This is a genomic window from Cryobacterium sp. PH29-G1, assembly GCF_030063365.1.
Classification (GTDB): Bacteria; Actinomycetota; Actinomycetes; order Actinomycetales; family Microbacteriaceae; genus Cryobacterium.
Genome location: NZ_JASISY010000002.1, coordinates 1 through 56289 on the forward strand (window position 1 = coordinate 1; position 56289 = coordinate 56289).

At 63.9% G+C, this 56289-nt stretch carries 56 protein-coding genes and 1 tRNA gene (1 of these 57 only partly in view); 33 read left to right on the forward strand and 24 right to left on the reverse strand.

Translation table 11 applies throughout. The annotated features are described in order from the left end of the window. Positions 1-552: 552 nt before the first annotated feature. The 3 genes from QMK22_RS02415 to QMK22_RS02425 all read left to right on the forward strand — a co-directional run bounded on the left by QMK22_RS02415 (position 553) and on the right by QMK22_RS02425 (position 4225). Positions 553-1182 carry a TetR/AcrR family transcriptional regulator gene (locus QMK22_RS02415; protein ID WP_283496045.1) on the forward strand — a complete coding sequence of 210 codons (630 nt, stop codon included), beginning with the start codon at positions 553-555 and terminating at the stop codon, positions 1180-1182. A 117-nt stretch (positions 1183-1299) separates the two neighbouring features. Next, positions 1300-2898 carry an ABC-F family ATP-binding cassette domain-containing protein gene (locus tag QMK22_RS02420; protein WP_283496046.1) on the forward strand — a complete coding sequence of 533 codons (1599 nt, stop codon included), beginning with the start codon at positions 1300-1302 and terminating at the stop codon, positions 2896-2898. Positions 2899-2929: 31 nt separating this feature from the next. Continuing rightward, positions 2930-4225 carry a glycosyltransferase gene (locus tag QMK22_RS02425; RefSeq protein WP_283496047.1) on the forward strand — a complete coding sequence of 432 codons (1296 nt, stop codon included), beginning with the start codon at positions 2930-2932 and terminating at the stop codon, positions 4223-4225. 76 nt (positions 4226-4301) lie between these two features. On the opposite strand, the gene QMK22_RS02430 is transcribed toward QMK22_RS02425, so the two are convergent. The 5 genes from QMK22_RS02430 to QMK22_RS02450 form a co-directional block, all read right to left on the reverse strand. Then, positions 4302-5564, reverse strand: coding sequence for an allantoate amidohydrolase (locus QMK22_RS02430; protein ID WP_283496048.1), 1263 nt, complete (start codon positions 5562-5564; stop codon positions 4302-4304). Between the two features lie 14 nt (positions 5565-5578). Continuing rightward, a complete protein-coding gene (locus tag QMK22_RS02435) occupies positions 5579-6697 on the reverse strand; it encodes an FAD-dependent oxidoreductase (protein ID WP_283496049.1) in 1119 nt (372 codons plus the stop codon). A gap of 54 nt (positions 6698-6751) precedes the next feature. Beyond that, positions 6752-7291: a HutD/Ves family protein gene (locus tag QMK22_RS02440; RefSeq protein WP_283496050.1), complete on the reverse strand. Its 540-nt coding sequence runs from the start codon at positions 7289-7291 to the stop codon at positions 6752-6754. Beyond that, entirely contained in the window at positions 7288-8556 is a 1269-nt protein-coding gene (locus QMK22_RS02445) for an ammonium transporter (protein ID WP_283496051.1), read from the reverse strand. The genes QMK22_RS02440 and QMK22_RS02445 overlap by 4 nt, the downstream gene beginning before the upstream one ends. 120 nt (positions 8557-8676) lie before the next feature. Beyond that, positions 8677-9855 (reverse strand): tyramine oxidase subunit B, encoded by a 1179-nt coding sequence (locus QMK22_RS02450; protein ID WP_283496052.1) that lies wholly within the window; start codon positions 9853-9855, stop codon positions 8677-8679. A gap of 148 nt (positions 9856-10003) precedes the next feature. On the opposite strand from QMK22_RS02450, the gene QMK22_RS02455 reads away from it, so the two are divergent. Next, positions 10004-10912 carry a LysR family transcriptional regulator gene (locus QMK22_RS02455; RefSeq protein WP_283496053.1) on the forward strand — a complete coding sequence of 303 codons (909 nt, stop codon included), beginning with the start codon at positions 10004-10006 and terminating at the stop codon, positions 10910-10912. 133 nt (positions 10913-11045) lie between these two features. Here QMK22_RS02455 and QMK22_RS02460 read toward each other — a convergent pair whose 3' ends face one another. Genes QMK22_RS02460 through QMK22_RS02470 form a run of 3 tightly spaced genes read right to left on the reverse strand, consistent with a single transcriptional unit; the run spans position 11046 to position 12441 of the window. Continuing rightward, positions 11046-11894, reverse strand: a complete 849-nt coding sequence (locus tag QMK22_RS02460) for an SURF1 family cytochrome oxidase biogenesis protein (protein WP_283496054.1) — start codon at positions 11892-11894, stop codon at positions 11046-11048. Beyond that, positions 11891-12166 (reverse strand): hypothetical protein, encoded by a 276-nt coding sequence (locus QMK22_RS02465; protein ID WP_502856891.1) that lies wholly within the window; start codon positions 12164-12166, stop codon positions 11891-11893. The genes QMK22_RS02460 and QMK22_RS02465 overlap by 4 nt, the downstream gene beginning before the upstream one ends. Next, positions 12163-12441 carry a DUF3099 domain-containing protein gene (locus tag QMK22_RS02470; RefSeq protein WP_283496055.1) on the reverse strand — a complete coding sequence of 93 codons (279 nt, stop codon included), beginning with the start codon at positions 12439-12441 and terminating at the stop codon, positions 12163-12165. The genes QMK22_RS02465 and QMK22_RS02470 overlap by 4 nt, the downstream gene beginning before the upstream one ends. A gap of 168 nt (positions 12442-12609) precedes the next feature. On the opposite strand from QMK22_RS02470, the gene QMK22_RS02475 reads away from it, so the two are divergent. Beyond that, the gene (locus tag QMK22_RS02475) at positions 12610-13320 is read left to right on the forward strand and encodes a beta-ketoacyl-ACP reductase (RefSeq protein WP_283496056.1); all 711 of its coding nucleotides are present in this window, start codon (positions 12610-12612) and stop codon (positions 13318-13320) included. A 60-nt stretch (positions 13321-13380) separates the two neighbouring features. Here QMK22_RS02475 and serB read toward each other — a convergent pair whose 3' ends face one another. Next, complete coding sequence (serB, locus tag QMK22_RS02480; RefSeq protein WP_283496057.1) at positions 13381-14034, reverse strand: phosphoserine phosphatase SerB; 654 nt, start codon at positions 14032-14034, stop codon at positions 13381-13383. Continuing rightward, positions 14031-15275 (reverse strand): glucose-1-phosphate adenylyltransferase, encoded by a 1245-nt coding sequence (locus QMK22_RS02485; protein ID WP_283496058.1) that lies wholly within the window; start codon positions 15273-15275, stop codon positions 14031-14033. The genes serB and QMK22_RS02485 overlap by 4 nt, the downstream gene beginning before the upstream one ends. A gap of 80 nt (positions 15276-15355) precedes the next feature. Here QMK22_RS02485 and glgA point away from each other — a divergent pair, with 80 nt between their 5' ends. The 3 genes from glgA to QMK22_RS02500 all read left to right on the forward strand — a co-directional run bounded on the left by glgA (position 15356) and on the right by QMK22_RS02500 (position 17826). Next, positions 15356-16537 (forward strand): glycogen synthase, encoded by a 1182-nt coding sequence (gene glgA / locus QMK22_RS02490; protein WP_283496059.1) that lies wholly within the window; start codon positions 15356-15358, stop codon positions 16535-16537. 82 nt (positions 16538-16619) lie between these two features. Continuing rightward, positions 16620-17402: an ABC transporter ATP-binding protein gene (locus QMK22_RS02495; protein ID WP_283496060.1), complete on the forward strand. Its 783-nt coding sequence runs from the start codon at positions 16620-16622 to the stop codon at positions 17400-17402. 175 nt (positions 17403-17577) lie between these two features. After that, a complete protein-coding gene (locus tag QMK22_RS02500) occupies positions 17578-17826 on the forward strand; it encodes a type B 50S ribosomal protein L31 (protein WP_283496061.1) in 249 nt (82 codons plus the stop codon). Positions 17827-17976: 150 nt separating this feature from the next. Here QMK22_RS02500 and QMK22_RS02505 read toward each other — a convergent pair whose 3' ends face one another. The 4 genes from QMK22_RS02505 to treS form a co-directional block, all read right to left on the reverse strand. Further along, on the reverse strand, positions 17977-18663 hold the full coding sequence (locus QMK22_RS02505; protein ID WP_283496062.1) for an exonuclease domain-containing protein: 687 nt from the start codon (positions 18661-18663) through the stop codon (positions 17977-17979). A gap of 106 nt (positions 18664-18769) precedes the next feature. After that, complete coding sequence (locus QMK22_RS02510; RefSeq protein WP_283496063.1) at positions 18770-19483, reverse strand: GAF and ANTAR domain-containing protein; 714 nt, start codon at positions 19481-19483, stop codon at positions 18770-18772. Positions 19484-19524: 41 nt separating this feature from the next. Further along, entirely contained in the window at positions 19525-20217 is a 693-nt protein-coding gene (locus QMK22_RS02515; RefSeq protein WP_283496064.1) for a GAF and ANTAR domain-containing protein, read from the reverse strand. Positions 20218-20347: 130 nt separating this feature from the next. Then, positions 20348-22045 carry a maltose alpha-D-glucosyltransferase gene (gene treS / locus QMK22_RS02520; RefSeq protein WP_283496065.1) on the reverse strand — a complete coding sequence of 566 codons (1698 nt, stop codon included), beginning with the start codon at positions 22043-22045 and terminating at the stop codon, positions 20348-20350. Between the two features lie 116 nt (positions 22046-22161). Between treS and QMK22_RS02525 the strand changes: the two genes are divergently transcribed. Both QMK22_RS02525 and QMK22_RS02530 read left to right on the forward strand, forming a co-directional pair. Then, complete coding sequence (locus QMK22_RS02525; RefSeq protein WP_283496066.1) at positions 22162-23097, forward strand: alpha/beta fold hydrolase; 936 nt, start codon at positions 22162-22164, stop codon at positions 23095-23097. Beyond that, entirely contained in the window at positions 23094-24152 is a 1059-nt protein-coding gene (locus QMK22_RS02530; RefSeq protein WP_283496067.1) for a glycosyltransferase family 4 protein, read from the forward strand. Before QMK22_RS02525 ends, QMK22_RS02530 begins: the two co-directional genes overlap by 4 nt. A 147-nt stretch (positions 24153-24299) precedes the next feature. Here the strand turns inward: QMK22_RS02530 and QMK22_RS02535 are convergent, their stop codons facing one another. Further along, positions 24300-24938 carry a histidine phosphatase family protein gene (locus QMK22_RS02535; protein WP_283496068.1) on the reverse strand — a complete coding sequence of 213 codons (639 nt, stop codon included), beginning with the start codon at positions 24936-24938 and terminating at the stop codon, positions 24300-24302. A gap of 23 nt (positions 24939-24961) precedes the next feature. Then, positions 24962-25885, reverse strand: coding sequence for a Sir2 family NAD-dependent protein deacetylase (locus QMK22_RS02540; protein ID WP_283496069.1), 924 nt, complete (start codon positions 25883-25885; stop codon positions 24962-24964). Positions 25886-26016: 131 nt separating this feature from the next. Between QMK22_RS02540 and QMK22_RS02545 the strand changes: the two genes are divergently transcribed. After that, positions 26017-26826 carry a TrmH family RNA methyltransferase gene (locus QMK22_RS02545; protein ID WP_283496070.1) on the forward strand — a complete coding sequence of 270 codons (810 nt, stop codon included), beginning with the start codon at positions 26017-26019 and terminating at the stop codon, positions 26824-26826. Positions 26827-26879: 53 nt separating this feature from the next. After that, entirely contained in the window at positions 26880-28121 is a 1242-nt protein-coding gene (locus tag QMK22_RS02550) for a D-alanyl-D-alanine carboxypeptidase family protein (protein ID WP_283496071.1), read from the forward strand. A 33-nt stretch (positions 28122-28154) separates the two neighbouring features. On the opposite strand, the gene QMK22_RS02555 is transcribed toward QMK22_RS02550, so the two are convergent. Continuing rightward, a complete protein-coding gene (locus QMK22_RS02555) occupies positions 28155-28943 on the reverse strand; it encodes an SGNH/GDSL hydrolase family protein (protein WP_283496072.1) in 789 nt (262 codons plus the stop codon). Between the two features lie 82 nt (positions 28944-29025). Between QMK22_RS02555 and QMK22_RS02560 the strand changes: the two genes are divergently transcribed. Further along, the gene (locus tag QMK22_RS02560) at positions 29026-30843 is read left to right on the forward strand and encodes a DEAD/DEAH box helicase (RefSeq protein ID WP_283496073.1); all 1818 of its coding nucleotides are present in this window, start codon (positions 29026-29028) and stop codon (positions 30841-30843) included. Here QMK22_RS02560 and QMK22_RS02565 read toward each other — a convergent pair. Further along, on the reverse strand, positions 30840-32063 hold the full coding sequence (locus QMK22_RS02565; protein WP_283496074.1) for a trans-sulfuration enzyme family protein: 1224 nt from the start codon (positions 32061-32063) through the stop codon (positions 30840-30842). The two genes, QMK22_RS02560 and QMK22_RS02565, sit on opposite strands and share 4 nt — an antisense overlap. 106 nt (positions 32064-32169) lie before the next feature. On the opposite strand from QMK22_RS02565, the gene QMK22_RS02570 reads away from it, so the two are divergent. Continuing rightward, positions 32170-32649, forward strand: a complete 480-nt coding sequence (locus tag QMK22_RS02570; protein ID WP_092107921.1) for an Lrp/AsnC family transcriptional regulator — start codon at positions 32170-32172, stop codon at positions 32647-32649. Positions 32650-32754: 105 nt separating this feature from the next. Here QMK22_RS02570 and cspE read toward each other — a convergent pair whose 3' ends face one another. Beyond that, positions 32755-32958: a transcription antiterminator/RNA stability regulator CspE gene (gene cspE / locus QMK22_RS02575; protein ID WP_035840308.1), complete on the reverse strand. Its 204-nt coding sequence runs from the start codon at positions 32956-32958 to the stop codon at positions 32755-32757. A 309-nt stretch (positions 32959-33267) separates the two neighbouring features. Further along, positions 33268-34104 carry a DUF3097 domain-containing protein gene (locus QMK22_RS02580; RefSeq protein ID WP_283496075.1) on the reverse strand — a complete coding sequence of 279 codons (837 nt, stop codon included), beginning with the start codon at positions 34102-34104 and terminating at the stop codon, positions 33268-33270. 48 nt (positions 34105-34152) lie between these two features. On the opposite strand from QMK22_RS02580, the gene QMK22_RS02585 reads away from it, so the two are divergent. Then, positions 34153-34863, forward strand: coding sequence for an SOS response-associated peptidase (locus QMK22_RS02585; protein WP_283496076.1), 711 nt, complete (start codon positions 34153-34155; stop codon positions 34861-34863). A 106-nt stretch (positions 34864-34969) separates the two neighbouring features. Beyond that, positions 34970-35134, forward strand: coding sequence for a hypothetical protein (locus QMK22_RS02590; RefSeq protein ID WP_283496077.1), 165 nt, complete (start codon positions 34970-34972; stop codon positions 35132-35134). 43 nt (positions 35135-35177) lie between these two features. Here the strand turns inward: QMK22_RS02590 and QMK22_RS02595 are convergent, their stop codons facing one another. Continuing rightward, positions 35178-35825 carry a DUF1345 domain-containing protein gene (locus QMK22_RS02595; protein WP_283496078.1) on the reverse strand — a complete coding sequence of 216 codons (648 nt, stop codon included), beginning with the start codon at positions 35823-35825 and terminating at the stop codon, positions 35178-35180. Between the two features lie 132 nt (positions 35826-35957). On the opposite strand from QMK22_RS02595, the gene QMK22_RS02600 reads away from it, so the two are divergent. Next, entirely contained in the window at positions 35958-36893 is a 936-nt protein-coding gene (locus QMK22_RS02600; protein WP_283496079.1) for a J domain-containing protein, read from the forward strand. 4 nt (positions 36894-36897) lie between these two features. Here the strand turns inward: QMK22_RS02600 and QMK22_RS02605 are convergent, their stop codons facing one another. Beyond that, positions 36898-37776, reverse strand: a complete 879-nt coding sequence (locus QMK22_RS02605; RefSeq protein ID WP_283496080.1) for a hypothetical protein — start codon at positions 37774-37776, stop codon at positions 36898-36900. A gap of 104 nt (positions 37777-37880) precedes the next feature. Between QMK22_RS02605 and QMK22_RS02610 the strand changes: the two genes are divergently transcribed. The 4 genes from QMK22_RS02610 to QMK22_RS02625 all read left to right on the forward strand — a co-directional run bounded on the left by QMK22_RS02610 (position 37881) and on the right by QMK22_RS02625 (position 41375). Continuing rightward, positions 37881-38261 (forward strand): hypothetical protein, encoded by a 381-nt coding sequence (locus QMK22_RS02610; protein WP_283496081.1) that lies wholly within the window; start codon positions 37881-37883, stop codon positions 38259-38261. A gap of 100 nt (positions 38262-38361) precedes the next feature. Next, complete coding sequence (locus tag QMK22_RS02615; RefSeq protein ID WP_502856902.1) at positions 38362-39504, forward strand: LolA family protein; 1143 nt, start codon at positions 38362-38364, stop codon at positions 39502-39504. Positions 39505-39532: 28 nt separating this feature from the next. Next, positions 39533-40513 carry an ABC transporter ATP-binding protein gene (locus QMK22_RS02620; RefSeq protein WP_283496083.1) on the forward strand — a complete coding sequence of 327 codons (981 nt, stop codon included), beginning with the start codon at positions 39533-39535 and terminating at the stop codon, positions 40511-40513. Beyond that, the gene (locus QMK22_RS02625; protein WP_283496084.1) at positions 40500-41375 is read left to right on the forward strand and encodes an ABC transporter permease; all 876 of its coding nucleotides are present in this window, start codon (positions 40500-40502) and stop codon (positions 41373-41375) included. Before QMK22_RS02620 ends, QMK22_RS02625 begins: the two co-directional genes overlap by 14 nt. A 166-nt stretch (positions 41376-41541) precedes the next feature. Here the strand turns inward: QMK22_RS02625 and QMK22_RS02630 are convergent. After that, positions 41542-41626, reverse strand: a tRNA-Leu gene (locus QMK22_RS02630). Between the two features lie 106 nt (positions 41627-41732). On the opposite strand from QMK22_RS02630, the gene QMK22_RS02635 reads away from it, so the two are divergent. The 3 genes from QMK22_RS02635 (at position 41733) to mshC (ending at position 45432) form a co-directional block, all read left to right on the forward strand. After that, complete coding sequence (locus QMK22_RS02635) at positions 41733-43100, forward strand: M20/M25/M40 family metallo-hydrolase (protein ID WP_283496085.1); 1368 nt, start codon at positions 41733-41735, stop codon at positions 43098-43100. Positions 43101-43160: 60 nt separating this feature from the next. Then, complete coding sequence (locus tag QMK22_RS02640) at positions 43161-44015, forward strand: undecaprenyl-diphosphate phosphatase (protein WP_283496086.1); 855 nt, start codon at positions 43161-43163, stop codon at positions 44013-44015. A 73-nt stretch (positions 44016-44088) separates the two neighbouring features. After that, positions 44089-45432: a cysteine--1-D-myo-inosityl 2-amino-2-deoxy-alpha-D-glucopyranoside ligase gene (mshC, locus tag QMK22_RS02645; RefSeq protein ID WP_283496087.1), complete on the forward strand. Its 1344-nt coding sequence runs from the start codon at positions 44089-44091 to the stop codon at positions 45430-45432. A gap of 45 nt (positions 45433-45477) precedes the next feature. Here the strand turns inward: mshC and QMK22_RS02650 are convergent, their stop codons facing one another. Further along, positions 45478-46434, reverse strand: a complete 957-nt coding sequence (locus QMK22_RS02650) for a proteasome assembly chaperone family protein (RefSeq protein ID WP_283496088.1) — start codon at positions 46432-46434, stop codon at positions 45478-45480. Positions 46435-46514: 80 nt separating this feature from the next. Between QMK22_RS02650 and QMK22_RS02655 the strand changes: the two genes are divergently transcribed. The 9 genes from QMK22_RS02655 to lnt all read left to right on the forward strand — a co-directional run. Then, a complete protein-coding gene (locus tag QMK22_RS02655) occupies positions 46515-47282 on the forward strand; it encodes an HAD family hydrolase (RefSeq protein ID WP_283496089.1) in 768 nt (255 codons plus the stop codon). After that, positions 47279-48280, forward strand: a complete 1002-nt coding sequence (locus tag QMK22_RS02660; RefSeq protein ID WP_283496090.1) for a tRNA (adenine-N1)-methyltransferase — start codon at positions 47279-47281, stop codon at positions 48278-48280. The genes QMK22_RS02655 and QMK22_RS02660 overlap by 4 nt, the downstream gene beginning before the upstream one ends. A 124-nt stretch (positions 48281-48404) precedes the next feature. After that, positions 48405-49370, forward strand: coding sequence for an FKBP-type peptidyl-prolyl cis-trans isomerase (locus QMK22_RS02665; RefSeq protein ID WP_283496091.1), 966 nt, complete (start codon positions 48405-48407; stop codon positions 49368-49370). 14 nt (positions 49371-49384) lie between these two features. After that, on the forward strand, positions 49385-51538 hold the full coding sequence (locus QMK22_RS17475; protein ID WP_349360474.1) for a helix-turn-helix transcriptional regulator: 2154 nt from the start codon (positions 49385-49387) through the stop codon (positions 51536-51538). 3 nt (positions 51539-51541) lie between these two features. Next, positions 51542-51856, forward strand: a complete 315-nt coding sequence (locus QMK22_RS02680) for an Asp23/Gls24 family envelope stress response protein (RefSeq protein WP_283496092.1) — start codon at positions 51542-51544, stop codon at positions 51854-51856. 35 nt (positions 51857-51891) lie between these two features. After that, positions 51892-52143 (forward strand): twin-arginine translocase TatA/TatE family subunit, encoded by a 252-nt coding sequence (tatA, locus tag QMK22_RS02685; RefSeq protein ID WP_283496093.1) that lies wholly within the window; start codon positions 51892-51894, stop codon positions 52141-52143. Between the two features lie 46 nt (positions 52144-52189). Continuing rightward, complete coding sequence (tatC, locus tag QMK22_RS02690; protein WP_283496094.1) at positions 52190-52942, forward strand: twin-arginine translocase subunit TatC; 753 nt, start codon at positions 52190-52192, stop codon at positions 52940-52942. A gap of 36 nt (positions 52943-52978) precedes the next feature. Continuing rightward, positions 52979-55441, forward strand: coding sequence for a DEAD/DEAH box helicase (locus tag QMK22_RS02695; RefSeq protein ID WP_283496095.1), 2463 nt, complete (start codon positions 52979-52981; stop codon positions 55439-55441). 7 nt (positions 55442-55448) lie between these two features. Then, positions 55449-56289, forward strand: partial view of an apolipoprotein N-acyltransferase gene (gene lnt / locus QMK22_RS02700; protein WP_283496096.1) — the 5' portion only. Its footprint extends 686 nt past the window's final position; only the first 841 of its 1527 coding nucleotides appear in the window; its start codon is at positions 55449-55451; the stop codon falls past the right edge of the window.

The window sequence follows — 56289 nt, forward strand, 5'->3', positions numbered from 1 at the left end:
GAGGCCCTCGGCAACCTCGAACCGCCAGTCGGCCTGGCACTGCGCCCAGAACGCATCAAATTCAGCGCGCTCCTCGGGCGAGACCGGCCACGTACCGTATGCGGCGAAGAACGGATCGACACTGCCCGGCTGCTGGGGGGTGTCGCCGCTCTGGCTCATAGAACAAGTGTACCAAACTCAACCCCTTGAAGTCGAGGGAATCTCAGATAAATTCGGAATGCCATGCGAATACATATTCGTGTCGGCGGATCGCGCTTGCGAAGCGACCCGCGTTGATCGATGGCGGTCTCGACAGGCTCGACCTGCGGGTAGCGGCGAGGCGCGGAGTTGTTCGCGGTGATCGGGTGGGAGTCTCGGCGGCCTCGACCGACCGACGCCGGGACTGGTCCCCGCTGCCTTGATGCTTGAGGCCGTCGCGGTCATTGTGGGGCTGACAACCATTCGGTCCTGGATGGCTCCAGAACCGACGGATGCCTCGGCGATGCGCGCTGGAGCCAGAGTCGCCTGCTTCTTAGTAGCTCGATCTAATCAGTGGAACGCTATGCTAGTTGTATGGAAACAGGGGAGAGCGGGGCTGTACGGCGGCGAGCAGCGCAGGCGGCAAGCACGCGAGCGGAAATCGTCATGGCGGCCGGACGGCTCATGCTCGAGCGCGGGTATGTGGGAACTTCGATCGCGGCGATCGCTTCGGAAGCCGGTGTGGTGGTGCAGACGATCTATAACTCGGTGGGTTCGAAGGCCGAGCTGCTGGCTGCGGTTCTCGAGCGAGTTGCCGAAGAGCCGGATGCGCCGGCGCTGTTGTCGGGGGCAACGCGGGAACGCATTGCGGGGGCCCGCACGGCGACCGAGGTTATTCGCATTTTGGCCCGGTCGAGCGCGCTCGTGAATGAGCGCACCTCGGGCATCCTGCGCATTGTCAGCGAAGCCGCCGTCGTCGATCCCGATGTGGGGGAGTTTGAGCAGAAGCGCGATGCGGCCCGATTGCATGGCTTTGGCGAGGTGGCGGTGGCGCTGCGCGAGAAGCGCGGCCTGCGTGGGGGAATCAGCGACCACGAGGCGGCGGCGACAATGTGGGCGCTGGCCCATCCGCACACCTACAGAACGCTGGTTCTGTCGCTCGGCTGGTCGACGGAGGCGTACCTGAGCTGGCTGGAAAAGTCACTGCTGGCGGCCCTGCTCTAGTCCCAATCGGGCCTCCGTGTGCCGAGCACAGCCTGAAGGCAAATATACTAGTGAGTTGGACCGCTCTGGCCCACCCACACTTCACACCCGTACAAACTCTTCGAATGGACTATTGCTGTGCTCAACGTGCAAGATCTCGAAATCCGCGTTGGAGCCCGCGTGCTCATGGAGGGCGTCAGCTTCCGCGTCGCGAGCGGCGACAAGATCGGCCTGGTCGGCCGTAACGGCGCGGGGAAAACCACGCTGACGAAGACCCTCGCGGGGGAGACGAACCCGACCAAGGGCTCGATTACTCATTCGGGTGAGATCGGCTACCTGCCCCAGGACCCGCGCGCCGGCGACCCGACCATGCTGGCCCGCACGCGCATCCTGGACGCTCGGGGCCTTGGAACGATTGCCCTGGGCATGCACGAGTCCAGTCTGGCGATGGCCGATCCCGATCCCAAGATCAGCTCGGCGGCGATGAAGAAATATGGGCGCCTGACCGATGAGTTCAACGGGCTCGGTGGGTATTCCGCCGAAGCCGAAGCCGCCTCGATCGCCAGCAACTTGAAACTGCCCGACCACATTCTTGATCAGGCGCTCAGCACGCTCTCCGGTGGTCAGCGTCGCCGCATTGAACTCGCCCGCATTCTGTTTTCGGCCGCCGAGATGATGATTCTCGATGAGCCCACCAACCACCTCGACGCCGATTCGGTGGCTTGGTTGCGCGAGTTCGTCAAGAACTACAAGGGCGGTGTCATAATCATCAGCCACGACATCGAACTCGTGGGCGAAACGGTCAACCGCGTCTTCTACCTGGACGCGAACCGCATGATGATCGACATCTACAACATGAACTGGAAGAACTACCTGCTCCAGCGCACAGCGGATGCCGATCGACGCAAGAAGGAACGTTCCAACGCCGAGAAGAAAGCGTCCACCCTTCAGCTGCAGGCCGCCAAGTTCGGCGCCAAGGCCAGCAAAGCCGCCGCTGCCCACCAGATGGTGGCCCGCGCCGAGAAGTTGCTCTCCGGGCTCGATGCGGTACGCGCCGTGGAACGCGTGGCCAAACTGCGCTTCCCCGAGCCTTCGCCCTGTGGACGCACGCCGCTCATGGCCAAGGACCTCTCGAAGAGCTACGGTTCCCTGGAAATCTTCACCGCTGTCGACCTCGCGATCGACCGCGGATCCAAGGTGGTCATTCTGGGCCTCAACGGTGCCGGAAAGACCACCCTGCTGCGCATGCTCGCGGGCGTTGACGAATCCGACACCGGTTCGATCGAACCCGGCCACGGCCTGCGCATCGGCTATTACGCTCAGGAACACGAGACCATCGACGTGAAGCGCAGCGTGCTGGAGAACATGGTCTCCTCCTCGCCCAGCATTACCGAGATGGAAGCACGTCGGGTACTGGGCTCGTTCCTGTTCACCGGTGACGATTCCAACAAGCCGGCCGGCGTGCTCTCCGGTGGTGAGAAGACACGACTCGCCCTCGCCATGATCGTGGTCTCGGGTGCCAACGTTCTTCTGCTCGATGAGCCCACCAACAACCTGGACCCGGCCAGCCGCGAGGAGATCCTCGACGCTCTCGCGCACTATGCCGGTGCCGTGGTACTGGTCAGCCACGATGAGGGGGCCGTGCAGGCTCTCAATCCGGAACGCGTGTTGATCATGCCCGAAGGCACGGAAGACCACTGGAACAAGGATTACCTCGACCTGATCGAGCTGTCCTAATCGATTTTGTGGTCGGTCTCGACCGCCGACGATGCGCGAATGGAGCCCCTGCCTGTTGCCGCTGACGCAGTCCATGCGCATTGCTCTGGTGTCCCTCCACACGTCTCCGGGGGCGGACCCGGGCGCCGGCGATGCCGGCGGAATGAACGTCGTGGTTCGCCATCAGGCTGAAGCCCTCGCGGCTCGTGGTCATCGGGTGAGCATTCTGACCCGCCGATCCGCGGCGAGCCAGCCGGTGTCAATGCCGCTCGCTCCGGGGGTCTCCCTGCATTTTTTGGACGCCGGTCCGGCCGTTTCTCTGCCCAAGGGCGAGCATGAACAGTGGATCGAAGAGTTTTCGGCCAGGCTGGCCGCTCTCGAACCGTCTGACATCATCCACTCCCACCACTGGTTGTCCGGGATGGCTGCCCTCCCCGTGGCACGACGCTGGGGGATTCCGCACGTGCAAAGCTTTCACAGCATCGCCGCCGGCGACTCGACGCCGCTCTCCGCGGGCGAACGGGCCGAATCATCGGGGCGGATGTCCGGCGAAGCGTGGTTGGCGCGGGAGTCGGATTCCCTCGTTGCGATCAGTGCGGCCGAAGCGGCCACGATCACCGGCCGGTTGGGGGGAGCCGCAGAGCGCACAACGATCGTGCTTCCCGGCGTCGACGGCAGCGTGTTTCGTCCGGTCAGGCCAGCTGCCCGCGGGGTGCTCGGTCAACCGGGGCTCGCTGGCCCAACGGTGCACGCTGATCGCCGGGGCTACGTCGTCGTGGCAGCGCGCCTGCAGCCCCTGAAAGGCCTGGATCTCGCCATCGCCGCCGTAGCCGCCGTTCCGGCCGCCATCCGACCGGCTCTGGTGATCGCGGGAGCGGCCTCGGCCGACTACGACGGTTACGAGGCGGAGTTACGTGCGCTCGCCCAGCGGCTTGGGCTCACCGATGAGCTTCGCCTGGTCGGACCCCAGTCTCGGGTAGATTTGGCCGCCCTGTTTCGTGGCGCCCGCCTGGTGCTCGTGCCGTCACACTCAGAAACCTATGGTCTGGTCGCGCTCGAAGCGGCCGCCTGCGGCGTGCCCGTCATCGCCGCAGCATCCGGTGGCCTGCGAGAAGCCGTCATCGACGGGTTAACGGGATTGGTGCTGGAGTCGCGCGATCCCGTGGTCTGGGCGGATGCGCTCGGTCGCGTTCTCAACGATCCGCACCGTGCCCGAGGACTGTCTGCAGCGGGGCGGAAGCACGCACTCGAACTCGATTGGACGCGGTCGGCCGCGTCGTTGCTCGAGGTGTACCGGAGGCTGCTCGACCCGGTCCCCGGCCGCGGGGACCACGACCGGGGACGCTGAAGCCATCTCCCGCCGATCCCGGTGTGGCCGTCGGTGATTCCGGGCCCGCCGGTGCGGCTGAGCAGCGAGCGAGCGCTCACTCGGTGAGGAGTCCCTGGAGGACGTCCGCCAGCCGCTCCGCGCCGACTTGTGCATCGAGGTCGGTGGTGTGTTCCTCCGGCGAGTGCGAAATGCCGGTCGGGTTGCGCACGAAGAGCATCGCGGTCGGGATGACCGAGGCGAGAACGCCCGCATCGTGGCCGGCTCCGGTGTCGAGGACGGGCGCGTGCGGGAGCATGCGCTCGAGGCGCCCGCGCAGGCGAGTGTCGAACCGGGTGGTCGCGCTGAAGGACTCTTCGGTAAGCTGCGCCGCGCAGCCCTCCTCGGCGCCGAGCAACTCGAGTGCACTTCGGATCGACTCGACGAGAGCCAGGGTGACTGTGTCGTCGGGGTGACGGACGTCGATCCAGAAGTCGACGCGGGAGGCGATCACGTTCGTTCCTCCGGGCACCGGCTGCAGGCGCCCGACGGTCGCGCGCGCATCCGGCGTCGTGCGCGCGAGATCGCGGATGGTTTGGATCATTCGGGCCGCAGCGACCATTGGGTCGTGGCGATCGCGCATCAATGTTGTACCCGCATGGTTGCCCTCGCCGCGGATGCTCGCACGCCACCGTCCGTGACCGAGGATGCTGGAGCCGATCGCGACGGGCGCGTCGAGGTCGATCAGACCGCGCCCCTGTTCGACGTGGAGTTCGACGAACGAGTCGAACGCGCCCAGGCCCTCGATGTCGGCGCTGATAGCCCGGGGGTCGAAGCCGTTGCGGGTGAGCACCTCGGCGAAGGTATCGCCGTCTGGATCCTGCAGCGCGAGGGCATGCTCTGGGGTGATCGCACCGGTCAGCAGGCGCGACCCGAGGCAGGCGATACCAAACCGGGATCCCTCTTCCTCGGGGAACGCCGCGACGACCAGCGGCTTGTCCGGCGTGAATCCGCGGGCGCGGAGCAGGTCGACGGCGACGAGCGCCGACGCAATGCCGAGCGGGCCGTCGAACGCGCCGCCACCGGGCACTGAGTCGAGATGGCTGCCCGTGAGCACGGCGCCCGTCGTCGTGCGCGAGGGGGTGTGCCACCAGGCGCGGATGGTGCCTACGCCGTCGATCTCGACGTCGAGTCCGCGCTTCGTGGCGTGTGCGATGAACCACTCGCGCAGGTCGAGTTCTGCGGTGGAGAAAACGGGGCGTGAGTAGCCGCCGCGCAGCGGATCGGTGCCGATGTCGGCGATCTCGGCCAGGAGGCCGGGGACGGTGTCAACGCGGGGGGTGTTCTGCGTTGCGGTGCGGTGTGTGCCGGTGTTCTGCATCGTGGTCCAGTCTCTTAGCGGGCGGCGAGCAGCCCGGGGCGGAATCGGCTCGGCACTTCTTCGCCGGCGACGAGTGCTGCCGCGAGTTCGCCGATCAGCGGAGCGAACTTGGCTCCGTGTCCCGAGCACGGCGAGAGCACGGTGATACCCTCGACGCGGTCGATGACGAAGTCCTCATTTGGCGTGTTCGTGAACAGGCAGGTCGTCTCGGCATACGGCTCGGGCACGAGGCCCGGAAGGTAACGCTCGACGTAGTCCACGACGCGACGCCGATTCGTGGGGTCGATGATCTGGTCGTGCGCGGCGGCCGAGGGGATGCGCTTGCCGCCGTTGAATTCGGCGACCTTCTGTCCGCGCATCTCGGCGTCGCGTCCGCCGGGCAGCCCGTAGACCTGGATCTGGTCCGTCTTGTGGATGAATGTCGGCCACGCGAGCTGCGCGTCGCGGTAGGGAAAGTGGTACGCCTGCTCCTGCCTCACCTCAAGGGCGGGGAACGCCTGGACGAAGGCGTTGGGCAGTGCGAGCTCGCCGAGGAGGTCGGGCAACCAGCCGCCGGCCGCCACCACCACCTGCTCGGCCTCGAAGGCTTCTCCCGTCGCGGTGAGGACGCGGTAACCGGCCGTGGTCTTCTGCACCCGAGTGACGGGCTGATCACCCAACACCCGAGCGCCGTGCAGTTGCGCCTGAGCGATCATCGCGCCAACACTGCGCTCGGCGTCGATGACCCCGGCACCCGGCTGCCAGAGCACGGAGGTGTCAAAGGCGAAGTCCCAGCGCATACGCGCAGCATCGGCGGTGAGCAGTTCGTGTGCCACGCCGGCCACAGCGAGCACCTCGGCGAGTCGTTCCGGGTCACGGGCATTGCCGTAGTCGACCGCGCCGGTCGGCGTGACTAGTTCGGAACCGTGTGCCGTCGCCAACTCGGACCAGCCGCGCGAAGACTTCACCACGAGATCGACGTAGAAGGGCTCCGGGTAGGCGTACCGAAAGATGCGGGCGGAGCCATGCGAGCTGCCGAACTCGTTCGCGGGGGAGGTGCGCTCGAGAACGGTTACGTCGTGACCGCGCTGCGCGAGTCGCCACGCGGCGGAGGCTCCAGCGAGGCCGGCGCCGACGATGATGATGCTGGTCATGAAGGTAATCCTGTCAGGTTGTCGTGCATGTGGATCAGCGGCGTGTGCGGATTATCAGGAGATACGGATCTCGAGGAGGCGGGCTCGGGTGCAGCGCACCCGAGTGCCGGGCCGGATCACGGCGGGTGCCGAGAACATCTTCGCGGCGAAAGCGGTGACTGATCCGTCGGCGAGGATGACGGCGCGGGTATCTGGATCGTGGTTGGAATAGTCGCCGGTCACGGTGCGCCAGTGCAGCTGAACCCGGTGGCCGGCGCGGGTCATCACGTTCACCGCGAGCGCGGGTGCGCCGAGAACTCGCGCGACGACGTGCGCTGCTCCGTCGAATCGCACGGTGCCGGACGCATCGGCGGCGAGTTGGATGCCGTCCTGCAGCAGGATGAGGGTCTCGCTTGAGAGGGGAGTGAACGCCCGGTTGTATCCGGCGAAGGAGGAGAACGCGGCGCCGTCGGTAACGGTGGCGATGCTGATCCGCCAGTCGGGCTGTTCGTTGTCCGACGCCGAATAGATCGGACGGGTCATCCCGAGGCCGTTGCGCCAGGGTGTGACGGGCAGCTCACTGACCGACCGAACCGAGCCCGTGTTCGGACTCATACCGACTGCGCCGGTGTGACGGCCTCGTCGTCCTCGTAGGCACGTTCCGCGTGGTGATGCTCGTCGATGCCGGTGACTTCGTGTTCCTCGGGGATGCGCAGTCCGACAGTCTTCTGGATCGCCTTCGCGATCAGCCAGGTGACGGCGAAGGAGTAGGCGAGAACGGCGATGGTGGCGACGGTTTGCACGCCCAGCAGTTCGAATCCGCCGCCGTAGAAGAGACCGGCGCGTCCGTTCGGCGCGGCGGCGGTGGCGAAGAGGCCGATGAGCAGCGTTCCGATGATGCCGCCGACGAGGTGCACGCCGACAACGTCGAGGGAGTCGTCGAAGCCGAGGCGGAACTTCCACTCGATGGCCAGGCAGCAGACGACACCCGCGATCGCTCCGATCGCGATAGCGCCGAGCGGCGACACAGCACCGCAGGCCGGGGTGATCGCGACGAGGGCGGCGATGAGTCCGGATGCGCTGCCGAGGCTGGTGACGGCTCCGTGGCGGAGACGGTCGACCAGGGCCCAGCCGAGCAGGCCGGCGCAGGCGGCGACCGTAGTGTTGAGGAAGACGACGCTCGCGGCATTGCCCGCAGCGAGCGCCGATCCTGCGTTGAATCCGTACCAGCCGATCCACAACAGACCGGCGCCGACCAGGACGAGCGGGCGGTTGTGCGGGCGTGCGGGGCCGCCCCAGTCCTTACTCTTACCGAGCACGATCGCCAGCGCGAGGGCGGCGATCCCGGCGTTCATGTGTACGGCGGTGCCGCCGGCGAAGTCGACCGCTCCCAGAGAGTTGGCGATCCAGCCGCCCACGACGGTGTCGCTGTCGAACGCGAAGACCCAGTGCGCGATCGGGAAGTAGACGAAGGTGGCCCAGAGCCCGGCGAAGAGGAGCCAGGCGCCGAACTTCATCCGTCCGGCAGCGGCTCCGGCGACGAGCGCGGTGGTGACCGCCGCGAAGAGCAGCTGGAAGGAGGCGAACAGGGCGAGCGGGATGCCGGCGTCCGGATCGTCGGTCAGTGCCGCATCGAGACCGGCGAAGGCGAGCGGATCACCGAGCAGGCCGAGACCGCCGAGCGAATCGCCGAAGACCGCGGAGTAGCCGAAGGCGACCCAAAGTAGCGCGACGAGCGCTGCGCCGCCGAAGCACATGAGCATCATGTTGAGGATGCGGCGGGAGGAGACCATCCCGCCGTAGAACAGGGCAAGGCCCGGAATCATCAGTGCCACGAGTGCTGCGCTCGTGAGGATCCAGGCAACGTTTCCAGAGTCCACGTTTCACTCCACAGGGTTTGGGGGCGCGCCGGGTTGGCGCGCCAAAGAAGAATGGTGCAGGTGGTGCAGGTGGTGCAGGTGGGCGGGGAGCGCCGGGTACGGCTCCCCGCATCCGTGGTGTTAGGACATGTTCGGTGCGTCCCACAAATTGAGCTTCGTGCCGATCCCCAGCTCGACCGCGTTCTCGTAGACGGTCTTCGCCCATGCGACGTCCTCGACGCCCATGCCGCCGACGCTGAAGAGCACGGGCTGCTCGTCGAACTCGCGCCCGGCGGCGGTGCCCTCGAAGACGTCGCCGATGTTGACGACCCGAGATTCGTCGAGTTCGCCCGCCTCGATGAGGTCCTGCCAGTAGAGCCCGATCATGCCGAAGGCGGTCTCGTGCGACGGTGCCGGGTATTCTTCGGCCCAGGCTTGGTAGATCGGCTTGGCATCCGCGATGAGGCGTGCCTTGCCCGAGAGGGTGTAATCCTTGTCCATCTTCAGGTTCGCGGGCAGGCTGAGGAAGGCGCCGGGCTTGATCCAGTCACCGTCGATGTAGGGATAGTTCTCCGAGCCGACGAGCCCCGTGACCGCCTCCGAGACGATGTCGGAATCGCGCACGGCGGCCTCAATCGTGTCTGCGATCTCGATGGTCGTGAACTGCGGGTAATTCTTCGACACGTAGGCGGCGAAAGCCTCCGAGGTGGAACGGCGGCGGCCGTTAATACGAATCGTGTCGAGCGTCGGCCGCGCCGTCGTCATCGCGTGCAGGGCGCTTTTGTTCATGGCGCCGGGTCCGATGATTCCGAGCGACTTCGCATTGATCGGGGCGAGTTTCTTCGCCGCGGCGCCGGGCACTGCCGCGGTGCGATACGCGCTCTCGAGGTTGCCGGACATGATCGCGAACGGTGCGCCGGTCACCTTGTCATTGAGGACGATGAGGTGGATGGACCGGGGCAGACCCTGCTCGCGGTTGTCGATGTTCGAGCCGTACCACTTGACTCCGGCGGTGTCGAAGCGGCCACCGAGGTAGGCCGGCATCGCCATGAAGCGGCGGTCGGCAGCATCCGTGGGCATAGTGGCGAATGGTGACGATGCCGGGAAGCTGATCTGCGCACCGTGTGAGTTCGCGGAGTTCGCGGAGTTGCCGGCCATCCGGTAGTCGCCCTTCGCAACGAGGATGAGCACTTCCTCCATGACGTCGATGCAGCGCTCCATGTCCTTCACCCCAGCGGCGATGACTTCCGGCTCGCTCAGGTACAACATGTCGATGCGGGTGCTGGGTGTGGTCTCGCTGGTCGCGGATGATTCAGTCACGGATAGTCCTCCAGATCGGGGTGTGTAAGGGAAAGTATCCATACATATTGGGCGAACGTCCAATACTCCGGGCGCCCCCAATTGATAGCGAAACGCTCGTAATATTGGCGAAATATCCCGGTAATACAGAGGTCGTATCATTTGCGAAATGGACCTCCGACAGCTGCGATATTTCCTCGCCGTAGCGGATGAACTCCACTTCGGACGCGCGGCGGAGCGGCTGGGCATGTCGCAGCCTCCGCTGAGCGTGCAGGTGAGCCGGCTCGAGGACGAGCTCGGTACGCCGCTATTCGAGCGAACCACCCGGCGGGTGAGCCTCACCCCGGCCGGCCAACACCTGCAGACGCGGGCGCACTCGATCCTGGACGAAGTCGACGCGGTCCGCGAGGAGATGCGCGACTACGCGGACGGCCTATCCGGTCGGCTTTCCGCAGGGTTTGTCAGCTCGGCGAACTACACCGTGCTCCCCGGCGTCGTGCAGCTATTTCGCGCGTGCCGGTCGAATATCACCCTGGAGCTCCATCCTCTGACTTCCGGCCAACAGCTCGAGGCGCTGCGGGCGGGAACACTCGACGTGGGGATCGTGCGTGATGAGATTCCCGCGAATTCGGGTTCGACTTTTGAGCTGACGTCGGAGGTCGTGTTCGAGGAGCTCCTTGTGGCGTGCCTGCCCGTCGACCATCCGCTGGCTCAGCGCAGCGAGGTGACGGCAGGGGAGCTCATTGACGTGCCGATGATCACCTATCCACGTTCCCTCATGCCCGGCTACGTCGACCGGGTGGCCGCCGTGTTCGATATGGCACCCGGCGCCGTCCGGGGCGTCGAGGTGGTCGTGCATCAGGAGACCGCGCTAGGCTTCGTCGCCGCGGGCGTCGGCACCAGTATCCTGCCCGAGTCGGTGAGACATCTCCTTCCGCCGTCGATCGTGGCAATCCCCCTCGCGGGTTCTCCCACCACCCGGCTCATCGCCGTGCATGCCGCCCGCCCGGAGCGCAAGGTCGCGGCGGTATTCATCGAGTGCCTGCACGATGCAGCTCGCGACCTGGCCGGGCGATGACAGCAGTCGGTCATTCCGCGTGTGCTGGCTTCGCCACCCAGACCGGCTGCGCCGCACGCTCCAATACGCCGGCTCTCCGGTTGTGGCGGGCGACTACGGCCGGCGCGACCTCACACCGGTCTCGTGCAACGATCTAGTGCAACTGGCGGTCGAGCAGCTCGTCTTCAATCTCGGCATCGTTACGCGGTTTCGCCGCGCGCTTGCGGGCACGTTCATCCGCTCGTTCGCGTTCGTCGGGGTCTTCCGCGTTAACGCTGCGATATTCCTCGCGCAGTGCCCAGCCGAGGCCGATGAAGGCGAGCAGACCGAACACAAACCATTGGAAGGCGTACGAGAGGTGGGGGCCCTCGTCGCGAATGGGTTTCTCGACGGCGGTCGGGCGCTGCTCGGTGGCGGCGGGGCTCTCGGTGTCCAGCAGGCCGTAGGCGCCGGTGTAGGTGGGCTGGTCGAGGCGCGCGGCGATGGTCGTGAGATTGATCGTCGCAACCTGATCGCCGCTGGCGGTGCGGCCTGGCAGGTCGGGCTCGCTGGCTTTTAGGCGGGCAACGACGGTGACCGTCCCGCTCGGCGGTGCCGGAACAGTGTCCGGTGCATCTTGCTCCTCACCGGTGGGCAGCCAACCGCGATCGACGATGAAGATCGTGCCGTCGGACAGCTGCAACGGGGTCAGCACCTCGAAGCCCGGCGTGACGTTCAGCGGGCGGTTGCGCGCGAGCATCTCATCGCCAACGAGATACGTTCCGGTCAACTGCACCGGGGTCCACTTCTGGGATTCATCAAAAGCGGTCAGATCGGCCAGTTCCTCGGCGACGGGAACCGGCTTCGAATCAAAGTTGGCATCAATCTTGAACAGCTCGGTGAGAGCCTCATCGCGTCGGGCCAGTTGCCACACTCCGAGGCCGGAACACACCGCCGCGAACAGCATGGTGAGCGCCAGATAGCCGGCCCAGCGGCGACTGAACGCAAACTTCCAGCCCGTCATTGCCCGTCCTCGGCCTGATTCAGCGACTGGGCATCCAGCGGGCGGACCGTCAGGGGAAAATCACGCGCGGACAAAAACTCGCGCAGGTAGTCAACGTGCTCGTCACAGGCCACCCACGTCTTGACCCGATCGGTCGAGTGGATGCGCGGGTTGCGCCAGTCCAGCCGCCACAGTCCCGCAGCCCGGCAGTCCGCCCGTGAGCAGGTGGAGGATTGCAGGGGCGCGCCCAGCCCGATCATCGGACTCGCCGCCGCGGGCACACGATCACTCATTTGGATTCTCCGTCAGTGTTGCGATACATCTCGACGCTGCCTGGCCGCAGAACCTGAGCTCCGCGCGGTGCAATCTTCACGTTCGCGACCACAACGGCGAAGTACGGCAGGGCGATGGCACCGATGGCGCACAACACCAGCCACCAGCCGTGCACAAACAGCATGAGCACAATGCAGATGACACGGACACCCATCGCAAGCGAATACTTGATCATCCGGTTGCGTCGTTCGTCCTCCGGAGAGGCGGGGAGCGAGGTGATCGACTGCTGCTTCATAGGTCCATCGAGTTCGTCATTGGGAGTGTCGTGGGCAAAAAATCCATCGCTTCAAGCCTACGACTGCGCGGCGGCATTGATGCACGCCTTAAACTTGAATCTGCCGGGTATTTCTTTCAAATCCGGCTCCACAGCCTCACATCCCAGCAATCACAGAACAGGACCTTCATGACAACGGCTCGAACAGTGCTCGTCACCGGCGGCAATCGCGGCATCGGATTTGCCATCGCTGAAGAATTCCTCGCTCAGGGGCACCGCGTCGCCGTGACTTCGCGGTCGGGGCACGGGCCCACCGGCAGCCTGACGGTGCGCGCCGACGTCACCGATATGGCATCCGTTGATGCCGCCTTCACTCAGATTGAAGCCGTCTACGGCCCGGTCAACGTCGTTGTCGCCAATGCTGGAATCACCCGTGACACCCTGCTCATGCGCATGTCGGAAGATGACTTCACCTCCGTCATCGACACCAACCTCAGCGGGGCATTTCGCGTGGTCAAGCGCGCGAGCAAGGGCATGCTCAAGGCTCGGTTCGGCCGAATCGTATTGATCTCCAGCGTTGTCGGCCTCTATGGATCCGCCGGGCAGGTGAACTATTCGGCGTCGAAGAGCGGACTGATCGGTCTCGCCCGCTCGGTCACCCGTGAGCTCGGCGCCCGCGGCATCACCGCGAACGTGGTCGCTCCCGGCTTCATTGAAACCGATATGACGGCAGCCCTGCCCGAAGCGCAGCAGGCCGAGTACAAGCGGAATATCCCAGCGGGCCGCTTTGCCACGCCGGTGGAGGTTGCCCGCGTGGTGACCTGGCTCGCCGGCGACGATGCCGCGTACATCTCCGGTGCGGTCATTCCGGTTGACGGAGGCCTGGGCATGGGGCACTGAACCGCTCTGAAATCACCTGCTGAAGCCACATGGCCGGATGCACCGGGGCGGGCCGCCGCCTCAGCCGCGCAGGCCGAGCAGCGGCAGTACCTGACTCAGGTTGCAGTGGTCGATCACCAGGTCGGCTTCCCGTTTCACGCGCGGCTTGGCGTTGAAGGCGACGGAAAGTCCGGCGGCTTCCATCATCCGGAGGTCGTTGGCACCGTCCCCGACCGCGACGGTCTGCGACAGGGCGATCTGGTCCTGCGCGGCCCATTCGCGGAGGGCGACTGCTTTCGCCGCGGCATCGATGATCGGGCCGAGCACTCGCCCGGTAAGGCGACCGGCTTCAACTTCGAGCCGGTTAGCCCGCCAATGATCCAGGCCCAGGTCGGCCGCGAGCGAATCCAATATTTCGTGGAAACCGCCCGAGACCGCACCGACAACGCCGCCGCCGTCATGAATCCCGGCGATCAGCTCGTGTACTCCCGCGGTAGGGCGGATGCGACTCCCCACCTCGGCGAAGATACTCTCCGGCAGTCCGGCCAGGGTCAGAACCCGCTCGCGCAGGCTTTGTGCAAAGTCGAGTTCACCCAGCATGGCGCGTTCGGTCACGTCGGCGACGAGATCGCGCGAGCCGGCGGCATCCGCCAGCAGCTCGATCACTTCGTCTTGTATCAGAGTGGAGTCCACGTCGAGGACAACCAGGAAGCGTGGTGCGGTAGCGAGGATCACGGAGTAACGAGCACGCCCTTGCCGACGACGGTGATGCCGGATTCGGTCACGCTGAAGCCTCGCTCGAGGTCACGGTCACGATCAACACCGACCGTGGCTCCTGCCTCAACGATGACTTCCTTGTCGAGAATGGCGCGATGTACGATTGCTCCCGGACGAATCTGCACCCGGTCGAAAACAATCGAGTCGACCACTTCGCAGGCTGACCCGATGGATGTCCATGGCCCGAGTACGCTGCGCTCGATGTGGGCGCCGGAGATGACACAACCGAGCGAGACGATCGAATCGATCATCGTGCCCAGAGCGCCCCGGCCATCACGCACGAACTTGGCCGGCGGCGAGTTCAGCTGCATGCTGAAGATAGGCCATTCCTGGTTGTAGAGGTTGAAGACCGGAAGCGCCGAGATGAGGTCCTGGTGAGCTTCGAAGAATGAATCAATCGTTCCCACATCGCGCCAGTAGTAGCGGTCGCGGTCGGTGGACCCCGGTACCTCGTTGCGCTGTAGGTCGTATACGCCGGCTTCGCCGCGGGAGACAAAGTCAGGAATGATGTCACCGCCCATGTCGTGACTGGAATCGGTGCGCTCACCATCACGCAGCACTGCTTCGATCAGTGCATCGGTGTTGAAAACGTAGTTACCCATCGAGGCGAACACCTCGTGCGGAGCGTCGGCGAGTCCGACGGCATTCTTGGGCTTCTCCAGAAAGTCGGAGATGCGATCCGGGGTGGCTTCATCCACTTCGATCACGCCGAACTGGTCGGCCAGGCCGATCGGCTGGCGAATCGCGGCAACCGTGGCCGCCAGGCCCGACGCAATGTGCGCCTCGATCATTTGGCTGAAGTCCATGCGGTACACGTGGTCGGCACCGACGACGACAACGATGTCGGGTTTTTCGTCGTGAATGAGGTTGAGGCTTTGCAGAATTGCGTCGGCTGAGCCGCTGAACCAGCGCTTACCGAGGCGCTGTTGGGCGGGCACCGAGGCAATGTACGAGTTGAACAGGCCTCCGGTGACATGCCAGGTCTGGGAGACGTGGCGGTCGAGGCTGTGTGACTTGTATTGGGTCAACACCACAATTTGTGTGACGCCCGAATTGATGAGGTTGGACAGGGCAAAGTCCACGAGGCGGTAATGCCCACCAAAAGGAACAGCGGGCTTAGCCCGGTCCTCGGTTAGCGGCATCAGCCGTTTTCCCTCGCCGCCGGCGAGAACTATTCCAAAGATCTTCTTGGCCTTCATGTGTACAGAGTACGGCCAACTGGCCGACTCGACCAGCACCACGGGGTGTGCGTCGGGTCGGGCTGCGCTACCTTTGCTCCATGCGAGTGGATTTGATGACCAAGGAATACCCGCCGGAGATCTACGGGGGAGCGGGCGTGCACGTGACGGAGCTCGTTCGAGCGCTCCGCGAACACATCGATGTTTCGGTGCGATGTTTCGGCGCGCCGCGCACAGACACCGACACGTTTGCCTACGAGGTGCCCGAGCAGCTGCAGGACGCCAACGCCACCCTGAGCACCCTCGGCGTGGACCTGCAGATGGCGCAAGACGCCAAAGGCGCCGATCTGGTGCACTCCCACACCTGGTACGCCAATGCGGCCGGGCATCTGGCACAGATGCTGCACGGTATGCCGCACGTTGTCACCGCACACAGTCTCGAACCCCTTCGACCGTGGAAGGCTGAGCAACTCGGTGGCGGCTACCGGGTGTCGAGCTGGATCGAGAAAACGGCTTTTGAGGCCGCGGACGCCGTGATCGCCGTGAGTGACGGTATGCGTCGCGACATCCTGCGTAGTTACCCAGCCCTCGACGAGAGCCGGGTGCACACGGTCTACAACGGCATCGACCTCGACCGTTGGAAGCCCCGCCGCGACGCTGACTTCGTACGGAGCCTGGGCATCGACCCCGACCGACCGTCCGTGGTCTTTGTCGGCCGCATCACGCGGCAAAAGGGTCTGCCCTACCTGTTGCGGGCGGCCGCGTTACTGCCGCCCGAGGTGCAACTGGTGCTGTGCGCCGGCGCCCCCGACACTCCCGGCATCCTGGCCGAAGTGGCCAGCGGAGTCGAGGCCCTCCAACGCGAGCGATCCGGAGTGGTCTGGATCAACCGGCTGCTGCCACAGCCTGAGCTGGCGGCCGTGCTCACCCACGGCACGGTCTTCGTCTGCCCGTCCATTTACGAGCCTCTCGGTATCGTCAATCTGGAGGCCATGGCCTGCGGTTTGGCCGTCGTCGGTACCGCCACCGGCGGAATTCCTGAGGTGGTCGCCGACGGCGAGACCGGTCGCCTAGTGCCGATCGAGCAGCTCACCGACGGCACGGGAACTCCACTGAATCCTGAGGAATTCGTCGCCGACCTGGCGCGAATTCTCACCGAGGTCGTTGGTGACCCGGACCGCGCTGCCGAAATGGGGCGCGCTGGTCGGCTGCGCGCCGAGCAGGAGTTCGGTTGGAGCCAGATTGCCACCCGAACACGAGAGATTTATGCGTCTTTGCTCTGAATGACCCATGGAACGCGTCGGGCCTGTTGCTGTGACGGGTCCGGCGTATTTCGACCACGGCCCGGTTCGATAACATGGCTGTATGGTCAACGTTCTGCATTTCACCGACGTCTCCGTCGTCCGGGGTGGCATCGCCATCCTCGACTCAGTGAATTGGAGCGTCGACGACGACCAACGGTGGGTGATTCTTGGCCCCAACGGTGCCGGAAAAACCACCTTGCTGCAGATCGCGGCGGCCTTCATGCATCCCTCAAGCGGTCTGGCCGAGGTACTCGACGAGACACTCGGCGAAACGGATGTTTTTGAGTTGCGGCCTCGCATCGGGTTCGCTTCTACCGCCATGGCCCGCAAGGTGCCTGGCCAAGAGAAGGTTCTCGACGTGGTCATGACGGCGGCGTATTCGGTCACCGGTCGGTGGAACGAAGAGTACGAGGCCATTGACGAACGCCGTGCCCAGCGTGTGCTGCAGGAATGGAATCTCGAGCACCTCGCTGAACGCAAATTTGGAACTCTCAGTGACGGGGAGCAGAAGCGCGTGCAGATTGCGCGTTCAGTGATGACCGACCCGGAAATTCTGCTGCTCGACGAGCCTGCTGCGAGTCTTGACCTCGGCGCCCGCGAATCTTTGCTGCAGCTACTGAGTGGATTCGCGCGGGAACCTAATTCTCCGGCCATCATTATGGTCACCCACCACGTCGAGGAGATTCCGCTCGGATTCACCCACGTCTTGCTGTTGTCCGGTGGCAAGGTGGTCAGCGCCGGGCCGATTGCGGAGGCATTGACTGCCTCGGCCCTCAGCGAAACCTTTGGCCTGACCGTTGAACTCACCGAGACCGACGGCCGGTACGCGGCTCGCGCACTCTGACTTCAGCACGAACCGGAATCGTTCGCGAGCTCTCGGGCTGCGTGGCTTTCTGCTAAAGTAAATGGCTGGCCATTCTGGCCATTCAACTTGTCGTCTCTGGCGGCGGGGCCCAACAATCGAACAGCACTGTGACCAGTTACAAGTCTGTTCACCAGAAGTGCAAAAGGAAATTTTCATGAAGTCTGACATCCACCCCGAGTACGCTGCCGTCGTGTTCCGCGACCTCGCCTCCGGCGCGACCTTCCTGACTCGTTCGACCGTCTCCAGCAAGAAGACCGTCGAGCTGGACGGAACCACGTACCCCGTCATCGACGTGGAAATCTCCTCCGAGTCGCACCCGTTCTACACGGGCAAGCAGCGCATCATGGACTCGGCCGGACGCGTCGAGAAGTTCAACTCGCGTTACAAGGGCTTCGGTAAATAGCACCGGGTTCTGTACTTCTGGGTACTTACTACCCGGTTTATTTACTAAAAAGGCGACCAGCCGAGGCTGGTCGCCTTTTTTGTACCCACATTGCGGGTACTGGTATTGCTGAAAGCGGCGCTGCTGGGCTGATGCCCCGTAATGGACCGGTCAGCGCTGCGGCCAAGCGGTATCGGCCTGGAACTCGGGGTCGCGTCCGCGCCGCATGTAGTCCTGAAAACTTTCGGCCTGCTGGCGATACCAGGTGACTTGCAGGGCGTGCATTTCGTCGAGGCTGGCGGGCAGAGCGCCTTCGTGTGCGCGGTGGATCGCCTGCGCCACCCGACCGGCCGCGATCGCGTCGGCTCCGGCATCGTGGGCGTCGTCGAGACTGACGCCATAGAACGCACTCGTCACCTCGAGGGTGCGTTTGCCCTTGCGATACTTGTCAACGGCCTTGTCGATCACCAGCGGATCAACAATCGGGCTGGGCGAGACCAACGGGGCGACGCCATAGCGCACAGCTTCACGGTCGAGCAGGGTGAGGTCGTACGGCGCGTTGTACGCCACGATTGGCAGGCCATCGCTCAGATGCCCGCGCAGCGCCGTGACGATTTCGGCGACCGCCTCCGCAGCGACCCGCCCGTGCTCGACGGCATGTTGTGTCGTGATGCCATGCACGTTGGTGGCCCCGGCTGGAATATCCACTCCTGGATCAACGAGCCAGTCGATACGCTCCACGGCCGTGCCGCTGGCATCGAGTACGGCGACGGTGGCCGAGACAATGCGGCAGGTCTCCACGTCGATACCAGTGGTTTCAAGGTCGAATACGGCGAGATGATCGCTCCAGGTGCTCATACTTCCACCCTAGGGCCGACCACCGACAGAGCTTTGCAGTCCCAGCCCCGCCGCTATCGGTCCCGGCCGGATGGCTCATAGCCCCGCGACACCGGCCCGGATCGGGTCAGAGGGTGATGCGACGATTGATGACGTTCTCGGCGCTCTCCCGCATGGTGCGGTTGTGCGCCCGGGCATCCGCACGCAGCCGTTTGAACGCTTCGTCCATGTCGACCGTGCTGATCTGGGCGATCACTCCCTTGGCCTGTTCAATGAGAATCCGGCTGTTCAAGGCGCGCTGCAACTGCTCGTTGACGACAGCGTCCTCGCGAATGGTGCGTTCCTGCAAGATGCTGATGGTCGCCACATCGGCCATGGCCTGACCGATGGCGGCGTCTTCGGGGCTCACGTCGCCGGTATCGGTGCGAAACAGGTTGAGCGCCCCGATGGCGCGATGGCGCACACGCATCGGGATGGCGTGCACCGAACGAAACCCCTGCGACAGCGCGGCGGCGGCGAAATCCGGGTAGGAATCGCTGTATGCGGCGATATCGCCGAGGGTGACGACCGTGCCGCTGAGATAGCAGTCGACGCACGGACCCGCGCCGGCCTGCTGCTGCAAAACCTCCACCAGATAGCTTTCCTCGCTCGTGGAGGCGACAACCTGGAGCTCCCCACCGGGGTCGGCCAAGAGGAGACCGGCCGCCGTGGCGTCGAGTAATTCGACACATTCCTCCACCAGGGTGTGCAAAACGTCGAGAACGTCGTAATCGCCCACCAGGGTGTCCGTCAATTTCACGAATGCGGCGCTCACCTTTGAGGCGCGAGTCTGAGTGGCCATAAATAGAGTCTAAATTGAATTCGCGATAATATTTCAGATTCTTAGCTGATAACCAGACGCCGGGCTACGACATCGCTGGCCACGGCGCGAACGGTGCGCCCGTGTGCAAAGGCGTGCGCCCGCAGCAGAAGCAGTGCATTCGTCGGCGTGACGTTCATTTGCACCAGCACCATCCCGGTGGCTTGATGAATCTCCCGGCGCGACAGTGGCGATCCCGCGCTTTTTGCTTCCATCGGCTCCGCGTCCGGTGGGTCTGTGTTCGCCGTCTCCTGCAGCCGAAGCAGCCGATCGAGGAGGTTCCACGCGGTCTCGTTGGCCATGACGCGCGCTTTGGCTCGTTCGTTCCGATTGAGCGCTTCCGGGGTCGTGCTGTAGAGCTCCACGATCCCAATGTCGACCGCTCCGAGGGTGAGTGGAAAAACGTAGAGCGCTGCGACCGCGGTGTGCATGAGCTCCGCGTGAAAGACCGGCCAGAGCGGATGTGCGCCCTCGCGTACTCGAGGTTCCAGCACCGGGAGGCGGGAACGCACGGCATCCCAGCGCGGGCCCTCACCGAGATCGAACTGCAGTTCATCGAGGCGAGCGGCGAGATCATCGGTGGCGCATACGATCGTTTCGGGCACCGCCCCACCGAAAACAGATACTGCGGCACCGTTCACGGGCAGCTCACTGAGAAAACGGGCGCAGAACACCCCGTCTTCAACTCCACCATCCGAGTGCGACCATTCCGCCACGATCGACCGGCCTCCAGACCCTGGGCGATTGCTTGCTTAGCCCAAGACTACGTCGTGGACGGGGCCGCGCCGCAGAAGATTCTCGGCACCGCCACAGAATCGGCCATCAGGCGTCGGCGTCACCACGTGATCAGCCGCAGTGCAACCAATAGAAGCTTTGAGCACCGAGAGTGAGGGTGAGGGAGCCCTCCGCATCGAAACTCGGAAAGACGGCACCGCCGAACAGGTCGTACAGCCGGGTTCCGGCCATCTCGACATCGTCGATGGTGAATGCGACCGGGTTGTGCGAAAAGCTGAAGACGCACAGCACGGTTTCGGGCTGGTCGCCGAACATGGAGCCGGAGCCGGGATAGCTTCGCGTGAACACGAGCACCGATTCATGGTTGGTCTTCAGCACGCGGATGGCGCCCAGCCCAAAGGTCGGATGGGCCTTGCGCACGTGAATCACGTTTCGAATCCAGTGGAGGAGTGAACCAGACTGGGCCAGCTGCGATTCCACATTGGTCTGCGTGAAGTTGTAGACGAGGGACTGCACGATGGGCAGGAACAGCTTTCCGGGATCGGCATCAGAGAAGCCGGCGTTGCGGTCGGGGGTCCACTGCATGGGTGTGCGCGAACTGTCCCGGTCGGGCAGCCAAATATTATCGCCCATACCGATCTCGTCGCCGTAGTACAGAAACGGACTGCCCGGAAGGGCGAACAATAAAGCGTGGGCCAGCTCCAACTCGGACCGGGAATTATCCAGCAACGGTGCCAGGCGCCGACGGATGCCGATATTGGCGCGCATCCTCGGGTCGTAGGCGTACCAGCCGTACATGGCTTGGCGGTATTCCTCGCTGACCATCTCCAGGGTGAGCTCGTCGTGGTTGCGCAAAAACACACCCCAGCCGGCGCCTTCGGGAATATCGGTTGTTTCAGAGAGCACGCGCACGAGCTCGTTGGCTTGCTGGGAACGCAGGGAATAGAAAATACGCGGCATCACTGGAAAGTCGAATGCCATGTGGCATTCCGGTTCTTCTTCCGTACCGAAGAAGGCGGCGACCTCGCGCGGCCACTGGTTGGCTTCCGCGATCATGACCCGTCCGGGGTATTCCCGATCAACCATGGCACGCAGCCGTTTGACGAACTCGTGGGTCAGCGGCTCACCCTCGCCGTTGCCCTCCTCTGACTCGAACAGATAGGGGATTGCATCGAGTCGAAAGCCATCGACGCCCAGGTCCATCCAGAACCGCACAACGTCGAAGATGCCCTCCTGTACGGCCGGGTTCTCGAAGTTGAGGTCGGGCTGATGGGAGAAGAAGCGGTGAAAGAAGAACTGTCGACGCACGGGGTCGAAGGCCCAGTTTGATTCTTCGGTGTCGGTGAAGATAATGCGAATGTTGGGGTACCGTTCGTCGGTATCGCTCCAGACATAGAAGTCTCCGTAAGGCCCGTCCGGGTCTTCGCGGGACTGCTGGAACCACTCGTGTTGGTCTGAGGTATGGTTCAGCGGAAAATCGATCACGATGCGCATATTGCGTTCGTGCGCTTTCGTGACAAGGTCCTTGAACTCCTCCAGGGTGCCGAATTCTGGCAGAATCGTGCGGTAGTCCGACACGTCATAGCCGCCGTCTTTGAGCGGCGAGTTGAAGAACGGCGGAATCCACAGGGCATCGATGCCGAGCCATTGCAGGTAGTCGAGCTTGGATACCAGGCCGGACAGGTCGCCATTGCCGTCACCATTGCTATCGACGAAGGAGCGCACCATCACCTCATAGAAGACGGCGCGGCGATACCACCGCGGATCAAGGGCCAAACCGGGCAACTGAATGGGTGCGGTAAAGCTCACGGCTTTCCTTCCGTCCCGGCTAAGGGCTCTCTTGACGCATTGGGTGGCTAGAGTCTAGATCGACCACCCCGGGGTACGTCCAGCCTTGCGCACGTGTCGCGCCTAAACTAGGGCCGATGATCGTTTCTTCTCCCTACGACAAGCTCCTGGAGCGTCTGCCGGTACGCGAACTCACCGCAACCGTTCCCGACCTGCACGGATCGAGCAGTGACACGCGGTACTGGCAATACGGCGACCCGTGCGCAGCCACCACCCTCGTGCTCGTGCACGGTTTTCGAGGCGATCACCACGGCCTGCAACTGGTCGTGGCCGAGCTGCTCGGCGACGACACAAACCCGACAGATTTGCGTATCGTGGCACCCGATCTGCCGGGTTTCGGAGAGTCAGCGCCGCTGGCGGACGGTGTGCACTCTCTGGCCGGCTACTCGCGCTGGCTTCAGGAATTCATCGGAGTGCTTGCCCCGACCGGGCGTTTAGTCGTGCTGGGTCACTCCTTCGGTTCGATCGTGGTCGCTGCGGCCGTGGCCGAGGGCCTCGAAGCCGACGACGTCATTCTCGTCAATCCGATTGCCGCGCCCGCACTGTCCGGGCCGCGCGGCGTGTTGACCAGGCTGGCCGTGTTCTATTACTGGGCCGCTGCGACCCTGCCGGAACGCTGGGGCTACGCCCTGCTGCAGAACCGGGCCATCGTGCGCATCATGAGTGTGAGCATGGCCAAGACCCACGATGGCGATCTGCGGCGGTGGATCCATAACCAGCACGATCGCTACTTCAGCGACTTCGCCAACCGTCAGGTCGTGATGGCGGCCTTCACCGCCTCGGTGAGTCACGACGTCAGCGAATTCGCTGCGCGCATTCGGCAGCCCACCCTTCTGATCGCCGCCGATAGGGATGACATCACGCCGCTCGCGGCGCAGTATCGCTTGCAGGCGCTTTTTTCGAACGCGACCCTGCGGGTCATCGAGAACGTCGGCCACCTGATCCACTACGAAAAGCCCAAACCGGCCGCCGGGTTTATTCGGGATTTTCTCGCCGAGGAGCGACCGCTGTGAAAATCGTCATCGACTGCCGCTACGTGCGTTTCGACCACCACGACGGCATCAGCCGCTACACGGCTGGGCTGGTGACCGAGTTGGGCCGCCTGCATCCGCTCACCATGTTGATCAGTGACCATCGTCAGCTCGCAATGTTGCCGGCCCTGCCCTGGCAGCTGGTGCGGGCCCCGACCAGCCTGCTGGAACCGCTGGTGGCTCTGTCGGTCAACCGGCTGAAGCCCGATGTTGTGTTTAGTCCGATGCAGACGATGGGCTCCTGGGGGCGCAACTACCGGTTGTTCCTGACCGTGCACGACCTGATCTACTATCGCAATCGCACACCCCCACGTGATCTCTCCCCGTTTATCCGGTTGCTTTGGCGCGTTTACCACCTGTCGTGGTGGCCACAGCGGATGCTGTTGAACGGCGCTGACGGCATCGTGACGGTATCCGAAACCACGCGTTCGCTGCTGATCGAGCACAACCTCACCCGACGTCCGATCACGGTGGTCCCGAATTCCGCCGATACCGTACCGGGTACACTCGCTCACCGGAGTATTCCAGAGACCACCCGGCTGATCTACATGGGTTCCTTCATGCCGTACAAGAACCTGGACACGCTCGTGCTGGCTCTGGCTGACCTGCCGGAATACGAACTGCATTTGCTCAGCCGGGTGTCGGCGACCGAACGTGCGCGGCTGGCGCGGCTGGCACCTCAGGCTCGTCTCGTTTTTCACAACGGTGTCACCGATGACGAATACCACCGGCTGCTGCGCTCGGCGACCGCGCTCGTCACCGCTTCGCTCGATGAGGGCTTTGGAATTCCCCTGGTCGAGGCGATGCACCTCGGCATCCCCGTCGTGGTCAGCGATATCCCCATCTTTCGTGAAATCGGAGCTGACGCCGCCCTGTATTTCGATCCGCACAGTGCGCAGGCTCTGGCTGACGCCGTGCGTGAGCTGGCGGTTCCGGGGGAGTGGGCAGACCGATCGGCCCGGTCGATCGACCAGGCCGCCCGATTCACCTGGGCGGCCTCGGCCCGCACCCTGCTCGCCGCCCTGCAGCCCCGGTAGCCGCTTCTCTCCTTGCCCGGGCCCGGGCCCGGAAACTGGGCCCGGGATAGATCATGGGCCCGGTTGCACAACATGGGCCCGGCCGGCAGGTAGGGCCGGGCCCGGCTAGTAGCGCCAGGTCCGTTACGGGAGATCAGACGCCGGGCTTCAGAGCAGGGGGGAGCCGGGGGCGCCTCCGCGGTCGCCCGGGCTGCGCGTCGTGGCGTCGAAGTGGGTCAGCAGGAGTTGATCGTTTTTCCAACAAAAATCATGCACGGACCCGTTGGCGATGAATTCACCGTGACGAGGCCGTTCGCCTGCCGTGACGTGGCGCAACAGCGTGCCGATGATCCCGCCGTGGCTGAGCACCAGGACGCATTGGCCGGCCCGGCCCACCGACAGTGTCGCGAGGGCTGCCAGGACCCGATCGACGACGTCGCGTCGAGTTTCCAACCCGGGAACGGCCACGCCGTCGGGAAATTGGAGTTGCCGCTCGGTAAACGTGAGTCCTTCGATGGCGCCGTGGTGGCGTTCCGTGAGCGCCGGAACAACCTCTGGGTCATTCAAACCGAGCTCTGTCGCGATGATGCGGGCTGATTCCGCCGCGCGAAGCAGGGGACTGGTGACTATGGTGTCCCAGCGCCTGCTCTGGAGGCGTTCCGCCGCGGCGGCCGCTTCGGCGCGCCCCGTCGCGTTGAGCGGAATGTCCGTGCTGCCCTGGATCCGGTGGTGCAGGTTCCAATCGGTCTGGCCGTGACGCACGATGGAGAACGTTGTTGTGGCTGAAAGACGAGATTCGGCGGTCATCGGCGCTACGGCGGCCAAGCGATTCAGCCCAGCAGTCGTACGGTCAGCGCTGCGAGGGTTTCGGATGTTCCCGCTTCAAGTTTGTGCAACGCCCGCCCGTCGCCTTTGGTCACGCCACGGTTGATGACGATGATCGGCATTTTTCGGCGGCGAGCCTGCTCCACCAAGCGGATGCCGGAGTTGACCGCCAGCGACGATCCGGCCACGATGAGTGCATCGGCGCCCTGAACGAGTGCGGATGCCTCGTGAAAGATTTCGGTCGGGACCAGCTCGCCAAAGAACACGACGTTGGGCTTGAGCATGCCGCCACAAACCGTGCAGGCCGGCACCACGAAATCATCGATATTTCCCACGTCGGCGTCGCCGTCGGGAGCGATCCGAATACTCTCCGGCGAGCGAAGAACGGGGTTGTCGCTTTCGAGCCGTGCCGCAATGCTGTCGCGGCCAAAGGCCTGACCACAAGTTAGACAGATCACGCGGTCGAGGGAGCCGTGCAGCTCGACCACGTGGCGGGAACCAGCGCGGGTGTGCAGGCCATCGACGTTCTGGGTGATCACACCGGCAATCGCGCCCGCGTTTTCCAGTTGCGTCAGCGACCGATGTCCGAGGTTCGGCTCCGCGTTGCGGAAGACCCGCCAGCCCAGGTGGCTGCCGGCCCAATAGCGCTTGCGAGATCGTTCGTCGGCGACAAAGGTCTGAAAAGTCATCGGGGTGCGTGTCGGTGCTCCCTCGCCGCGATAGTCCGGAATGCCGGAATCGGTACTGAGGCCGGCACCGGTGAGGACGGCGGCACGTTTATCGCGAAGCAGCGTGGCGACAGCATCCACTGCTCGCTCGGAATCGAGGGCGACCGCGGAGGCGAGCGCGGCGGTGGCGTCGGGATCGTCCGTCGGTTCCAACGCGTCGACAAACACCGTGTCACTGGGCAGAGTCGAGTCGGCGGTCATCGGCGCTCCTTTCGCGCAAGGGGCGAGCAGAAAGGGATGCTCGTCCCTTGATTCTAAACTCGTCTGTTTTCCGGTTTGACTACCCACCTGTCAGGCTTGAGCTCAATCACTCTTTTGGAAGGCACCTTTTCGTGCAGATCATCCGCATTACCGACCTGTCCAGTGCGGGTCTTGCCGACTATTCGCGTTTGACCGACGTTGCGCTCCGTCGAGTAGTGGAACCGGCTGGCGGTCTGTATATCGCTGAGTCGCCCAAGGTCATTGCCCGGGCGCTGAACGCCGGGCACCGGCCCCGATCATTGCTAATCCAGGAACAGTGGATGCTCGACGCCGAACGGCTGCTGGCGGACTGGCCAGACGTTCCGGTGTATGTCGGTGATGCTGGTGTGCTGGAACAGCTCACCGGCTACAACATGCACCGCGGCGCACTCGCGGCCATGCACCGGCCGGCACTGGAGCCGGTCGAGGCGCTCCTGGCCCGTGCCCGCCGCATCGTGATTCTCGAAGACATCGTTGACCACACCAATGTCGGCGCTATTTTTCGTTCCGTTGCCGGGCTCGGTGCCGACGCGGTACTGATCACGCCGCGCTGCGCCGACCCGTTGTACCGTCGCAGTGTGCGCGTGAGCATGGGCACCGTGTTGCAGGTACCCTGGACTCGGCTGCCGGAGTGGAGCGTGGCTGCGCCGCTGTTGCACGCGGCGGGCTTTCACCTGGCCGCCCTGGCGTTGGTGGACAACGCAGTTTCTCTGGACCAGTTCGCTGAGGCACCGCCCGAACGACTCGCCATCATTCTCGGTGCCGAAGGCGACGGGCTCAGCCAGCATGCCCTTCAGGCCGCCGACACGGTCGTGACGATTCCGATGCTGCACGGCGTTGACTCACTCAACGTCGCGTCCGCCAGCGCGGTCGCGCTGTACGCCCTGCGCGTTCGTCCGTAAAAATCCGGTGTTGCCAGCACGGTTTGGCCCGACGATGAAGTTAGGCTGAACGAATGTCTCCCTCCCGGCGTGTCGTCCTCCGACGAAGGCGGATCACCGTCTTCAGCATTCTGCTCATCGTGCTCGTTGGGGTCGGCTATATCGGCGCCACGAATCTGGCTCCCGTGCCGGCGAGCGCCGCTACCCTCGAGCAGCCCGCCGCGCTGACCCAGCCGGTCGCCGCGCCGGTCTGGCCGGGCTTCGGCGAGAGTGCGATTGGCGCGGTCGGATTTCCCGGCGTGCTGGCCTCAAGCGGCGAGCAGCAGACCGTTCCGATCGCGAGCATCACCAAAATGGTCACCGCCCTGGTCATCCTCGATGCGAAACCACTCGGGGCCGGAGAGGACGGACCGTCGATCACGTTCACCGACGCGGATGTCGACATTTACTACGACGTGATCGCCGAGAACGGTTCGGTCGCACCCGTGGTATCCGGCATGGTGCTCACCCAACGCGAGGCTTTCGAAGCCATGCTGTTGCCCTCAGCCAACAACTATGCAACCTCCCTCGCCGTGTGGGCGTACGGCTCCAAGGATCTCTACCTGGCGGCAGCACAGTCCTGGCTGGCAGCCAACGGCCTGACCCAGACCACCGTGGCCGACACGAGTGGCCTGTCAGCATCGAGTGTGAGCAGCCCGGCGAACCTCGTGGAACTGGGCAAACTCGTCGTCGGCCACCCCGCCCTCGCCGAAATCGTTGCCCTCCAGTCGGCGGTGCTTCCCGTCATCGGAACGGTCACCAACACGAATAAGCTTCTCGGCCGCGACGGTGTCGACGGGATCAAGACCGGGACCACGGATGTTGCCGGTGCCTGCCTGCTGTTCTCGACCGATTTCACGGTTGGTACCAGCACGGTCACCATGGTCGGAGTTGTCCTCGGCGGTGACACGCACACCGAAGTCAACGCCGCGATCGCGTCCCTGATTGACAGCGTGAAGCCCGGTTTTCACGAGGTAGTACTAGCCGAAGAAGGGGCCGTCTTCGGCAGCTACACGACGCCGTGGGGCGACCTGAGCGATATCGTCGCCGAACGGGCGGCATCCGCGCTGGTCTGGTCGGACTCACCGATCACGGGCGCTGTGACGGCCGCCGATGTGCAGTTGGGCCGAGCCGGCGACGAGGTGGGGGAGGTGTCCTTCACGATTGGCACGGAAGCGCCGACAACCGTCACGGTGCCACTCGAGCTCCAAGAAAACATTATCGATCCCGGGCCGGCTTGGCGCATGGGGCACCCCGGCGAGCTCGCGGCCGGCTGATCCGCGCCTGATCCACCCGGCTGGTCCGTCAGGTCAGACCGGCGGAATAGTGAAGGGGCCGGCTTCGGGCCGTTTGGGCAGCACGTGGTCGCCGGAAGACTGGTGCCGCACCCGGCGCAGCACCCAGGGCACGAGGTATTCTCGCGCCCACGCGAGGTCTTCGGTGCGGGCTTGACGCCAGTTGGTGCCGGGCATCGGTTCTGGCTCACTCGGTGCGAGGGAATTCTTCACGTTGAGCGTCTGCAACACCATTCGTGCCACGGTATGGTGCCCGAGCGCGTTCAGGTGCAACCGGTCGGGGGACCACATTCGCGGGTCCTGGATTTCGGTCAGCTGCCACATGTCGGCCACGATACAGTCGTGCTTCGTGGCGATGGCCCGCAGGTTCTCGTTGTAGATCGCGACTTTGCCGCGAATGCTGCGAAAGACGGGGGAGAAGCCCACGTCGGCGCCGGTAAACAAGACGATCGTCGCGCCGTCCCGGCTTAGCTGGGAAATGGCGTCGTCACAGCGCGCTGCGATGAAGTCCGGGTCGGTACCGGGACGGATCACGTCATTGCCGCCGGCCGAAATGGTGATCAAGTCCGGGCGGAGGGCGAGAGCCGGTGCAATCTGTTCGTCGGTGATCTGGCGGATTAGTTTGCCGCGCACGGCAAGGTTGGCGTAGGCGAAATCCTCGGTGCCGTCGCTCAGAATTTCGGCAACACGATCAGCCCACCCCCGGTGCCCGCCGGGGCTCTGCTGTTCAGGATCGCCGATGCCCTCGGTGAACGAATCCCCCAGTGCGACGTAGCGGGACCATGGATGTTGTTGCTTCGTCATCGACCCATTCTGCCGGAACACCCCGGGGCGGGGCGAACCCGGCGCGAGCGAACGTCGGTGGGCTTTGGTAGATTTGTCAGAAGTGAATACTCCATCGGTTTTCGGTCCCGCTCAGGGAACGAGTGCAGCCGAACACCTGTCGCCGTCCTTTCCCGAGCGCGCGGCGTGGGGCACCGCCGGAAAGCTGCGCGCCTGGCAGGCCGAGGCGCTCGAAGCCTATTTTGTGCACGAGCCCCGCGATTTTCTGGCCGCAGCAACCCCCGGCGCCGGCAAGACCACGTTCGCCCTGCGGCTCGCTGCCGAGCTGCGCTCGCGCCGGACCATCGATCGCATTACCGTCGTCGCCCCCACCGAGCATCTGAAGAACCAGTGGGCGGATGCAGCGGCGCGCGCGGGTATCCGCCTCGATCCGATGTTCAAGAACGCCGACCGCAGCTACGGCAGTCATTACCACGGGGTTGTCGTGACCTACGCCCAGGTGGCCGCCCGGGCTGCGCTGCACAAACAGCTCACCGAATCGAGCCGCACCCTCGTCATCCTGGATGAGATTCACCACGGGGGAGACGCCCTGAGCTGGGGCGATGCGATCCGCGAGGCTTTCGGCCCGGCCACCCGCCGGCTGTCGCTGACCGGAACCCCGTTTCGTTCCGACACCGCACCCATTCCGTTTGTCAGTTATTTGCCCGACAAACACGGCATCCGCATGTCGCAGAGCGACTACTCCTACGGATACGGCCGCGCGCTCGCTGACGGCGTAGTTCGCCCCGTGATGTTCATGGTCTACGCCGGGCATATGAAGTGGCGCACCCGGGCCGGAGATGAGATGGAGGCCAAGCTCGGCGAGGGTAACACCAAGGACATCACCAGCCAGGCCTGGCGCACCGCACTCGAGCCCAGCGGCCAGTGGATACCCTCTGTGCTGCGCGCCGCGAATTCCCGACTGACCGAGGTGCGGCACGGCATCCCGGATGCGGGTGGTCTCGTTATTGCCACCGACCAGACCACCGCACGCGCTTACGCGGTCATTCTGGAAGACATTTGTGGCGAACCGGTGACCGTCGTGCTCTCCGACGAGAAGGAGGCGAGCGATCGCATCGACGAGTTCTCCAAGAACACTCGCCGCTGGATGGTCGCAGTTCGCATGGTGTCGGAGGGGGTGGATGTCCCCCGTCTCGCTGTGGGCGTGTACGCGACGAGCGCGGCGACCCCGCTTTACTTCGCCCAGGCGATCGGCCGATTCGTGCGAGCCCGTCGGCGCGGCGAGACGGCATCCATTTTTCTCCCGAACGTGCCGGGGCTGCTCAGCCTCGCCAATGCCCTCGAACTGGAACGAGACCACGCCCTCGACCGAAGCAACCGTGAAGACGGCGACGACGGAATGTACAACCCCGAAGACGCCATGGTCGCCGCGGCCAATAAAGAAGACAAAGCCTCCGACGAGCTCGGCCAGGACGATTTCACCTGGCAGGCCCTCGACTCCCAGGCCACCTTCGACATGGTCATGTTCGACGGTGACGAATTCGGCGAGCTCGCCGAGCCCGGAACCGACGAAGAATTCGACTTCATTGGTATCCCGGGCCTGCTCGAGCCGGAGCAGGTCTCGGAATTGCTTCGGCAGCGTCAGTCTCGGCAGTCCAAACGTTCCACCGACAAGCGCAAAGACCCGGTGACCGGTGAGGTCGCCCCGCTCGAGCCGCCGCCGCTGTATCGCACTCTCAAGGAACAGCGCACGTTGCTATCCAGCCTCGTGGGGATGTGGTCCAAACTGGCCAACGAACCGCACGGCATGATCCACGCCGAATTGCGACGACTCTGCGGCGGTCCGGCCGTCGCCCAGGCCAGTGTCACGCAGCTGCAAATGCGCATTGACCTGCTTCGCCGCCGCCTGGGCCGCAGCTAGACGGGAGTTTTCTCCGACCCGCTGTCGGTCCCAGTGTTCACCGGCACTCGGGCGACCAGCAGGGCGGTGAGAATATCGTCCATCAGATCGTCAACGTGTTCCAATCCGATGGACAGGCGCACAATGCCGGCGGCGGGGCGCGCGTCGGCCGCTACCGGTCGGTGCGTGAGCGAAGCCGGATGCTGCACCAAAGAATCGACGCCACCGAGCGATACGGCGTGCGTGATCAGCCGGAGGGCCTCGGTGAAGCGTTCGGCCGCCGCATAGCCGCCGAGATCCAGCGCCAGGAGCGATCCAGCGCCGGCGCACTGGCGCCCGATCAGACCCAGCGGGTCCTGGCCGGGCAGACCGGGATAGAGCACGCGTACCAGTGCGGGGTGCTCGGATAGCCGGCTCGCAATGTCCCCGGCCGTGGCTTGTTGAGCTCGCACCCGCACCGGCAGGGTGCGCAGGCCGCGGTGCAGCAAGTACGCATTGAAGGGTTGCAGCAGTCCACCGGTGAGGGCGCGCACCTGACGCAGGCGCATCATCCAGGCCTCCGGTCCCGACACCGTTCCGCCCATGGCATCGCCGTGTCCGCCAAGAAATTTGGTCGCGCTGTGCAGCACAAGCGTGGCGCCGAATTCCAGCGGCCGCTGCAGGACCGGGGTCGCGAAGGTGTTGTCCACCAACACGGGCACGTCACCGGCGGCAGCCACGACCGCGCGAATATCGGTGAGCTCGAGTGTCGGATTGGCCGGGGTCTCCAGAATGACCAGGCCGGTATCCGAGCGGATGGCCGCCGTCACGCCGGCCAGATCGGTCCAGGTTACGGTCGTGCCGAGCAGACCGCTCGCCAGCACGTGATCCGTTCCGCCATACAACGGTCGCAGTGCCACGATATGGGGTTTCCCGGCGGTGACCGTGGCGATCAGCGTCGCGGTGAGAGCAGCCATCCCGGTGGCGAAAGCCACCGTGCCCTCGGCCTGTTCCAGCGCAGCCAGGGCCGTTTCGAACCGGGCGACCCCCGGCTGCCACAGCCGCTGGTAGACCGCGGAATCGCCGGGCCGTGGGGTGCCGCCGGTCGCGAGATTCTCGTAGGATTCACCGCCGGAGTCCACACCCTGCAGGGGATTGGTGGTCGACAAGTCGATGCCCGGAACGTGGACTCCGGCCTCGGTGAGGCCGTCCATTCCCGCATGTACGGCAAGAGTTTCAATATGTGACGACGGTGGCAGCATGTCCTCACCGAAGCAGATTCTGTGCCTTCGTGCAAGCGACCCTGCAGACCCTTGCAAAACCTCAATCTGAATCGCATAAACTCCTTAGTAACGAGGGAGTCACCTGATGGAATCGAAGAAGCCGGAACTCGACCGGGTCGACCGCGCATTGCTGCGCGCCCTGTCGGTCAACGCCAGGGCCTCTGGGGCCGCACTGGCGAGCGAAATCGGCGTGGCCGAGTCCACGGTCTCGCTCCGCCTGCGCCGGCTGCAGCAGCTCGGCCACATTCGGGGATACCGGGCCAATATTGATCTGGCCGCCCTCGGTGCCAGCCTGCAGGCGCTCATTTCGGTGCGTTTGGCCAAGCATGCGCGGGTGCAGATCGACGACTTTCGCAATGCCGCCCCGCACTGGCCCGGCGTCATCGGCCTGTTTCACACCGCGGGTGCCGACGACTACCTGCTGCACGTTGCCGCAGCGGATGCCTCGCACCTGCGTGATTTTGTGCTCGAACATCTGGCGGAGCATCCGGCCGTCGCCCACACCGAGACGAACCTGATTTTTGAGTACGTCGATGGTGACGGCTGGCAAGATCTGGTGAAGTGAGGCAGAAGCGCTCGGCCAGTTGGTGGCCTGCTCGCTGCGTTGGCTTCGGTGGTTAAAACAAGAACGCCCCCCGCGTAAGCGGGAGGCGTTCTTCGCAAGCTCTATTTAGAGGGCGCGGATGTTCTCGGCCTGAGGACCCTTGGGGCCCTGGGTTACCTCGAACTCGACCTTCTGGTTCTCATCGAGGGACTTGTAGCCATTCGACGCGATCGCGGAGTAGTGCGCGAAAACATCGGCGCTTCCGTCGTCGGGTGCGATAAAGCCGAAGCCCTTTTCAGCGTTGAACCATTTCACGGTACCTGTTGCCATTTGTAAAACTCCTCCAGGAGTGTTAGACCGGCCCCGACTGTCGGGACCGTTCGTCGCGGTATTCGTCGTCCGCTTCCGAAAGGAATGTGGCGCACTAACTGTGATCCAGATGAATCACGATCAATGCGTTTAAGACGTGCAAGCACTACAACTTCGTTTTCAACCCTAGCCCACAAGTCTGGATGGTGTCGAAATTCCCAGAGGTTTTGACATGAAAGCGTTACGTTTACTGCGAAATATTGCTGAACTCCGGGTCTGTGACTGCCCGCGAAGCTTTCCGTGGATTTTTGCAAAAACTGTTCAGCTCGCTTATTCGGCCGTCACGAAGTCGATGAGGTGTTCCACACGCCCCAAAAGTTGCGGTTCGAGATCGGCAAAGCTGCGTACCTGGCCCAGAATTCGCTGCCAGGCCCTGGCGATATCGGCCTGCTCGTCATGCGGCCAACCCAGCGCCGCGCAGATGCCGTGTTTCCACTCGATACTCCGGGGGATATCTGGCCACACGGTGAGGCCCACTCGAGCCGGTTTCACCGATTGCCAGACATCGATGAACGGATGCCCGACCACGAGCACGTGGGCGGCGAACGGACCACGCGCCACCGCGTCGGCAACGCGGCTCTCCTTGGATCCCGGTACGAGATGGTCCACCAGTACCCCGATCCGACGGCCCGGTCCTGGCCGAAACTCGCGGAGGATCTCATCGAGGTTGTCCACTCCTTCGATGTATTCCACGACGACGCCTTCGATGCGCAAGTCGGCGCCCCAGACCTTCTCAACCAGTTCGGCATCGTGACGCCCCTCGACAAAGATACGGCTGGCGCGCGCAACGCGAGCCGGCGCATCGGGCACGGCCGTCGAGCCCGATGCGGTGCGCACCCGGCCCAGAGCCGCCGCCATGGTCGGAGCCACCAGGGTGACCGGACGTCCGTCGATCAGAAACCCTGAGCCGAGCGGAAACAAACGCAGCTTGCCGTGTCGATCCTCCAGCGTGACAATTTTCTTTTCCACACGCATGACGGCACCGCAAAATCCGGTGGCGACCTCTTCGACAACCAGGTCGCGGGTGGCTTCCTGTGTCGGAATGATTATGCGGCCGGCTTCGCGCCAGCCGGGGGAGAGCGCGTCTGCACCGTATCGATCGTCCATTGCATCGACGCTAGCGGAAGGGGAGCACCGTGCCGGTAATCTGGAAGCATGTGTGGTCGAATCATCATTACCGATACGGCGCCCGATCTGGCGGCCATGTTCGATGTCGAACACGAGGGGGAGAATCTGCCGGAACCGTCGTGGAATATCCGGCCCACCGAGCAGATTCCGATCGTGCTCGAATCCGCGCGCACGGATCCGGCAGTGCGGAGGTTGGAATCGGCTCGCTGGTCATTGATTCCATCGTTCGCGACGGAATCAAGATCAAAGTTTCCCACCTTCAACGCTCGTGCCGAAACCGCCGCCGAGAAGCCGACCTTCAAGACCTCGGTGCGGTCACGGCGTGCCCTCGTTCCGGCCACGGGCTACTTCGAGTGGCACACCGAGGGCACCGTGAAGACCCCATACTTCATTCACTCCGACGACGGCATGCCGCTTGCCTTCGCCGGCTTGTATTCCTGGTGGAAGAATCCGGCTGCAGCCGACACCGATCCGACCCGTTGGGTGCTGTCGGCTACTATTCTGACGACGGATGCCCAGGGGCCGCTCGCGCGCCTTCACGACCGCACCCCCGTTGTTCTGCCGGAAGAGTGGTGGGACCAATGGTTGGATCCGGCCACCGCCGGCGATCAGACGTTCGTTGATGCCGCTGTTGCGTCCTCTCGCCCGGTGCTGGAGTCGCTCAACTTCTACGAGGTTGCCCCCGTTACCGGCAACGGCCCCGAACTGATCGAGCCGGTCGACGCCGTTTCGATGTAATCGCGGGCGGCACCAACCGGTACGCTCGAATCTGTACGATCAAACCAGTACGTTCAAATCAGTGACGTGACGAAATTCCGCGGGCGCTGCCGTGAAAGGACCACCCATGAACATTGTCGCCTTCGTCGTTGCGTTTGCGATCTTCGTTGTCGGTTTCTGGCTGTTCGGCCTGGCCTTCACGGTTACCTCGCTGATGGCTCCGATCTTCATCGGCGGAATCCTGTGCGTGTCCATCGCCATGGCCATTCCGTTCCACCTGCTGCGCAACTAATAGCGCGAGGCGCGTCCCACGGCACGAGTGGTGCCCGGCGCGACTAGTGCAGCAGAGCCGCCACGAGGTTGATCAGCGTGGCCAGGATCACCGATCCGAACGGAAATGACAGCAGGGCGTGCCGCAGCGTCGTCATTCTCAGCGAGTGAGTCTGAATGCTCGTGTCCGAGACCTGGTAGGTCATGCCGATGGTGAACGCGAGGTAGGCGAAGTCGCTGTACCGTGGCGCCGCGGACTGATTAAAATTGATGCCGCCGGGGGAGCCGCTGTAGTACAGCGACGCGTAGCGCAGCGTGAAAAGGGTGTGGATCAGCACCCAGGACAGGGCAACGCTGGCAATGGCCACACCGGCCAGCAGGCCGCGCTGTGACCCCGAGGTCACCGTCGTGCCCAGGAGCAAAACCCCGATCGCACCGAGACTTGCCAGCCCGGCGAGGAGAATGAGAAACTCCGAGACACCCCGAGAGGGATCTTCACGGGTCGCATGACGGGCAGTCAAGTCAGCGTCCTGTCGGCCGATAACGATCCAGACCCAGCCGATGTAGGTAATGCAGGCGGCCGCCCAGCCGAGGATTACTGCGAGGGCCCAATCTCCCCGAATGCTCACCGCCACCGCCACGACGACTCCGACGACGAGCATAACGACCAGCCGCGTACCGGACCGGTGCAGGGGTGTAAATGGAATGGTCACAGGCTGATCGTGGCATATAACGGCCGGTCAACCGCAGAGGGATCCCTCGGCGCGGTGTCAGAATCCCGCGGTAATGTTAGTTTCCGATCGATTTCGCCTCGATTGCCCCGAACCCGAAAGGTCCAGCCTCGGATGCAAGACAGTCCCGCCGCATCCACCCCCTACGAGGTCCTCGGCGTGAGTCCGACCGCGACCGACGATGAGTTGCGTCGCGCCTATCGGCTGTTGTTGCGTCAAACCCACCCCGACGTGGGCGGCAGCGCAACAAAATTCCACGCCGTGCAACTTGCCTGGGAGCGCATCGGCAGTCCGGAGAACCGCGCGGCCTACGATCGTCGGCGCTTCGATAGTGCCGATCAGGCCCCCACGGCGGATTCCTACGCCGCCCCCTCCGCGCGCGGCCCGGCCACGAAGTCCAGCCTGAAAACCCGCATGCACGGTCACCCCGGCGGCCAAGCGCGGCTGCGATACCTCGATTTAGTGCGCGAATGGGCTGGCCGCGGCACGGTCATCGACGACCCGTACGACCCCGCCCTGATTCGCAGCGCCCCACGCCTGGTTCGCCACTGCCTCGCCAAGGCCCTCGCCGAAGAGGCCACCGCCCAGCTTGTCGCCAACCTCGGCATCGGTTTCACCGCCTGGCACGACATCGACACCGGTGGTCAGACCGACAAACTCGACCACATCATTCTCGGCCCGGCCGGCCTGTTCGGCATTCTTTCGGAGGATTGGGGCGGCAGCGTGCAGCTGCGCCGCGGTGAACTGGTCGGCGACGAGATCCCCGAGCAGGAACGCCCGATCCATCTGTTTGATGCCGCAGCCCGGATGATCGCCCGGAGTTTGAAGGTGCGCTTCACCGCCCTCATCGTAGTCCTGCCAGACGGAGCCCTCGAGGAACCCCTGTCGCTGCCCAAACGGGGCCGGCGGCCAATGACCATCGTCATCCCGAGGTCCCGTCTGGTCGGCGTGCTGCGCGAAGGACTGGCCGGCATGGAGCGCGGCAGTTTCGAGAAGGTTTTTGAGTTGCGGAGCACGCTGCAGAACGGCATCCGCTTCGTCAACACCTAAGCGATCAGCCTGGCAGGGCCAGCTTGTCGACCCAGTAACGCAAAAACGTCGCCCCGGCCTCATCGTGGATCTGGTCGCCGATCACGATGACCGGGTACGGTCGATCCAAAATTCCGTCGGAGGGCCGCACATCGACGTGAGACACGTCGTATCCGGCCTCGTGCAGGTGGTCGGCCATGCGGTAGTCGCTGCGAGAATCGCCGACCGAACGCCAGAGCCGGGGCAACGGCCCGCTCTGCGCGAAGTAGGCCAGCGCGCGCTTCGCTGCGTGGTCCTTGTCGAGCGTGACCGATTCGATGTCGGTGGAGATGATCGTGGCATCCAGCCGAAACGGAATCTCGCCCGACGCATCCGCAGATTCTCGATCATTGAAACGCACACCGAGACCGTGCTTGACCATGATGGCAAAGGCCGCGTCGTTGAACTCGGGCTGCCGGGTAAGAAAATCGGCATGGCTCACGTCGGTGCGCTGCTCGACCGAGATCATGGCCTGCTTGGTTTCATCGAAAAACATCTCGGTCGCAAACGACGCGGTGACCAGTTCGCGCACCTCGGTGATGACCGCCTGGGGCAGCGCGACGGCCCGGTCGACTTCAACCTCTCCCATACCGTCCGCGCCGATCGGAAACCACACGGCGCCCTTCTCGCAGACGCCGTACATGCGAAAGTTTGCGGGTAGCCCGGCGGCCACGAGCGGGGCGACGACCTGCTCGCGGATGAAGTCGGCTGACCGGCCGGTGATGAAGGCGATCGGTACATGAGCGGTCGCGAGGGTGATCAGATCGGTCAGAATACTCGAAGTGGCGATGGTGCGCGTGATCGGGCTCGCAATCGGGCCGTCGACGTCGAGGAGCAGTCCCAGCGGGGACACAGGCGTAGGCATTTCGCCATTGTTGCACGTGCCTGCCGTACCTGCCCGGCATGTTCCGGCGCCGCCCGTACCGCGGATGCCGCACCCGCACCCGCAAGCGCCTATCGTTGTTCGAGATGATTACGCGACGAGAAGTAGCCCTCCGCCTGGATATTCCGCTGGAGATGGCGGCACGCCACGGTATTCCCTCGCGCCTCAGCGAGGCTCAGCTGGCCAAACTCGAGGCCGAACCGCCCGCGTGGCTGGTGCAGTCGCGCGCCAATCGCACCGGTAAGAAGCCCGTCTGGGTTCAGCTCACCTGCACGATCTGTGGCTATACCGAAGCCGTGCGCCCGAAGAAATGGTGGCCGACGTTCACCTACATCAGTTGCTCGAACCATGGTTTTGATGAGCTTCCCGAGCCTGCTGCGGGGTTCGGTCGCACCGAGTGCGACGGCATCGGTAGCCAGTTCATCGGCATCACCGACGAGGCGCTGAGCCAGGGCAACCCCACCTGACCTGCGGCCGAGCACCTGAAAATACCCTGATCGCTCAGCCGGTCTGCACCGCCGTGGCGTACCATCTCGGTATGAATCGGAATGCCGGAGGTCGATGATCGTGTCTCGCAATTCACTCAAGTGGCTCCCCGCCCTGGTCGTGCCGGTCGTCGTGGTCGGTGCCATCATCGCCGTACCGCTTCAGGCTGGGGCCGCCGTTGACCTTCCCGACAAAACACCCGAGCAGGTTCTGCTGCTGGTGAACGACAGTACGGTGTCGACTTTCTCCGGAACGATCGCGCAATCCTCTGACCTTGGTCTGCCGTCGCTGGACCTCGGCGCTGGCATGACCGGGGCCGCGCCGACCGACGGGAGCACGGCGGCACCCGGGCCAGAGTCTGCCGCTGTCCTGACCACGGCACTGGAACTGCTGAGCGGGTCGCACGAGTTTCGCGTGTATGTCAGCGACCCGAGCACGTCTCGAATTCAGGTCATGGACCACCTGGCCGAGCGTGACCTAGTCCGCAACGGAAGTGACGTTTGGCTGTACGACTCCAGCAGCAACGCGGCCACCCACCTGAGCGTTCCGGCGCAACTTTCCGCCACCGCTGCGGCGAAGTTCGCCGAATTGGAGTCGCAACTCCCGACCGATCTGTCGACCCCGGCGCAACTCGCTGAACGCTTCCTCGGCGATCTCGATCCGAGCACGACCGTCTCGGTCGGTACCGACACCCGGGTCGCCGGACGCGGCGTCTACCAGTTAGTACTCACTCCCAAGGCGACCGACACCCTGGTCGCATCCGTTTCAATCGCGGTCGATGCTGAGACCGGCCTGCCGCTGCAGGTAACCGTGCTGGCGCAGGGGCAAGCTGCCCCGGCACTACAGGTCGGTTTCACCGCCATTGACTTCGCGCAACCCGCCGCCGACCTGTTCAATTTTGTACCGCCGGCCACCGCCACGGTGACGGAGCAGGCCCTCCCTGCCATGCCCGACGCCGCGTCGCGTGACCACGCGGAGGCTACCGCCCCCGCAGCGGGTGACCTGCCCACCGTGACGGGAACCGGCTGGTCGAGCATCGTTGAAATCCCCGCCGCCGCGGTGCCCGCCGAATTGAGCGGCAATCCCATGCTGGAACAGCTGACCCAGGCCGTTGACGGCGGTCGGGCCCTGACCACATCGCTGCTGAGCGTCTTCCTCGCTCAGGACGGGCGCGTCTTCGCCGGCGCGGTTCCGCTGCCTGTGCTTCAGGCAGCCGCGGGATGACCTCCCTCGGCACCAGACACAGCGCGCTGTGATCGGTCAGACCCCGGCCCTCGGCCTTGGTGCTGACCGTGCCATCGAGACCCGGGGACTCACGAAACGCTTCGGCAGCCAAACGGCCGTGAACGGTATCGACCTCGCAGTGCCGCGAGGATCGGTGTTCGGCTTTCTCGGGCCGAATGGTTCGGGAAAGACGACGACCATTCGTATGCTGCTGGCGCTGACCCAAGCGAGCAGCGGCACGATTTCCTTGCTTGGCCACGACATGCCCGCCCGTCTGCACGAGGTGCTGCCCCGCGTGGGGGCGCTCGTTGAGGGGCCGGCGTTCTATCCCTTTCTCTCCGGTGCAGCGAACCTGCGCCGGCTCGACACCGCCGATCGGCATGCCCCGAGCGGCACCCGCCGAGCGCGGGTGCAGCTCGCCCTCGAACGGGTGGGCCTGTCCCACGCGGCCGATAAGAAAGTGCACGCGTATTCCCTCGGTATGAAGCAGCGCCTCGGCATCGCCAACGCCCTACTGCTGCCGCGGGACCTCCTCATCCTCGATGAGCCCACGAACGGCCTCGACCCTCAGGGCACCCGAGAGGTACGCAGCCTCGTACGTTCGTTGGCTGCCGAGGGCACGACAGTGTTCGTCTCCAGCCATCTGCTCGCCGAGGTCGAGCAGATGTGCACGCACGCTGCCGTCATGAGCGCGGGCACTCTCGTCGCCCAGGGCACCCTGGCGGCATTGCGGCAGGTCGGCGAGAGCCGGGTTCGCGTTCGCACACCGGATGCCGCGGGCGCCGTGCGGGTACTGACCCACCTCGGCCTGGACCCAGCTCCCACGACGATCGATGAGAATGATCCGGTTGTCGTCGCACCGCTCAATGGGGCCCACTGGCAGCCTGAGGCCATCGTGACTGCACTCGTGGCCGGCGGGGTACGAATTCGTGGTTTCGCCATCGAAGAGCCGACTCTCGAAGAACGTTTCGTCGCACTGACCGGGGAGGGTTTTGATGTCGTCCAGTGAGGTTGTACCGCCGGCGACGGCCACCGCAGATTCTTCGCGTCGCGGGGCCGGATGGGACCTGCTCGGCTCTGAAATCTCGGTATTGTTTCGCCGACGCCGTACGTGGGCCATGCTGGTCGCCATTGCGCTCATCCCGATCCTGTTGGCCGTCGCGGTGCGTTTGTCGTCATCGACGCTCGCCCCCGGGCAGGGACCACCCTTTCTCGACCGCGTAGCCCAGAACGGCCTGTTTGTCAGCTTCACCGCGATGGTCGTCGCCATTCCGCTATTTCTGCCGCTCACCATCGGTGTGGTAGCCGGAGACACCATCGCTGGCGAGGCCGGACTCGGTACCCTCAGGTACCTTCTCGTGGCCCCAGCCGGCCGGGTACGGCTGCTCCTGGTCAAGTACACCGGGGCGGCCCTGTTCTGCCTCGTTGCCACGCTGACGCTCACGGTATCCGGCGCGCTCATTGGCGCAGCGCTGTTCCCGGTCGGCCCGGTCACACTGTTGTCGGGTGACACTATCAGTGTGACCGAATCGCTCTTGCGCTCGCTGCTGGTGGCTGCTTATGTCACCGTGTCGCTGCTGGGATTGTCGATGATCGGCCTGTTCATCTCCACTCTCACTGATGTTCCGGTGGGAGCCATGGCAGCGACGATCGTGGTGTCGGTCGTCGCGCAGATCCTCGATGTGATCCCTCAACTGGATTGGTTGCACCCCTGGCTGTTCAGCCACTACTGGCTCGGGTTCGCCGACCTGCTGCGTCAGCCGATTGACCTCGGCTCGTTTGGCCAGAATGCGATCGTGCAGGTGTGCTATCTGGCTATTTTTGGGGCGTTGGCCTACAGCCGGTTTGTGACGAAAGATATTTTGTCCTGATTTTCAGAACCGATAGTTTTTCGGAAGTTTTTTTCGACGATCGCGGTAGAAAGAAAATCGCGGTGGTCAGACAAACGGTGGTTAACGAGACAAGGCCGGATCCATGGGATCCGGCCTTGTGAACTGTCTCAACCAGTCCTCGTTGATTTCTCAAAAGAAATCTCCGTGTCCGAGATGGGAATTGAACCCACACGCCCTTAACGGGCACTGGCACCTCAAGCCAGCGCGTCTACCAATTCCGCCACCCGGACTGGGTGAAACGGCCTCCGGATGAACCGGCTGCCGAGGTAATAACTTAGCACGGATTAGAACCCACATTGTGTCACTGCCCACGGCACCGACGGGTAGCGTTTGATCATGGCTTCCTTCTCGAACGCGCCCACGGCCGCAAGTTCCGCTGAATCAGTGGGCGGCTCGCCCACCGGCCCATCCCAGAAACTCGATCTGACCGCCGAAATCGCGCGTGATCTCATCCGTTTTGACACGACGAACTACGGTGCCGGCCGTTCCAACGGCGAAACGGATGCCGCCGAGTACGTCGCCGAGAAGCTGCGAGCCCTCGGGCTGAAGCCTGAACTGTTCGATTCCGAACCGGGCCGGACCAGTGTTGTGGCCCGGGTGAAGGGTCGCAGCGCGTCCCGCGACGCGCTGGTCGTGCACGGCCACCTCGACGTTGTACCGGCCGACCCGGCCAACTGGAGCGTCGACCCGTTTGCCGGTGTCATCAAGGACGGGCTGTTGTGGGGGCGCGGCGCGGTCGACATGAAAAACATGGATGCCATGATCCTGGCCTCCCTGCAAGACGTGATCACCGCCAATGGTGCGCCCGAACGTGACCTGGTCATCGCGTTTTTCGCCGACGAGGAGGCGGGCGGTGTGCTCGGCTCGCACTTTCTCGTCGACGAACACCCTCAGCTGTTCGAGGGTGCGACCGAAGCGATCAGTGAGGTCGGCGGGTACTCGATCACGCTCGGTGGCAAACGCGCCTACCTGCTGCAAACTGGGGAGAAAGCGCTGATCTGGGTCAAGCTCGTCGCTCGCGGTGATGCCGGGCACGGCTCCCGCATTCACCCGAACAATGCCATCACCCGGCTCGCGGAAGCCGTGGCGAAGCTGGGGCGGCACGAATGGCCGATTCGGCTCACCGACACAACCGAACAGCTGCTCGGAGAGATCGCCCGAATTCTTGACGTGGACCCTCAGCGTGTCGGCCCCGACGAGCTCGCCCTCGCCACCGGAACCGCCTCCGGGTTTATTCAGGCCAGCCTGCGCACCACGGCCAACCCCACGGGGTTGAACGCCGGCTATAAGCACAACGTCATCCCGGACACGGCCGAAGCTCTCATCGACATCCGTTCGCTGCCGGGGGAGGAAGACCTCGTACTCGCCCAGATTCAGGAGATTGTCGGTTCCGACATTGAAATCGTCACCATGCACCGCGATATCGGCTTGGAGACCGAATTCAGCGGTCCGCTGATCGAGGCCGTTGTGAGCACCCTGGAGCGCCACGATCCCGGAGCGCCGGTGCTGCCGTACCTGCTCTCGGCGGGAACCGACAACAAGGCGCTCAGCACCCTCGGAATCAAGGGTTACGGATTTGCCCCGCTTCGACTGCCGGCAGACCTGGACTTTCCGGCCATGTTCCACGGAGTGGATGAACGGGTGCCGCTGGACGCATTAGTGTTTGGCAGGCAGGTTTTGACTGACTTGCTGTCAAATTATTGACGCTGTGAGCACCACACCCGACCCGGCTGGGTTCGGGCTCCCTGCGAGAAAGCGAAGCGTGTGGACTTTCTGAATGCGATCATCCTGGGCTTGGTTCAGGGACTGACCGAGTTTCTTCCGGTGTCATCCAGTGCCCACATCACCATCGTGGGCCAGTTCTTGGGCACCGGTGAAGACCCAGGGGCTCGTTTCACGGCCATCACCCAGATTGGTACCGAGGCCGCCGTCGTCATCTTCTTCTGGCGTGACATCGTGCGCATCATCGGCCAGTGGGTGAAATCGCTCACGGGCCGGGTCTCCCGCACCGACCCCGACGCCCGTATGGGCTGGCTGATCATTTTGGGCTCGCTGCCCATCGTCATTCTGGGACTACTGTTTCAAGACCAGATCGAAACCGTACTGCGTTCGCTCTGGATCACCGCCACCATGCTCATCGTCTTCGGCATCCTGCTCGGCATCGCCGACCACGTGGGTGCCAAACGGCGCAAACTGCACGACATCAGCTATGGCCACGGAACGGTTTATGGCTTCGCGCAGGCGCTGGCGCTGATCCCCGGTGTGTCACGGTCGGGTGGCACCATCACCGCCGGGCTGTTCCTCGGCTACGAGCGTGCCGCAGCGGCCCGCTACGCCTTTCTCTTGGCGATTCCCGCCGTTCTCGGCAGCGGCTTCTACCAGATGTACAAGTCCATTGCCGATCCCTGCCTGGCCGGCGCAACGAACTGCACTCCCGAAGTCTTCGGCCCGCTGGAAATACTCGTGGCCACGGTTATTGCCTTCGTCGTTGCCCTCGGCGTGATCGCCTTCTTTATGAACTACATTTCGAAGCGCAGTTTTCTGCCGTTCGTGATTTATCGCATCGTGCTCGGCATCGTGCTGTTCGTGCTGCTCGGCACGAACGTCCTCTCCGCGTAGCCGGCGCCGAGAGCATCGGCCACAGAACTGCCGGCGCGCGAAGCGCCGGCCCGATGAAAGCTAGGCTGGTTTCATGCGTGCATGGAATCGACCCGAAATTGTCTCTGTCCCCGGCGAGTCGAGTGCACCGTGGCTCCATGACACCAAAACCGACAGCCTCGTACTGGCCCAGCCGCTCGATGCTGCCCGCCTCTACGTCTGCGGCATCACACCCTACGACGCGACGCACATCGGGCACGCCAACACCTATCTCGCCTTCGACACCCTGCAGCGGGTCTGGATCGACGCCGGTTTTCGTGTGCATTACGCCCAAAATGTGACGGATGTCGATGACCCGCTCCTGGAACGAGCCACCGCCACCGGCGTGGACTGGCGAGCCCTGGCCGAGTCCCAAGTGGAACTTTTTCGCACCGACATGGAAGCCCTCGGCATCATTCCGCCGAACGATTTTGTTGCCGTGACCGAGGTCATCGACGAGGTTTCTGCTGCGGTCGCGTTGCTGCAGGATGCCGGACTCGCCTATCCAGTGCCCACCGACGGTGCCATCGCCGGGGCCGACGGCCGGATCGCCGAAGACCTCTACTTCGATATTCACGCCGCCGAAACCCGCACCGACTGGACGCTCGGTGACGAGAGCAACCTCGACGCGGCCAGCATGCTCCGTCTCTTCGCCGAGCGCGGGGGAGACCCCGGCCGGGCGGGTAAGCGTGATCGTCTCGACCCGCTGCTCTGGAAGGCCGCGCGTGCCGGGGAACCCGCCTGGGAGTCATCCGTCGGCGCGGGACGCCCGGGGTGGCACATTGAGTGTTCGGTCATTGCCCTGAAGGAACTCGGCACCGACTTCACGGTGCAGGGGGGTGGGTCAGACCTGATCTTTCCGCACCATGATATGAGCGCCGGCCATGCGCAGGCGCTGTCCGGACATCCGCTGGCTGGGGTATACAGCCACACCGGCATGGTGGCGTATCAGGGCGAGAAGATGAGTAAATCCCTCGGCAATCTGGTTCTGGTCTCGAGGCTACGAGCCCAAAACGTAGACCCCCGAGCGATTCGACTGGCCCTGCTGGCGCGGCACTACCGCACCGATTGGGAATGGACGGCAGCGCACCTGGACGAAGCCATCGCCCGCCTCACGGCGTGGTCTGCGGCATTTGGTGCTGCGGCCATCGAGGGTGCGTCCTCCGGTGCTACGGGAATCAGCGCTCCGGCCGTACTGGGCGCCGCAGCCGTAACTGCGTCGAGCGCTGCGCCAACAGGAACCGCCGCGACACTCGTGGATTCCCTCCGCCTGGCGCTCCGGCACGACCTGGATACGCCCCAGGCCCTGCGGCTCGTCGACGACGCGGCCGCCGGCCCGGTCGACGACCCAGCGCTGGTGAATCGCGCCGTCAGTGCGCTGCTGGGCGTAGCCCTGTAGTACCCGGTGCGCCGGGTCGCCCACCTGCTTTAGCGCCGCGCTGCTCTAGTGACGTGGCCCGTCTGGCCTGCCACCGGGGTTGTCGGGACGACCATCAGCGCGCCCGTCGCGCCCGTCGGTGCCCCGTTTGCGCAGGTATTTCTCGAATTCCTGCGCAATCGCCTCGCCGCTGGCCTCCGGCGAGTCCACGGTATCCCTGGCCTGCTCGAGCTGGGCGATATACGCCGCCATTTCCTCGTCCTCGCCAGCCAAGACGTCAATGCCGGATTCCCACTCGGCGGCCTCGGTGACCAGCGCACCGCGGGGGATCACCACGTCGATGACCTCTTCCAGCTTGTCAATCAACGCGAGCATCGCCTTGGGCGACGGCGCATTGTGCACATAGTGGGGGACGGATGCCCAAATCGACAGGGTGGGGATGCCCACCGTTTCGGCGGCGTTCGACAACACGCTGAGAATGCCGACCGGCCCTTCGTAGCTGCTGCGTTCGATCTGCAGTTCGGCACGCACCTGTGGGTTGTCGCTCGAGACGAAGATGGAAATGGGTCGGGTGTGCGGAACGTCAGCGAGCATCGCTCCAAGAAACACCACGCCGCTCACGTCAGCGGCGAGGGCTGCATCGATGATTTCCGCCGCGAAACTCTTCCAACTCCGCGACGGTTCAGTGCCGATCAGTAGGTAAATATTGGCCGCGTTCGTTCCGCTTACGCGTAGTTGTGCATCTTCTGCCAGCGGCACACTGACAACTCCGGGCGTCGTCGGGCCGTACATGATCGCGCCGGGCCAACCGATGGTTCGCACGCCGTCTTCATTGGTCGACACGGTCGGGCGGTTGAACTGGTAGTCAAAGTACAACTCGGGATCGACCTCGGTGAGTATTTCGACGTCGAGCAGGTCTTTGAGCGCGCGGACCGCTCCCGTAGCAGCCTCACCGGCATCATTCCAGCCTTCGAAAGCGACAACGAGAAGTCGCCCGCCCAGAAACCCATTACCGTCAGTCACCGTCTATATCCTCAATTCCTGAAGCCTCCCTCGTGGAGGGCCTCCGTCAAGGATAGGCGGTGGCCCTACACTTGAACCCCGTGAATGTTTTTCCTGAGCCGCTTCCCGCGCCCGCTTCCCTGCCCGCCGCCGTTCTGTGGGACATGGACGGGACCATCGTCGACACCGAGCCGTACTGGATGCGCGCAGAAACCGAGCTCGTGGCCGAGTTCGGTGGTGTCTGGACGCACGACGACTGCATGTTGATGGTCGGGGCCGGACTGTGGAATTCCGCAGCCATTCTGCAATCCCGAGGCGTGGATCTGAGTGCGGATGCCATTGTGGCGCGACTGACCGACCGCGTTCAGGAACAGCTCGCCGAACACGGTATCCCCTGGCGTCCCGGATCACGGGAGCTCCTGCAGCAACTCAAAGCCGCCGGGGTGCCTACAGCCCTCGTCACAATGTCCGTTGAGCGCATGGCCCGCCAAATCGTCGACCTCATTGATTTTGTCGCCTTCGATGTCGTCGTTGCGGGTGATATGGTCGCCAACAGCAAGCCCCATCCGGATCCGTATCTGGTCGCCGCGGATCGACTGGGGGTCAATCCGGCACAGTGCATCGCAGTGGAAGATTCTGTTCCGGGCGTCGCGTCCGCCGTTGCCGCCGGTACCATCACTATTGCCGTACCGCACCAGATCGACCTGCCGGAAAGTGCCTCCTACACCCGCTGGTCCACCCTCGAGGGGCGCACCATTCACGACATCACGGCCCTCTATGTCAATGCGAGGCGGTCCGATTCGGCCGCTTCCCCTCATCCTCTCGCCCCCACCGGCTCCGCCCGAAACGAAAGCGCACCAGACGCATGAGCAACAACCAGGTCATTCAAAACAGCGGATTGTTTCGCGTCGGCGACCGCGTGCAACTCACCGGGCCCAAGGGCCGGATGAATACCATCACCCTTCAGGAGGGGCTGACCTTTCACACCCACCGCGGCATCTTGGCCCACGACGACATCATCGGGCAGCCGGACGGATCGGTCGTCACCAATAACGTGGGCGTCGAGCACCTCGCGCTTCGGCCCCTCCTGGTCGACTTCGTGATGAGCATGCCCCGCGGTGCTGCCATCATCTATCCCAAGGACGCGGCTCAAATTTTGGCTCAGGCCGATATCTTTCCCGGCGCGACGGTCGTGGAAGCCGGCGTCGGATCGGGTGCTCTCTCGCTCTGGCTGCTGCGCGCGATCGGACCGGCCGGCCGACTGGCATCCTTCGAACGACGCGAGGAATTCGCCGATGTCGCCCGCGATAATATCGCCACCTTCCTCGGGAATGATCCGCAGAACTGGACCATCACGCTCGGTGACCTCGCCGAGACACTGCCCGACACCATGCCGGTGCAGAGCGTCGACCGGGTGGTTCTGGACATGCTGGCGCCGTGGGAATGCCTCGGTGCCGTCTCCGACGCCCTCAAGCCGGGTGGAGTGCTGCTCTGCTACGTCGCTACCGTGACGCAGCTCTCCCGCGTAGCCGAGGCCATTCGCGGCACCGGGTTTTATACGAACCCTGATTCCAACGAAACGATGATTCGGGGCTGGCACGTGGAGGGACTCGCTGTGCGGCCCGATCACCGCATGATCGGCCATACCGGGTTTCTGATCACGGCACGCCGGTTGGCCCCCGACACGACCCTGCCCGAACTGAAACGCCGTCCGTCCAAGACCGATTTCAGCGACGCGGATGTCGAGGCCTGGACCCCGGGCGCGCTCGGCGAACGCAACGTGAGCGCCAAAGTGATGCGGAAACGGGTGCGGGCGGCCGGAACAAGCGCAGAGCTTTCCAAGGCCCGCGACCTCGACGCCGGTTAGGATAGGGCCCGGCCCTTTTTTGGTTGTAGTACGCCGAAGCCGCAGCCCCTAAGGCATCCGCAAAACCCCTCATACCAGCGCAGCAGATTCACGCTGCAGCAACCCCGTACCGAAAGAAGGACTTGTGCGCAAAGCATCCGCGCTGATCGTCACCGCCGGCCTCGTGATGACGGCACTGACCGCGTGCGCCAGCCCCGGCACGGCCGAGGCTTCCTGCGACACCGGCGCCACCTCGGGCGCAGCCTCGAAGTTGGTCTCCGCCTCCGGCGACTTCGGCTCGGCACCCGACGTGACGTTTCCGACACCGCTGAAGAGCACGTCAACGCAAGCCACCGAGATCATCTCCGGGTCGGGCACGAAGTCTGTCGCTGGCCAGCAACTCAACGTTGAACTGAATGTGTACAACGGAACGACCGGGCAGCTCATCCAGCAGGGCGCCTACGACGGCACAAACTTCATTCCGGTCGTGCTCAACGGCGTCGGTATCAAGGGAATCACCGACGGGCTGCTCTGCAGCCAGGTTGGCGAACGAGTCGCGATCGTTGTTGCTCCCGACGACGCCTTCGGCGCAGCGGGAAATGAGCAGTTTGGGGTCGCCCCAACGGATTCCCTCGTTGTCGTCGCCGATGTCGTGAAGGCTTTTCTGCCCCGCGCCGACGGAGCGGATCAGACGGTTGCGAACGGTCTGCCGGCCGTTGTTCTCAATGCAGACGGTGTTCCCGGCGTTGTTGTGCCGAACGGTGACGCTCCGACCACGCTTGAAGTCGGTGTGCTCAAGAAGGGTGCCGGTGAGAAGGTCGTGGAGGGTTCGACCATCACGGTGAACTACTCCGGCGTGCTGTGGAAGGAAAAGACCGTCTTCGACTCCAGCTGGGCCAACGGATCGCCGATGCCGCTCGTTGTCGCCGCCGGATCCGAAACTCAGGCCGGCGTGATCGCCGGAATGGCCACGGCACTCACTGGCCAGACGGTTGGATCCCAGATCGTCATGGTCATTCCGCCCGAGTTGGGTTACGGCTCAGCGGCGACCGCCGCGATTCCGGCCGACTCCACCCTCATCTTCGTCGTCGACATTCTCGGCGTTAACTAAAATAGGTCTGCTTCATGCCTACCGAGTCCGAGTCAGAACGCCAGAGCGAGAACAAACCGCCCCGGGTGACGGCTCCGGAACGGTTGTTCAGCCTGGTCCTGGCTCTGGTGGCGACGGAGTCGGGGCTGACCAAGGCAGACATCCTGGCCAGCGTGCAGGGGTACCGCCAGCGGTACTCGTCCGGCGGCTCCAACGAGAGCTTGGAGCGCCAGTTTGAGCGCGACAAGGACGACATCCGTGAATTAGGGATCCCACTCGAGACCATCGAGCCGCCGGACGATCCCGGTAGCAATCACTTTCTGCGGTATCGAATCCCTAAGGGTCTGTACGACCTGCCCGCCGACGTGACCTTCACTCCTGATGAGGTTTCCCTGCTCAAACTCGCCGGCACAGTCTGGCGGGAAGGATCGTTGTCGGGGGAATCACGCCGGGCCCTGATGAAATTGGACTCTCTGGGCGTCGAATCGAGCGAACCGGTTCTCGGCTATGCCCCGCTGCTGCGTACCAAAGACCACAGCTTCGAACCACTGAGTAAAGCACTCGACCGGGCTCAGGTCGTGGTTTTTCTCTACCTCAAGCCGGGGGAGACCAAACCCAAACGTCGAGTGGTCGCCCCGCGCGCGCTCGTGCAACATGAAGGACGTTGGCACTTGTACGCGACCGATGAGGTCGCTCACGCACCGAGAACCTTTTTGCTGTCCCGAATCGTCGGCGCGGTGGCGGTGCTGCCCAACGCGATTCCTGCTCCGCTCACAGTGGAAATGGCCGCGGACGCGAACGCCGGTACCACCACGGGGGCGACCGACGGTGCCCGTGCTCTCGCCGAACTCGATGCGTTGTGGGCCAGCAACACCGCCCGCATCGTCGTTGTACCCGGGTCCGACGCCGCGGTGCGACTCGGCGCCCGTCAGGCCGCGCAAAAACTCGACACCGTGGTCGACCTGTCGACGGAACTCGTGCGGTCCCTGCACTTCACCGACCTCAACATCCTCGCCGACGAATTGGCCGGTTTCGGCCCGGAAGTACTCGTGGAGAGTCCGCTGGCGCTGCGCACCGCCGTGCAATCCCGCCTGGTCGCCGCCAGAGACGCTCATTCTGCCGCACTGCCGCTGGTCACGCCCGGGCGCGTGCCGCGCCGCCGCGCGCCGCTGCACCCGACGACGACCAAGGCTGCCAGCCAACCACGGGTCGCCGGCGATCAGCTCACGCTCCTACTCTCGCTTGTTCCGTACCTGATCGATCAGGGGCGAGTAACCGTCACCGAAGTGGCCGAGCATTTCGGACTGGAACCGACGCGGGTGCGCGCGCTGGTCAGTCTGATTGCCCTCTCCGGCATACCGGGGGAAACGCGCCAGTATCTGCACGGCGACTTGTTTGACATCCTCTGGGACGAATTCGAGACCAATGATCGCATCGTGCTGACCCATCAGGTTGCCATAGACGACTCGCCGAGATTTTCCGCCCGCGAGGCTGCAGCGCTCATCGCCGGCCTGCAGTACCTGTCGGCGCTGCCCGACAACGCTGATCTCGACGCCATTGCATCGTTGATGGCGAAGCTGACCCGCGGCGCCTCGGCGCAGCCCATTCAGGTCGCCGTCGCGCAGCGCGATGCCGGAACGACCAGAGACATCGTTCAGAGGGCGCTCACTGCGGGGATGCAAGTCGAATTCGACTATCTCAATGCTCGCGGGGGCCAGGAACACCGCCTCGTCGACCCGCTGCGCATTGAATCCGTTGACAGTGACTGGTACCTGCGTGGTTGGTGCCATCTTCGCGAAGCCGTGCGCACGTTCCGGCTGGACCGCATGACCGACCCACGCGTTACCGCCGTGCCACGCAGCACACACCCGACCGACCTACCGCTGCCCGATACCCTCTTTCAGGCATCCAGCGACGATGTCGATGTTCGACTCGAACTCGCGACCGCGGCGCTACCGCTGCTCGCCGACTACCGTCCGGAACGATCCGAACCGGTCGGTTCGGGCGTTCGCACCCGCACCACCCTGCGCGTTGCGCACTCCCACGCACTCAAACGTCTCGTGACCGGTCTGGCCGGAATCGTAACCGTGCTGGAACCGGCCGAATCACGGCGGGTGGTTTTTGACTGGGCGGCGGCAGGACTGGCCCAATACTCCGCTGCAGAACAACCACCCGTGACGCTGGACTAGCGCATGCCCTGGTGGTCGTGGTTGCTCATTTGGTGTCTGCTGGTGCTCAGCTTGTTCGCTGTACTCATTTGGTGTGCCGTGATGCTCTATCGCAAGGCACGTGGCACGCTGCACGCCGTAGCGTCTCTCAGCGATCAGATTTCCGCGGTTGATCCCGGACGGCCGGGCCCGACGGCTCCTGTCGTCCCGGCCGTGTTCGCCGATTCTGCCCTGCTGCGCCACTACGTCGAGCAGCGGCGCGCGGAAAGCACCCACCGACGTCAGCTGCGTCGCGACGCGTGGATCCGGCGGGGTAAACTGTTGCGAAACGCTCGCTGACCCAACATGCTCGCTAATCCAGAGGACAAACCCTCATGCTGCAAAACCTGACCGGATGGCATTTCCTGATCATCCTCGTCGTCATACTGCTTCTCTTCGGCGCGCCGAAGCTTCCCGGACTGGCTCGCAGTCTCGGCCAGTCGATGAAGATCTTCAAGAGCGAGATCAAGAGCGACGCTGTCGACCCTGATCCCAACGCTCCGGCCCCGAGTCAGGGTCGCGACGACGCATCGAAGACGTCCGGACCGACGGCGGCCGGCCCAGCCGATCCCGCCTCGAAGCCCTAGCCCCGTGGCGGTCCGCGCCCGACGAAGTGGGACCGATGCCGGAAAGATGTCGCTGGGCCAGCATCTGATTGAACTGCGAAAGCGTCTCTATCTCGCTGCTGCCGGCCTCTTCATCGGAGCAATAGCCGGCTGGTTTCTCTCTGATTTCGTGTGGGATCAGTTGCGCGAACCGATTTACGCCATCATCAACGCCCAGCACCGCAACGCCCAAATCAACTACCCCGACATTACGAGTGCCTTCGATCTGAAACTGAAGATCTCGATCTACGTGGGCCTTATCGTTTCCAGCCCGGTGTGGCTCTACCAGATCTTCGCTTTCCTGGTGCCCGGTCTCACTCGCACCGAGAAGAAGTACACCTTCGGGTTCCTCCTCACCGCCATTCCCCTGTTCCTGGCCGGATGCGCCGCGGGATGGGTCGTGCTGCCGCACGTGGTCGAACTCATGACGAGTTTTGCCCCGACGGAGGATTCGGCGTTTATTAACGCGCAGGGGTACTTCGACTTTGTGCTCAAACTCGTCGTGGCGATCGGGATCGCATTCGTGCTGCCCGTCTTCATCGTGCTGCTGAATTTCGCCGGCGTGATCAGCGCGGCCTCGATTATCAAATCCTGGCGGGTTGCCATTTTGGTCATCGTGCTCTTTACGGCCATCGCCACCCCGGCGGCCGACGTGGTGTCGATGTTCCTGCTGGCCATTCCCATGGTCATGTTGTATTTTGCCGCCTATGGCATCGCCTGGCTGCACGATCGCCGAGCCGCCAGAAAAGTGCTCGCCTTCGAAAAAGAACTCGGGCTCTAGTACGAAGTCCCGGATGTTGTACCTCTTAAGGATCACGTGACGCACACGCAATCGCCGGCCGAACGCTATTCGGCCGCACGCACCCGGGCCGGTCAACCGACTTTGCGGGCGTTTGAAAACGCCCTCAAGTTCGACCTCGATCCGTTCCAACGCGAGGCGTGTGCCTGCCTCGAGGCCGGCAATAGTGTGCTCGTTGCCGCCCCCACCGGAGCGGGCAAGACCATCGTGGCCGAGTTCGCGATCTACCTGGCCATGCAGCGCTCCCGAGCGAAAGTGTTCTACACCGCGCCGATGAAGGCGCTCAGCAATCAGAAGTTCCAGGAATTCGTCGCCGAATACGGTGCTGACCAGGTGGGGCTGCTCACCGGAGACAGCAACGTCAATCCGGGAGCACGCATCGTGGTCATGACCACCGAAGTGCTGCGCAATATGCTCTACGCCGATTCGGATCTGCTCACTGATCTTGCCTTTGTGGTGATGGATGAGGTGCACTACCTGGCCGATCGTTTTCGCGGAGCCGTCTGGGAAGAAGTGATCATTCATTTACCGCAGCCGGTGCGTATGGTGTCGCTCAGCGCCACGGTGTCGAACGCGGAAGAATTCGGAGACTGGTTGCAGGCGGTCCGCGGTGAAACCGACGTGATCGTGTCGGAAGAGCGACCGGTGCCACTCGAGCAGCACGTGCTGGTCAAGAACAATATGCTCGACCTGTTCGATTCCACGGGTTTGATCGGCACGCACCGGGTCAACCCCGAACTCGTGCGTCTCTCCCATGCCGGCGGTCGTTCCGCCGGTGGTCGCGGCCGCGGCTCTGGTCGCCAGGGCGGCTTGTCCGGGGGCTACCGTGGGCACGACAAGCAACAACGTCCACAGTTCGATGCCGGCCGCATGGACCGCGGGGACATCGTTCGCATGCTCGATGGCAAGCATCTGCTGCCGGCCATTTTCTTCATCTTCAGCCGAGTCGGCTGCGACCAGGCTGTGCGCCAGGTGCTTCGCTCCGGAGTGCGTCTGACTCAAGAACACGAGCGCGACGAGATACGTCAGATTGTCGATGACCGTTGCCGAACCCTGCTCGATGAAGATCTGGGGGTGCTCGGGTACTTCGAATGGTTGGACGGGCTTGAGCGCGGTGTGGCCGCGCATCATGCCGGTCTGCTGCCGGCGTTCAAGGAGGTCGTTGAGGAGCTGTTTCAGAAGAAACTGGTGAAGGCCGTTTTCGCGACCGAGACGCTGGCCCTGGGCATCAACATGCCCGCCCGCACGGTCGTTTTGGATAAGTTGGAAAAGTTCAACGGGGAGGCTCGCGTACCGATCACCCCGGGGGAGTACACCCAACTCACCGGCCGGGCCGGTCGCCGTGGAATCGATACCCTCGGCCACTCGGTCATCCAGTGGGCTCAGGGACTGGATCCCCAGGCCGTGGCCTCGCTCGCTTCCCGGCGTACTTATCCGCTGAATTCCAGTTTCAAACCCACCTACAACATGGCCGTCAACCTCATCGACCAGTTCGGGGTGACTCGTACTCGTGGCGTATTGGAATCGTCTTTTGCACAGTTTCAGGCTGATCGCGCCGTTGTCGATCTGGCCCGTTCGGTTCGTCAGCAGGAAGAGTCCCTGGCCGGTTTCAAAACCAGCATGACCTGTCACCTCGGCAATTTCGAGGAGTATTCGTCGATTCGCCGCCGACTGACTGAGGTGGAGCGTGAGGGCACCAAGGCCGATAATTCGCTGCGCGGCGAGCGAGACAAACGCCAGCGCGAGGTGGCCAGCCTGCGCAAGCACATGCGCGCCCACGGCTGCCATCATTGCCCCGACCGGGAAGCACACTCTCGGTGGGCGGAACGGTGGTTCAAACTCAAACGGCAAACGGATGCGCTCAACCAGCAGATCTCGCAACGTACCGGAGCCATCGCCCGGGTCTTCGACCGGGTGACTGATGTTCTGCTCGGCTACGGGTACCTCGAATCCGATGCGGGAGGTGAGATATCGCTCAGTGAAAGCGGACGAATCCTGCGCCGCATCTACGCCGAACGTGATCTTCTCGTCGCCGAATCTCTGCGCCGAGGCTTATGGAGCGACCTCGATGCGGCGAGCCTGGCCGCGATGGCCTGCGCTCTCGTCTTTGAACCGCGCCGGGAAGAGGGCCTGATTGATGCCCGCTACCTGCCGAAGGGACAGTTTCGTGCGGCGCTGGACGAAACACAGGACCTGTGGAGCCGCATCGACGACCTCGAACGCGACCACAAGCTGCCCGGCAGTAATCCGCTGGCCGTCGGCCTGAGCCTCGCCATGTGGAAATGGGCTCGTGGCGCTTCGCTGAGCGACGTACTGTACGAGGCGGAAATGGCGGCCGGCGATTTCGTGCGTTGGACCAAACAGACCATTGATCTGCTTGACCAACTGTCCATTGCCGGCGACGGTCGGGTTGGGCCGACCGCTCGTGCCGCCATGGACGCCATTCGTCGCGGTATCGTCGCGTATTCCTCGGTGGCCTGAACCAGCCATGTGGGGCAGTGAGCGCACGTTTAGTCTGCCGTTGTGGGCATCCGTTCTGGTCGCGGCGGGAGCCGGAGCCATTCTCGACGCCGGTTTTCCGGATCGTGGCTGGTGGTTTCTCGCGCCGGTGGGCGTCTCGCTCATGCTCGTGGCGGTACTGGGACGGAATCTACTGAGCGGACTGCTCGTGGGATTGGTCGCTGGATTGTCCTTTTGGCTGATCCATATTTTCTGGATCACCCTGTATCTCGGGCTTGTTCCCTGGTTCGCGCTCGGCGGGTTGGAGAGCTTGTTCTTCGCTGTCGGTCTTGGCCTGATTGCCCTCGTGTTGCGGCACGGTCCGCGGGTCTGGCCGAGCGTTTGGGGACGCCTCGGTGTCGTGCCCATCATCGTGGCCGGTTTGTGGACGGCGCGCGAAGCCATCAGCGCCGTCTGGCCCTATGGTGGCTTTGCCTGGGGCCGGGTCGCGTTATCTCAGTCGGAGAGTCCGTTTGCTCCGATCGTGGCCTGGGTCGGTTTGTCCGGTTTGAGTTTCATCCTGGTCTGGTTGAGCGCCCTCGGCGTGCAGCTGTGTCGCGAACCCAACCTGACCAGGACCCTGCGTGCGGGGGTCGCCGTCGGCGCCGTCGCGCTGGTGCTCGCTGTACCAGCCTGGCCGACGATTCAGAGTGGTACGGCCCGACTGGCGGCTGTGCAAGGGAATGCGGATGCGGGTCTGTTCGCCGAATACTCGCCGGGCCAGATTTTGCAGGACCACACCTCGGCAACACTGCCGCTGATCGGCGAGAAGGTTGATTTTGTGGTCTGGCCGGAGAATGCCAGCGACATCGACCCGACTCGGTCAGCGC

Excerpts from the sequence above, each read along its gene's own strand:
- QMK22_RS02680 (WP_283496092.1), top strand. The coding sequence starts at position 51,542 with ATGCCCTGGTGGTCGTGGTTGCTCATTTGGTGTCTGCTGGTGCTCAGC.
- tatA (WP_283496093.1), top strand. The coding sequence starts at position 51,892 with ATGCTGCAAAACCTGACCGGATGGCATTTCCTGATCATCCTCGTCGTC.
- QMK22_RS02590 (WP_283496077.1), top strand. The coding sequence starts at position 34,970 with ATGAACATTGTCGCCTTCGTCGTTGCGTTTGCGATCTTCGTTGTCGGT.
- QMK22_RS02600 (WP_283496079.1), top strand. The coding sequence starts at position 35,958 with ATGCAAGACAGTCCCGCCGCATCCACCCCCTACGAGGTCCTCGGCGTG.
- QMK22_RS02465 (WP_502856891.1), bottom strand. The coding sequence starts at position 12,166 with ATGAGTGATCGTGTGCCCGCGGCGGCGAGTCCGATGATCGGGCTGGGC.
- QMK22_RS02505 (WP_283496062.1), bottom strand. The coding sequence starts at position 18,663 with ATGAGCACCTGGAGCGATCATCTCGCCGTATTCGACCTTGAAACCACT.
- QMK22_RS02550 (WP_283496071.1), top strand. The coding sequence starts at position 26,880 with ATGTCTCCCTCCCGGCGTGTCGTCCTCCGACGAAGGCGGATCACCGTC.
- QMK22_RS02430 (WP_283496048.1), bottom strand. The coding sequence starts at position 5,564 with ATGCAGAACACCGGCACACACCGCACCGCAACGCAGAACACCCCCCGC.
- QMK22_RS02540 (WP_283496069.1), bottom strand. The coding sequence starts at position 25,885 with ATGACCGCCGACTCGACTCTGCCCAGTGACACGGTGTTTGTCGACGCG.
- QMK22_RS02605 (WP_283496080.1), bottom strand. The coding sequence starts at position 37,776 with ATGCCTACGCCTGTGTCCCCGCTGGGACTGCTCCTCGACGTCGACGGC.
- QMK22_RS02570 (WP_092107921.1), top strand. The coding sequence starts at position 32,170 with ATGGAATCGAAGAAGCCGGAACTCGACCGGGTCGACCGCGCATTGCTG.
- QMK22_RS02440 (WP_283496050.1), bottom strand. The coding sequence starts at position 7,291 with ATGAGTCCGAACACGGGCTCGGTTCGGTCGGTCAGTGAGCTGCCCGTC.
- QMK22_RS02585 (WP_283496076.1), top strand. The coding sequence starts at position 34,153 with ATGTGTGGTCGAATCATCATTACCGATACGGCGCCCGATCTGGCGGCC.
- QMK22_RS02610 (WP_283496081.1), top strand. The coding sequence starts at position 37,881 with ATGATTACGCGACGAGAAGTAGCCCTCCGCCTGGATATTCCGCTGGAG.
- QMK22_RS02580 (WP_283496075.1), bottom strand. The coding sequence starts at position 34,104 with ATGGACGATCGATACGGTGCAGACGCGCTCTCCCCCGGCTGGCGCGAA.
- QMK22_RS02660 (WP_283496090.1), top strand. The coding sequence starts at position 47,279 with ATGAGCAACAACCAGGTCATTCAAAACAGCGGATTGTTTCGCGTCGGC.
- QMK22_RS17475 (WP_349360474.1), top strand. The coding sequence starts at position 49,385 with ATGCCTACCGAGTCCGAGTCAGAACGCCAGAGCGAGAACAAACCGCCC.
- QMK22_RS02535 (WP_283496068.1), bottom strand. The coding sequence starts at position 24,938 with ATGACCGCCGAATCTCGTCTTTCAGCCACAACAACGTTCTCCATCGTG.
- QMK22_RS02475 (WP_283496056.1), top strand. The coding sequence starts at position 12,610 with ATGACAACGGCTCGAACAGTGCTCGTCACCGGCGGCAATCGCGGCATC.
- cspE (WP_035840308.1), bottom strand. The coding sequence starts at position 32,958 with ATGGCAACAGGTACCGTGAAATGGTTCAACGCTGAAAAGGGCTTCGGC.
- QMK22_RS02435 (WP_283496049.1), bottom strand. The coding sequence starts at position 6,697 with ATGACCAGCATCATCATCGTCGGCGCCGGCCTCGCTGGAGCCTCCGCC.
- QMK22_RS02510 (WP_283496063.1), bottom strand. The coding sequence starts at position 19,483 with ATGGCCACTCAGACTCGCGCCTCAAAGGTGAGCGCCGCATTCGTGAAA.
- mshC (WP_283496087.1), top strand. The coding sequence starts at position 44,089 with ATGCGTGCATGGAATCGACCCGAAATTGTCTCTGTCCCCGGCGAGTCG.
- QMK22_RS02425 (WP_283496047.1), top strand. The coding sequence starts at position 2,930 with ATGCGCGAATGGAGCCCCTGCCTGTTGCCGCTGACGCAGTCCATGCGC.
- QMK22_RS02415 (WP_283496045.1), top strand. The coding sequence starts at position 553 with ATGGAAACAGGGGAGAGCGGGGCTGTACGGCGGCGAGCAGCGCAGGCG.
- glgA (WP_283496059.1), top strand. The coding sequence starts at position 15,356 with ATGCGAGTGGATTTGATGACCAAGGAATACCCGCCGGAGATCTACGGG.
- QMK22_RS02455 (WP_283496053.1), top strand. The coding sequence starts at position 10,004 with ATGGACCTCCGACAGCTGCGATATTTCCTCGCCGTAGCGGATGAACTC.
- QMK22_RS02525 (WP_283496066.1), top strand. The coding sequence starts at position 22,162 with ATGATCGTTTCTTCTCCCTACGACAAGCTCCTGGAGCGTCTGCCGGTA.
- QMK22_RS02555 (WP_283496072.1), bottom strand. The coding sequence starts at position 28,943 with ATGACGAAGCAACAACATCCATGGTCCCGCTACGTCGCACTGGGGGAT.
- QMK22_RS02565 (WP_283496074.1), bottom strand. The coding sequence starts at position 32,063 with ATGCTGCCACCGTCGTCACATATTGAAACTCTTGCCGTACATGCGGGA.
- QMK22_RS02495 (WP_283496060.1), top strand. The coding sequence starts at position 16,620 with ATGGTCAACGTTCTGCATTTCACCGACGTCTCCGTCGTCCGGGGTGGC.
- QMK22_RS02500 (WP_283496061.1), top strand. The coding sequence starts at position 17,578 with ATGAAGTCTGACATCCACCCCGAGTACGCTGCCGTCGTGTTCCGCGAC.
- tatC (WP_283496094.1), top strand. The coding sequence starts at position 52,190 with ATGTCGCTGGGCCAGCATCTGATTGAACTGCGAAAGCGTCTCTATCTC.
- QMK22_RS02635 (WP_283496085.1), top strand. The coding sequence starts at position 41,733 with ATGGCTTCCTTCTCGAACGCGCCCACGGCCGCAAGTTCCGCTGAATCA.
- QMK22_RS02625 (WP_283496084.1), top strand. The coding sequence starts at position 40,500 with ATGTCGTCCAGTGAGGTTGTACCGCCGGCGACGGCCACCGCAGATTCT.
- QMK22_RS02485 (WP_283496058.1), bottom strand. The coding sequence starts at position 15,275 with ATGAAGGCCAAGAAGATCTTTGGAATAGTTCTCGCCGGCGGCGAGGGA.
- QMK22_RS02460 (WP_283496054.1), bottom strand. The coding sequence starts at position 11,894 with ATGACGGGCTGGAAGTTTGCGTTCAGTCGCCGCTGGGCCGGCTATCTG.
- QMK22_RS02470 (WP_283496055.1), bottom strand. The coding sequence starts at position 12,441 with ATGAAGCAGCAGTCGATCACCTCGCTCCCCGCCTCTCCGGAGGACGAA.